We start from the raw sequence: 55,869 nt of genomic DNA, 5'->3' as shown, positions 1-55,869 counted from the left end.
GCCCCCGTTTGCGCGACAGGGCTTTGCCGGGCGATGAAAATCATGCCTAACTGCGTTCTTCAGAGATATCGGGAGGGGCGCCATGCGTATGCGGATGTCTGCGGCTCTGGCTGCGGCGGTTCTGGCTCTGGCGGGATGCGATAGCGGCGGTTCGGCGGTCGAGACGCGCGATCGCAGCGCCGCCGAGCCGGTCGGCTTGATCTCGGCGAGCGGGCCGGACGATGCGGCGGCCGCCGCGTCGCCGGACGCGGCCAAACCCGCCGTCACCGCCAACCGGCGCGAGACCGCCGACGCCAAGGTGCAGCGGCTGTATGAGCGAAACGGCGCCGACTTCGGCGCCCGCTCGGCCGACGACTACCTGCAGAAGGTGCGGAGCTTCACCGAGGCGACGCCGAAGGGAACCGAGACGGTGAAGCGCGCCAACGGCGACACCCTCTTCTATCAGGCCGCGACCAACACCTTCGCCGTGGTCGACCGCAACGGCGTGCCGCGCACCATGTTCAAGCCGGACGACGGCCCGGCCTACTGGGCGCAGCAGAAGGAGCGGGCGCCGACCTTCGGCCAGCGTCGTAACGCGACGCGATCGGCGGAATAGCGGCGGGGCGTCTTAGGCCGCCTCGAACGTCAGGGGCGCGCCCCAGAACTGGGCGACCAGGTCCGATTGCGGGCCAGGCGTTCCGGTGGTCAGGAAGTCGCGGCGGGCCGAGGAGCCCAACTCATATTCCGGATGGCGCCCGAAATAGCGCTCCAGCGAGTCGGCGACGGCGGCGGGCTGGCTGATGATCTGGACGCCGGGCGGCAGGGCCTGGGCGAACAGGTCGGCCACGATCTCATAGTGGGTGCAGCCCAGGACGGCCTTGTCCGGATGGCGGCCGATCCGGCGGCGCAAGGCGTCGACGTGGTCGTCGATGACCACCTTCAACTCCTCCGGCGGGGCGCCCAGTTCGATCAGTCCGGCCAGGCCGGGGCAGGCCTCGGTGAAGACCGCCAGGTCGTCGCGGCGCTTGTCGATCTCGATCTCATAGACGCGGCTCATGGCCGTGGCGGCGGTGCAGAAGACGCCGGTGACGTCGATGGCCTGCTTCTTCTCGCCTTCCAGCCGCCCGTTGCGTTCGGCCTCATAGGACCAGGGCAGGCCTGTGGCCGCCTCGATGGTGGGCACGATGATGCCCAGCACGTTGACCGGACGGCCCAGCTTTTCGCGCATCCCCGGAATCCAGGTCTGCTGCAGACGGCGCAGCGCAATGGCCGAGGCCGTGTTGCAGGCCAGCACGACGATCGAGGCGCCCGCCTCGAACAGGCGCTCGCATCCGGCGCGGGTCAGTTCGACGATGTCCTCGCCGCCGCGCCCGCCATAGGGGGCGTGCGCCTGATCGCCCAGATAGATGAAGTCCCGCGTCGGAAAGCGGGTCGTGAGTTCGCGGTGGACCGTCAGGCCCCCCACGCCGGAGTCGAAAACGCCTATCGCCATGCAGCGGCCTTTAGACCTGCGGGGTTTCGCCGTCCAATACTTAGGACTAAACCGGATTTATGGGACGCTCTCGGACCCTGCGCCGAAGGATGTCCAAAACAGCTATGGTTGGGAGACCTGGATGCACAGACGCCATCTTCTCATCGGAGGCGCGAGCCTCTTCGCCCTGTCGGGCTGCGCTTCGGCCGGGGCCGTGGAGAACGCGGTGAGCGGCGCCGTCGCCGCCCTGACGACCGCCGATGAGGCCCGGATCGCCCGCGCCGTCCTGCCGGCGACCGCGCCGCGCGCCGAACTGCTGCAGCCCTGGACCGGTCCGTATGAAGGCGTGCCGCCGTGGGACAAGGTGACGGCGCCCAAGATGCGCGAAGCCATCCTGGAAGGCATCGAACTGCAACGCGCCGACATCGCCGCCATCGCGAACAACGCCGAAGCCCCGACCTTCGCCAACACCATGGCGGCGATGGAGATGGCGGGCGAGCCGCTGGACCGCGCCATGAACGTGTTCAGCGTCATGACCTCGAACATCGGCGGCGAGCAGTGGGACGTGCTGGAAACCGAGCTGTCGCCGATCTTGTCGGCCGCCTCGGACGAGATCACCTTCAACGAGAAGCTGTTCGCCCGCATCAAGGCTGTGGCCGACGGCGCGGACGCCGCAGGCCTGAACGCCCAGCAGAAGCGTCTGGCCGAGCGCAGCCGCGACGCCTTCGTGCGCAACGGCGCCGCCCTGGACGCCGCGGGCAAGGCCGAGCTGGGCCGCATCAACACCGATCTGTCGAACGCCTTCACCAGCTTCGGCCAGAAGGTCGTGGCCGACGAGAACACCTGGACCGTCATCACTGATGAGGCCGGGCTGAAGGGCCTGCCGGACTCCAACAAGGCCGCCGCCGCCGCCGCGGCGCGTTCGCGCAACGTCCAGGGCTGGGCCATCGTCAACACCCGCTCCAGCGTCGATCCCTTCCTGACCTTCGCCGACGACCGCGCGCTGCGCCAGCAGGTCTGGACCAAGTTCGTCAAGCGTGGCGACAACGGCGACGCCAACGACACCAAGTCGACCATCGCCCGTATCGTCGCCCTGCGTCAGCAGCGCGCCAAGCTGCTGGGCTTCGGCAACCACGCCGAATGGCGGATGCAGGACACGATGGCCAAGACCCCGGCCGCGGCGATGGACCTGATGCAGCGCGTCTGGGCCCCGGCCAAGGCCCGCGTCGCCGAGGAAGTCGCCGACATGAAGGCGATCGCCGGTCACGACATCGAGCCGTGGGACTATCTCTACTACGCCGAGAAGGTGCGTAAGGCGAAGTACGACCTCGATCAGAACGAGCTGAAGCCCTACTTCGAACTGCACGCCGTGCGCGCGGCCTCCTTCTACATGGCCGAACGCCTGTACGGCTTCGTCTTCAAGCCGCTGGCCAAGGGGGCCGTCTCGACCTTCGAGCCGGACGTGACCACCTATGAGGTCACGGACAAGGCCACCGGCAAGCTGATCGGCCTGTTCTACGCCGACGACTTCGCCCGTCCGGGCAAGCGTTCGGGCGCCTGGATGACCACCTATCGGTCCTTCTCGCAGCTGACCGGCTCCAAGCCGATCCTGGCCTCGAACAACAACAACTTCGTCAAGGCGCCGGACGGTCAGCCCCTGCTGATCTCGCTGGACGACGCCGAGACCCTGTTCCACGAGTTCGGCCACGCCCTGCACTACTTCTCGTCGGTGGTGACCTATCCGTCGTTCGGCAACACGCCGCGCGACTTCGTGGAATATCCGTCGCAGGTGCATGAGCACTGGGTGCTGACCCGGCCCATCCTCGACGGCTACATGAAGCACGTGGAGACGGGCCAGCCGATGCCGCAGGCGCTGGTCGACAAGATCGAGGCCTCCTCGACCTTCAACCAGGGCTACGCCACCGTCAGCTACCTGTCCTCGGCCCTGGTCGACATGGATCTGCACACGCAGGCGACGCCGCCGACCGACATCGCCGCTTTCGAAAAGGCCTCGCTGGACCGTCTGGGCATGCCCAAGGAGATCGTGATGCGGCACCGCCTGCCGCAGTTCAATCACCTGTTCACCTCGGACGCCTATTCGGCCGGCTACTACTCCTACCTGTGGTCGGAAGTGATGGACGCCGACACCTGGGCCTACTTCGAGGAGTCCGGCGACGTCTTCAACCCGGAGATCGGCGGCCGCTTCAAGTCGATCATCCTGGCGCCGGGCAACACCACCGACCGCGGCGACGCCTATCGCCAGTTCCGCGGCCGCAACCCGGACGTGGCGGCCCTGCTGAAGGTGCGCGGCTTCCCGACTTCTTAAGAGTGGGCCTACCGCCCTTCGGGCTACTTGAGGCCGTTGGGCGCCTAGGGCCGCGTCGGGGCGAGAACGCGAAAGCCTTCTGACCGCGGCACAACCAAAATGAGAGGCCCGGTGGAGTGATCCGCCGGGCCTTTTCTTATGTTCGTTCATACGCCGTCATCCTCGGGCTTGACCCGAGGATCGGATTGTCGGCCTGCTCAACGATGACCCGTCGCGGGGCTCGGCGCTCGATCCTCGGGTCAAGCCCGAGGATGACGAAGAGGGGGCCTCGACGGCGCCCGCGTTCATGCTAAGCCTTGGCGGCGTCACGGGCCGCGTCGGGTCGAGACCCGTAAGGCGGCGCGAAGCAGCCAGGGTCGAGCCTTCTGACCGCGGCCCCGCCAAAGAAGGAGCGCCCATGAGCGTCGTCGCCTCCTACGTCTACAAGGACGGCAAGCGGGTGCGCGCGGCGCCGCTGACGGATCAGGGCCTGACCCTAGCCAAGGGCGAATACCTGTGGATCGGCCTGCATGAGCCGACGGACGAGGAGTTCGATGTCCTGGTCCGACGTTTTCACCTGCACCCCCTGGCGGTCGAGGACGCCCTGACGGCGCACCAGATCCCGAAGCTGGAAGTCTATGGCTCCGAGCTGTTCATCGTCGCCCGCACGGCCCAGGCCAAGGGCGACCGCATCCTGTACGGCGAGACGCACGTCTTCGTCGGACCCAACTACGTCATCACCATCCGCCACGGCTCGGCCCGCGCCCACACCCAGTTGCGCGCCCAGCTGGAGGCTTCGCCGCAACAGCTGAAACACGGGCCGGACTTCATCCTGCACGGGGTGCTGGACTTCATCGTCGACGGCTACATCCCCATCATCGACGCCATCGAGGACAAGGTTCTCGAGATGGAGCAGGTCGCGCTGGACAGCTTTCTGTCGCGCGCCGACATCACCCGCCTGTTCCAGCTGCGCCGCGAACTGGTGAAGTTCAGCCGGGTGCTGGGGCCGATGGAGGAGGTCAGCGTCAAGCTGCAGTCGCTGGACCTGCCCTGCATCGACCGCGAGGTGCGGCCCTATTTCCGCGACGTGGCCGACCATGTGCGGCGGGTGTCCAGCCGGGCGGCGGGCCTGCGCGACATCCTGGCCTCGGTGTTCGAGGTGTCCAACCTGCTGGAGCAGCAGCGGCAGGGCGTCATCACCCGCAAGCTGGCCGCCTGGGCCGCCATCCTGGCCACACCGACGGCGGTGGCGGGCATCTACGGTATGAATTTCGAGCACATGCCCGAGCTGCGCTGGACCTATGGCTATCCGGCGGTCCTAGGCCTGATCGTGGTGATCTGCATCGGCCTGTACGTGACCTTCAAGCGGACGCGGTGGCTGTGATCAGCCGCTGTTCCTGAGACCCGCCGCCACGCCGTTGATGGCCAGAAGGATGCCGTTGCGAACGCGCGGGTCGTCGTCGCCCGCCCGGCGGCGGCGGATCAGTTCGATCTGCACATGGTTCAGCGGCTCGACGTAAGGCATTCGCTGACGGATCAGCCGATCCAGCTCGGGCTGGCCGCCCAGCAGAGTCTGCTGTCCGGTAATCGACAGCACGGCCGTGACGGTGCGGTCCCATTCGGCGCGGATGGAAGCGTAGATGCGCTCGGCCAGCGCCGCGTCGGGGACCAGCCCGGCGTAGCGGCGGGCGATGGCCATGTCGGCCTTGGCCATCACCATCTCCATGTTCTGGACCACGGTGCGGAAGAAGGGCCAGGTCTCGGCCATGGCGCGCAGCTCGGCGGGGTCCTCGCCCTGCACCGCCGAGCCGAAGCCGAACCAGCCGGGCAGCATGACCCGCGACAGCGACCAGCTGAACACCCAGGGAATGGCGCGCAGGTCCTCGATGGCGGGCGAGGCGGTGCGGCTGGCCGGGCGCGAGCCGATCTTCAGATCGGCGATCTCGGCGATGGGGGTGGCGGCCCGGAAATAGTCGACGAAGCCGGGCGTCTCATAAACGAGCGCGCGATAGGCCTTCATCGAGGCGGCCGACAGACGCGCCGCCGTCTCGCCGTAGCGGGCGCTGTAGTCCGCGTCCGATTGCGGCCCCAGCGAGGCCAGCAGGGTTCCGCAGGTCAGGGCGTCGAGGTTGCGCTGCGCCACCTCCGGCTCGCCGTATTTGTTGGCGATGACCTCGCCCTGTTCAGTGACGCGGATGCGGCCCGCCACCGTCCCGGCGGGCTGGCCCAGCACGGCCGAGAAGCTTGATCCGCCGCCGCGCCCCACAGCGCCGCCCCGGCCGTGGAACAGCTGCAGCCGCATTCCGGCGGCGCGAGCGACGTCCAGCAGGCCGCGCGAGGCCTCGTGCAATTCCCAGCCCGAGGTCAGGTAGGAGCCGTCCTTGTTGCTGTCGGAATAGCCGATCATCACCTCCTGCACGCCGCGCGCCTCGGCCACGGCGCGGGCGGAGGGCTCGGCCAGGACGCGCTCCAGCGTGGCGCGGGCGGCGCGCAGGTCGTCGATGGTCTCGAACAGGGGGGCGGCCTGGATGGGGCAGGCGCCGGGGTCGGCCGGGTCGTAGAGGCCGACCTCCTTGAGCAGCAGATAGACCTCCAGCATGTCCGAGGCGGCGTCGGTCTTGGACACGATGTGGGTGCGGATCGCCTGCGGGCCGAACGTCGAAAGAGCCTCGGCGGCGGCCTGAAGGATAGCGCGCTCCTTCAGCGTCTCGGGGGCATAGTCCGCATACGGAGAGAAGAGGGGGCGCGGGCTGGTCAGCTCGCGCGCCAGCACGGTCATCCGCTCGGCCTCGTCCAGGCCGGCGTAGTCGGGGCAGACACCCGCCACTTTGAGCAGGTCGCTGACCACGCGCTCATGCACGTCGGCGTTCTGACGCAGGTCCAGCGTCGCCATGTGGAAGCCGAATACGTCCGCCGCCGTGATCAGCCGCGCCAGCCGATCGTCGGCGAAGACGGCGCCGTGGGTCCGCACCAGGCTGTCGTGCAGGGTGTTCAAATCGGCGCGGAAGGCGTCGGGACCATCATAGGGCGGGGCGTTGAAGCGGGCCGGACGCGGCGTCGGCTCTCCGGTCAGGCTCGGATAGGCGGCCGACAGGCGGGCGTAGACCTGGCTGAGCGCCCGGCGATAGGGCTCGTCCGCGCGCTGGATGGAGGCGTCGCCTGATCCTTGCGCCAATGCGGCCAGTTCGGGCGTGACGCGGGTCAGGTCGATGGACAGGCTGAGCTCGGCACCCAGGGCGTGAACCTCGTCCAGATAGAAGCTGAGCGCCGCGCGGGCCTGACTGCGGAAGGCGGCGCGCAGGGTGTCGGCGTCGACGTTCGGGTTGCCGTCGCGGTCGCCGCCGACCCAGGAGCCGATGCGCACGAAGGGCGTCAGGTCCGGCGCGTCCAGCAGCTTGCGCCACTCGGCCAGCTGGGCCGGGGCGACATGCAGGAAGATGCGCCGCAGCCAGTCGACCACGGTGTCGATTTCGTCCTGCACCACCAGGGCCGAGGCGCGGGTCAGCCGCGTGGTCCACAGGATGACGATCTGGCGGCGAAGCGCGTCCTTCAGGGTTATGGCGTTGCAGGCGGCGCCGTCGCGGTCGCAGCCATCCAGCAGTTCGCCGACCGCCGCGGTGCGGTCCAACACGCTCTTCCGTCGCACCTCGGACGGGTGAGCGGTCAGCACAGGCGAGATCAACGCCTGGGCCAGGAGGTCGCGCACGGCGCCCCTGTCGACGCCTGCCTCGGCCAGACGCTTGAGCACGCCCTCGGGGGTGTCGGCCCGTTCGCCCGCCTCGGCCTGAGCCTGGGCGCGGCGCTTGCCCGCCCGGTCCTCAGCTACATTGGCCAGCAGCGAAAAGGCGGCGAACCCATGCGTCAGGCCGATAGCCTGATCCAGTGACAGCTCGCCCAGCAGCCGCTCCAGTTTCGAAGCGCCGTCAGAAGCCGGGTCCCGGTGATAGGCGACCGACGCCTGGCGCACGGCCTCGATGCGGTCGTAGAGCGCCTGTCCCCCCTCGTCCCGGATCACCTCGCCCAGAAGGGCGCCCAGAAGCCGGACCTCTGCGCGGAGGCGATCATGGGGAAGTTCCGAAGTCTGGCTCATGGATTGTCTCTCAAGGGCGAGGCCGGAAGCGAAACCGTATCAGGGTGATCCCGGCGCGCTAGTCCATGAGGCAACGCGCAAACCCTTGAGGGGTCGCCTTTCGTCATGAGAACGGAGTCGACATCGCCTTGCTTTTCCGCCATAAGCCGCGACTTCCGGCGCAATTGAACCTGCGCCTCCACCGGGACGATCCCATTCTGGGTTGTGCTATCGCGCTTCGCGCTACTTGAGCACGCGCTCAAGCAGGCCGAAGGCCGGTAGCGCGCTTCAAGAGTGGATGAGCCCGGAGAGGGCCTCTGTCGACGTGATCGTTCGCAGAGGTCGCCCGCCTATGGGCGATGCTCACGGAGGCCAAGGCCCAGGCGCATGAAAGGGTTTGAATGTTCGAGGCTCTGAACGAGCGGCTGACAGGCGTCTTCGACCGGATCACCGGCCGCGGCGCCCTGTCCGAAAAGGATGTCGAGGAGGCCCTGCGCGAGGTCCGCGTCGCCCTGCTCGAGGCCGACGTCGCCCTGCCGGTGGTCAAGGACTTCATCGCCCGCGCCAAGACGGCCGCGACCGGCGAAGACGTCATCCGCGCGGTCAAGCCCGCCGATCAGGTCATCAAGATCGTCTATGACGGCCTGGTCGACATGCTGGGCGGCGAAGAGCCGGTTCCGCTGAACACCAATGCGACCCCGCCCGCCGTCGTGCTGATGGCCGGTCTGCAGGGCTCGGGCAAGACGACGACCTCGGCGAAGCTGGCCCTGCGTCTGTCGAAGTTCGACAAGAAGAAGGTCATGATGGCCTCGCTGGACACGCGTCGTCCGGCGGCCATGGAGCAGCTGGCCACGCTCGGCCAGCAGATCGAGGTCGCGACCCTGCCCATCGTGGCGGGCGAGAGCGCGGTCCAGATCACCCGCCGCGCGCTGCAGTCGGCCAAGCTGCAGGGCTTCGACGTCCTGATCCTGGACACCGCCGGCCGCATCACCCTGGACGAAGGGCTGATGAACGAGGTGGCCGAGGTCGCTGAGATCGCCAAGCCGGTCGAGACCCTGCTGGTCGCCGACAGCCTGACCGGTCAGGACGCGGTGCGCACCGCTAGCGCCTTCCACGAGCGCCTGCCGCTGACCGGCCTGGTGCTGACCCGCGCCGACGGCGACGGGCGCGGCGGCGCCATGCTGTCGATGCGCGCCGTCACCGGCCTGCCGATCAAATATCTGGGCGCGGGCGAAAAGGTCGATGCGCTGGACGTGTTCGACGCCCGCCGCGTGGCTGGCCGCATCCTGGGTCAGGGGGACATCGTCGCCCTGGTCGAGAAGGCCGCGGGCGAGCTGGACCAGGCCAAGGCCGAGAAGATGGCCCGCAAGCTGGCCAAGGGTCAGTTCGACCTGGACGACCTGGCTGGTCAACTGAACCAGATGAAGAAGATGGGCGGTCTTCAGGGCATCATGGGCCTGCTGCCCGGCGTGGCCAAGCTGAAGAACCAGATGGCCGAGAACAACGTCTCGGACAAGATGATCGACCGCCAGCTGGCCGTCATCAACTCCATGACCAAGGCCGAGCGCAAGAAGCCGGACCTGCTGAACGCCAGCCGCAAGAAGCGCGTGGCCAAGGGCGCCGGCGTCGAGGTTCAGGACATCAACCGCCTGCTGAAACAGCACCGCCAGATGGCCGACATGGTCAAGTCGCTGTCCAAGGGCGGCGGCAAGAACCTGCAGAAGATGGCCTCCATGATGGGCGGCCTGCCGGGCATGGGCGGCGGCGGTCCGGACATGAACCGTCTGAAGGCTCTGGGCGGCGGCAAGATGCCGGAACCCTCGGCCGATGAAATGAAAGCCATTCAGGACCGCTTGGCGGGTCTGGGCGGCGGACAACTTCCGGGGGGCCTTCCGGGTCTGCCGGGCTTCCCCAAAAAGAACTAACGCCTTTCTAGAAAGAGACTGAAAATGCTGAAGATTCGTCTGTCCCGCGGCGGCGCCAAGAAGCGCCCCTACTACCACATCGTCATCGCCGACTCGCACGCCCCGCGCGACGGCAAGTTCATCGAGCGCGTCGGCAGCTACAACCCGATGCTGCCCAAGGACAGCGCCACCCCGCGCATCGTCCTGAAGGCCGACCGCATCGCCGAGTGGCTCGCCAAGGGCGCACAGCCGACCGACCGCGTCGCCCGCTTCATCAGCCAGAGCCAGGACGAAGCGCTGGCCGGCAAGGTCCAGTGGGCCCAGGGCAACAACCCGAAGAAGGCCGAGCCGGGCAAGAAGGCCCAGGAACGCGCCGCCGAGCGCGCCCAGCGCGAAGCCGACCGCCTGGAAGCCGAAGCCGCCGCCAAGGCCGAGGCCGCTGAGGCCGCCGCCGCCGCCGCCGCCGCTCCGGCCGTGGAAGAAGCTCCGGCTGAAGAGGCTCCTGCCGCTGAAGCCGCCGCTGAGGCGACCGAAGAACAGGCCTAAGCCTTATCTCTTCATCCGGCTGCGGCCGGTTGAAACGGGAAAGCAGCGTCCTTCCGGGGCGCTGCTTTTCTGCTATCTGGACCCATCGCATCGGCAAACGGAGCCCGGCCATGAGCAGCGAAGACAGACTGATCCTGGTGGGCCAGATCGGCGGCGCCTTCGGCGTGAAGGGCGAGGTTCGCATCAGCGCCTATACCGCCGAGCCCATGGCCCTGGTCGGCTATTCGCCGCTGCTGGGCCCCGACGGAAAACCGGCGCTGACCCTGATCTCGGCGCGGCCGGACAAGGCGGGCGTGGTGGCGCGGGTCAAGGAAATCGCCACCAAGGAAGAGGCCGACGCCCGGCGCGGCCAGAAGCTGTTCGTCACGCGCGACGCCTTGCCGGAGCCGGAGGAGGACGAATTCTACCTGACCGACCTGGTCGGCCTGGAAGGGCGCGATCCGGCCGACGTGGTGCTGGGCAAGGTCAAGTCGGTCCAGAACTTCGGCGCCGACGACATGCTGGAGATCGCCCCGGCCGAGGGCGGCCCGACCTGGTACCTGCCCTTCACCCGCGAGGCGGCGCCGGAACTGCACATCAACGAAGGCTGGCTGCGCATCGTCCGCCCGACCGAAGTCAGCGACCGCGACGAAGACTGACGCACGGACATTCGCCGCATGGGCGGTTGCGGATCGTCTTACGGTTCCCGACATGGACAGGGTCACACCAGCCGGAGCGTTCCATGGCCGACCTGTCCGCCTTCCCCGTCACCCGTCAGTTTCCGCCGCAGCATCCGGACCGGCTGCAGCTCTATTCGCTGCCGACGCCCAACGGCGTGAAGGTCTCGATCCTGCTGGAGGAGCTGGGCCTGCCCTATGAGCCTCATCTGGTCGACATCAGCAAGGACGAGACCTGGACGCCGGAGTTCCTGTCGCTGAATCCCAACGGCAAGATCCCCGCCATCATCGATCCCGACGGCCCCGGCGGAAAGCCGCTGCCCCTGTTCGAATCCGGCGCCATCCTGGTCTATCTGGCCGAGAAGACGGGGCGCTTCCTGCCCGCCGATCCGGCGGCGCGCTATGAGACGCTGCAGTGGGTCTTCTTCCAGATGGCGGCCATCGGCCCGATGTTCGGCCAGCTCGGCTTCTTCCACCGGTTCGCGGGGCGCGAGTACGAGGACAAGCGGCCGCGCGATCGCTACGTCGCCGAGTCCAAGCGCTTGCTGGGCGTGCTGGAGGGAAGGCTCGAGGGTCGCGACTGGATCATGGGCGCCGACTACACCATCGCCGACATCGCCATCCTGGGCTGGGTGCGCAACCTGATCGGCTTCTATGAGGCGGGCGATCTGGTCGGCTTTTCCGACTTCCCGCGCGTCGGGGCCTGGCTGAAGCGGGGTCTGGCGCGTCCGGCGGTGCAGCGCGGGCTGGAGATCCCGGCGCGATCGTAAATGGAGACGGGGGCGCGACGCCGCGGCCCCGCGCCGACCTAGACTTCTTCGGTCGGGGCGTCGCCGACGTGTTTCTTGATCGACTCTATGGCTCGCTTGGCGCCCGACTTGTCGGAATAGCCCTCGGTCGAGAAAATGACCTCCGAGTTGTATTTGAACCGGACGCGGAACTCGCCGGCCTTGTCTTGGTAGACCTCGAACTTGTGCGCCATGATCGCCTCACTTCGCAGGCCCCAGTCGGCCCAAGGTCAAGCTGACATAGTCGCTTCGCTCGTCAATGCCCCGCCGAACACGGGTGCGTGAGGGGGAGCCGAGACGCCGGCTGGCCGTTCTCCCCTTATGCCGTCCAGCGTCATCCGCCGCTTCCGCTATGACGAGGCCGCCCGTCGATTGCGGCTGACCTTCGTCTCGGGCGCCGTCTACGACTACGACGACGTGCCGCCGGAGGTGGCCAAGGGTCTGGCGCAGGCGTCGTCCAAGGGGCGCTTCTTCGGGCTGCGCGTTCGCGACCGCTATCCCTGTCGCCGGGTGTTCAGCGCGCGCCAATCCAGCGACGCGCCGCCAGGGCGATGAAGCCGACCGCCAGGCCCCAGAAGGCCGAACCAACCCCGAACAGCGCCATGCCCGACGCCGTGGCGGCGAAGGTCAGCACGGCCGCCTCGCGATTCTTGACCTCGCTCATCATGGCGCCCAGCGACCCGGTCAGGGGCGCGATCAGGGCCAGTCCTGTGATGGCGGCAAGCGCGCCGGTCGGCATGGCGATGAACAGGCCCGCCAGCGGCGCCGCGAACAGGGCGACGACCAGATAGAACAGGCCGTAGATCACCCCCACGGTCCAGCGTCTGGCGGGGTCAGGGTGGGCGTCCGGCTCGGTGCAGATGGCGGCGGTGATGGCGGCCAGATTGACGCCGTGTGCGCCGAAAGGCGCCAGAAGCGTGCTGGTCAGCCCGCCCCAGAAGATCAGCTTTCCGGCGGGCGGGGCGTAGCCTGCAGCCCTCAGCACCACCAGACCGGGCAGGTTCTGCGAGGCCAGCGTCACCAGATACAGCGGCAGGGCCAGACTGACCGCTGCCTTCCAGTCGAAGGCGGGCCGAACCGGCGACAGGCTGCCGAACAGGCCGCTCCCCACCGGCAAGCCCAGCTGGCCCCGCCAGGCCAGGACCGCGAAGGCGACGACCAGAACGGCGGGCAGGGCCCAGGCGGGCGCCAGCCGACGCATGACCAGGAACACCAGCAACAGGCCGCCGGCCAGGGCCAGATCGCTCGGAAACACCAAGAACAGCTTGAGGCAGAAAGGCAGGAGCACGCCCGCCAGCATGGCCGAGGCGACGGTCGCGGGGATGCGCTCGGCCAGCCGACCCAGGGCCGGAATCAGCCCCGTCAGCGTCATCATCACGCCGGCCAGGACGAAGGCGCCGACGGCGGTGCTCCACCCCAGGCCGAGCGTCGAAGCCGCCAGCAGGGCGGCGCCGGGCGTCGACCAGGCCAGGATGACCGGCATCTTCAGCCGCCAGCTGAGCAAGGCGCCCGGCACGGCGATGCCCAGGCACAGCGCCGTGACCATGGAGACGATCTGTCCGGGCGAGGCGCCCATCGCCTGTCCGGCCTGCACCACCAGGGCGACCGTGCCGCCGAAACCGATGATCGTGGCCACGGCGGCGGCGGAGAAGCTGGCGGGGGGCGGCAGGCGCAAGGAACTCATGCGCCCAAGCTAGGCCGGGCGGCGCACCACCGGAAGAGGGGCAAAGAAAAGGGCCGTCGGTTCGCCGACGGCCCTCGACTATCGCTGAGGCGAGGCTGGCTCAGCCCTCCATGTCGTCCGGCAGGCCGACGGCGTGGAACCCGGCGTCGACGTGGACGACTTCGCCCGTGGTCGAGCGGCCCAGATCCGAGCACAGCCACAAGGCGGCGCCGGCGACGCCTTCCATCGAGGTCTCTTCCTTGATCAGCGAGAATTGCGCCGACTTGGAGTGCAGGCCGCGCCCGCCGGCGATGCCCGCCAGCGACAGGGTGCGCATGGCGCCCGCCGAGATGGCGTTGACGCGGATGCCCTTCGGACCGAGATCGCGCGCGATATAGCGGGTGGCGGCTTCCAGCGCGGCCTTGGCCACGCCCATGGTGTTGTAGTTGGGGATGACCCGTTCGGAGCCGAGGTAGGTCAGGGTGATCATCGAGCCGCCGTTGGGCATCAGCTTGGCCGAGCGCTTGGCCACGTCGACGAAGCTGAAGGCCGAGATGTTCATGGCCAGCAGGAAGCTGTCGCGGGTGGTGTTGTCGACGAAGGAGCCCTTCAGCTCGTCCTTGTTGGCGAAGGCCACCGAGTGGACGACGAAGTCGATCGTGCCGAACTCCTTCTCCAGCTCGGCGAAGGCGGCGTCCATCGAGGCGTCGTCGGTGACGTCGGCCTGGATCAGCAGCTTGGCGCCGACGCTTTCGGCCAGCGGGCGCACGCGGCGCTCAAGACCCTCGCCCAGATAGGTGAAGGCCAGCTCGGCGCCCTGCGCCGCCAGTTGCGAGGCGATGCCCCAGGCGATGGAGTTGGAGTTGGCCACCCCCATGATCAGGCCTTTCTTGCCCTTCATGAGTTCGCCGGTGGGCATGTCCCAGCCTTCGCTCGTCGCCATGGGTTCGTCTCCGTATCTAGAACTTGATCCGCCTTTTGGACGGGCGCGCGGCGGGTGACAAGTGAGTGCTGACGCTGGCGTTTATCCGCCGTCGGCCTAAGTTGACGTCATGAGCTTCGACGCCGACAGTTCGCACGCACAGCCGCAGGCTGGTCCCGTCTTCTTCGACCGCCGCGAACTGGACCAGATGCTGCGGGTTTATGGGCGGATGGTGGCGGCGGGCGAATGGCGCGATTACGCCATGGCCGGGGCCAGGGAGCACGCCGAGTTCGCCGTCTTCCGCCGCCACGGCGACGCGCCCGTCTATCGCATCGAGAAACGCCCCGCCCTCCGCCTGAAACAGGGCCAGTGGGCCGTAATCGGCGAGGGCGGCCATGTGCTGAAACGCGGCCGCGATCTGGCCCAGGTGCTGCGCGTGTTCGACAGCCGCAAGTTCACGGTGGTGGAGTAGGGCGGTCTCGCCCCTCGTCCTCGACCTCTCCTTGCCGTCAGCCTCAACCCCTCTCTCCGCCGTCATCCTCGGGCTTGACCCGAGGATCGGGTTGTATTCGCGCGAGGCATAGACGGTCGAGGACGCAGCGTGGCTCGATCCTCGGGTCAAGCCCGAAGATGACGGAGGCAATGGTGCCAATTCCAAAGAAAAAGGCCCCGACGTCGCCGTCGGAGCCTCATTCTTTCCTGGCCTATCGCCCTTCGGGCTGCTTGAGGCCGACGCTCAAGTCGGCTGTGACCGCGTCACAGCCATAGCGCACTCAAAAAGCCTCTATTCGCGGCTGCCGCCCATGAAGGCCAGCAGGAACTGGAACAGGTTGATGAAGTTGATGAACAGGCTCAGGGCGCCGAAGCCCGTGGCCACGCCCATGGCGTTCTTGTCGCCGCCCAGGGCGTAGTAGGTCATCTTCAGACGCTGGGTGTCATAGGCGATCAGGCCCGAGAAGATCAGCACGCCCAGACCCGAGATCACCAGGCCGAACATGCCCGACTTCACCAGGAAGGCGTTGACCAGCATGGCCAGGATCAGGCCGATCAGGGCCATGATCAGGAAGGTGCCCATGCCGCTGAGGTCCTTCTTGGTCGTGTAACCGACCAGGCTCAGACCCGCGAAGGCGGCGGCGGTGACGAAGAAGGTCGAGGCCAGCGAACCGCCCGTATAGCGCAGGAACAGCACGCCCAGACCCGCGCCGATCGTGGCGACCACGGCCCAGTAGAGCATGTTCACGCCCTTGGCCGTCGGGTTCTTCATGAAGAACATGGAGCCGAACAGCATGACCAGCGGCGAGAACTGGATGATCATGCCCAGCATGGTCAGGCCGATGCGGCCGTCCGGCATGCGGGCGAACAGCAGCTGCTGCACGGCGGGGACGTTGCCGGTGACGTAGGCCAGGACGCCGGCGACGACCAGACCGATCGCCAGCTTGTTGTAGACGCCCAGCATGAAGGCGCGCAGGCCGGCGTCGACGGACATGTCCGCCGACTGCGGAAGCGGGCGCGCATAGCCGTTGTTGAAATCGCTCATCGCGAAAGAAGTCTCCCATTCGGCCGGGATGGTCCCGACCTTTGGCTCAAATATCGGCACCCCGGGGCGTCCATGCAAGAAAAAGCGGGCTTCCAGCCGGCGGTTCCGCCCGCTACCAAGGGTCGCATGCTACGTCTGTTCACCGCCATCGCCATTCCCGAGGACGTCGCCGAGACCCTGGCGCGGCGGCAGTCCGGCCTGCCCGGCGCCCGCTGGCGGCCGCTGGACGCCCTGCACGTCACCCTGGCCTTCTATGGCGAGGCGTCCGAGCGCACGGCCGACGACCTGGCCTCCGAACTGACCCGCGCCGAGGGCGGGGGGCCCTTTGAGCTCACCCTGAGCGGCGTCGGCGCCTTCGGCGACGCCCATCGCAGCCACACCCTGTGGGCCGGGTTGGAGCGGTCCGAGCCGCTGAACGTCCTGGCCGGGCGTTGCCGGTCGGCCGGCGAGCGCGCGGGCGTGCCGCCGGAGAAGCGCGAATACCGGCCGCACGTCACCCTGGCCTATCTGAAGCCCCAAGCGAACCCCGACCGCATCGGCGCCTGGATCGCCGGGCACAATCTGCTGAAGTCGCCGCCGATCCGGGTGGATCGCTTCGGCCTCTACTCCAGCGTCCTGACCGGCGACGGCAGCGTCTACACCCTGGAGCGGGAGTATCTGTTGTGATCGAGCGTCCCACCTCGCCCCTCGGCCCCACGCTGGAAACCGAGCGTCTGTTCCTGCGCCCGCCGACGCTGGAGGACTTCCCGCGCTGGGCCGACTTCATGAGCGACCCTGAGACGACCCGCTTCATCGGCGGGGTGCAGTCCAGGCACGAGGTTTGGCGCGCCATCGCCTCGGTGGCGGGCATGTGGGCGCTGCAGGGCGAGGGCATGTTCTCGGTCATCGAGAAGGCGACCGGCCTGTGGATGGGCCGGATCGGGCCGCTGCACCCCTATGACTGGCCGGGCCGGGAAGTCGGCTGGAGCCTGCACCGCGACGCCACGGGCAAGGGCTATGCGCTCGAGGCGGCTGCGGCGACCATGGACTACGCCTTCGACGTGTTGGAGTGGCCCGACGTCATCCACTGCATCGACCCGGACAACCGCGCCTCGGAGAAGCTGGCCGAGCGGCTGGGCTCGACCAATCGCGGGCCGGGCGTGATCCCGCCGCCGTCTCACGAGCACAAGGTCAATCTGTGGGGCCAGACGCGCGAGCAGTGGCGGGCGAACCGGCAGCGCTTGCGGTAGGAACGCAACGGGAACATAAAGGCGCATGGCCGCCGCTGCGCTTCATCTCGAACTGATCTTCAGCCGCCCCGAAACCACCCTCTCGGTGACGCGAGGGGCCGCTCGGCTGCTGGTCGACATGGGCTATGCGCCCCTGCTGGAGGTCTGCCTGCCCAATGGGCGGCGCGCCGACGTCATGGCCCTTGGACCCAAGGGCGACATCGTCATCTGCGAGGTGAAGTCGGGCATCGACGACTATCGCGTCGACCGCAAATGGCAGGAGTACGGGCCGTTCTGCGACGCCTTCTACTTCGCCGTGGCCCCGGAGTTCCCAGAGGGCGTGCTGCCGGACGAGCCGGGCCTGATCGTGGCCGACGGCTTCGGCGGGGCGGTGCTGCGCGAGGCGCCGGCGACGCCCCTGGCCCCCGCGCGACGCAAGGCCCTGACGCTGGCTTTCGCCCGTCTGGGCGCGCTCAGGGCGATGCGCGAGTAACGCCCTCCCCTTGAGGGAAGGTGGGCGCCGGAGGCGCTCGGATGAGGGGTGTCGGCGCGGTGTCTGAAGTTCTAGCGATCGGGCGCTGCAACAGCCGCTTAAGCCGCTGCGCTCACACCCCTCATCCGTCAGGCTGCGCCTGCCACCTTCTCCCTCAAGGGGAGAAGGGCCTCCTTACCCGCCCACGGCGTGCAGCGCCGCGCCATGGTCGCGCAGCCAGCGGCGGTGCGGGCGATGATCCCCGATCAGTCGAGCCACGACGGCCCAATAGGCCGGGCTGTGGTCGGCGTGGACCAGGTGGGCGACCTCATGCGCGGCCAGGTAGTCGGCCACGGCGGGCGGGGCCATGATGACGCGCCACGAGTAGCGGATCGAGCGGTTGTGCGGGCTGCACGAACCCCAGCGCGAGCGGGTGTCGACGATGGACACCTTCACCGGTCCCTGACCCAGGCTCTTCAGGTGGACCTGCGTGCGTTCGGTCAGGAAGTCGCGCGCAGCCCGGCGGAACCAGTTCTCGATGCGGCGAGAGAAGGCCTCGCCATGGCCGCCGGAACGCAGCACAGGCCCCTCGTCCGTTTCGATCAGGCGCGCGGCGCCCGCGCCGCCGCTCGCCTCCAGCCGCACCGGACGGCCCAGCCAGGTGACGACGGCGCCGGGTTCAAACGCCAGGGTCTCTACCCGCGCGGCCAGGCGTTCGGCGATCCATCCGGCCTTGGTGCGGGCGAAGGCCACGACCTCGCCAAGGCGCCGCTCGCTGGGGGCCACGGCCACGGCCTCGCCGGCGCGGGCGTCGATGCGGATCGACAGCCGCCGCGCGCGCGGATTGACCGACAGCCTCAGGGCGCCGCCGCCCTCAAGCGGCAGACGCTGACCGTTCCGGTACGACACTGAGGGCTTCGTTCTGGGCGATGAAATCGCGCACGCGGGGATAGATCTCCTCGCGGAAACGGCGGCCGTTGAAGACGCCGTAGTGGCCGACCTTGGGCTGGACGTAGAGCAGGCGGCGCTCGTCAGGAATGTTGGGCGTCAGGCCGTGCGCGGCCTGGGTCTGGCCGACGCCGGAGATGTCGTCCATCTCGCCCTCGATGGTGGCCAGGCCGATGTCGGTGATCGCCGTCAGATCGACGGTCTGACCGCGATGCTGCAACAGGCCGCGGGGCAGCAGGTGCTGCTGGAAGACGATGTCGATGGTCTGGAGATAGAATTCTTCGGTCAGGTCCAGGACCGACAGATATTCGTCGTAGAACTGCTCGTGCTTCTCGACCCCGTCGCCGTCGCCCGCCACCAGATCCTCGAAATAGCGGCGATGGGCGTCGACGTGTTTGTCCTCGTTCATCGACATGAAGCTGTAGAGCTGGACGAAGCCCGGATAGACCCGCCGCCCCACGCCTGGATAGGGCAGGGGCACGGTGTGGATCATGTTCGACTTGAACCAGGTGAAGGGCTTTTCCTCGGCCAGCTGGTTCGTCACCGTCGGCGACAGGCGCGCGTCGATGGGCGAGCCCATGAAGGTCATGGAGGCGGGGCGGTTCGGGTCGTTCTCGGCGGCCATCACGGCGCAGGCCGCCAGCACCGGCGGCCCCGGCTGGCAGACGCCGACGACGTGGGCGCGCGGGCCGACGGCGGCCAGCATGTCGCGCACATGGTCGATGTAGTCGTTGAAGTCGAAACGGCCTTCCAGCATCGGCACCTGGCGGGCGTTGGCCCAGTCGGTGACATAGACGTCGTGGTCCTGAAGGAAGGTCTCGACCGTGCCGCGCAGCAGGGTGGCGTAGTGGCCCGACAGCGGAGCGACGATCACCACGGCGGGCGCGGCGGCGGGTCGGCCCGCGCGTTTCAGGTCGCCGATGTTGCGGGCGAACCGCACCAGGCGGCACCAGGGCGAGGACCACACCACCTGTTCGGTGGTGCGCACGGGCTTGCCGTCGATCTCGATCGTCTCAAGGCCCCAGTCGGGCTTGCCGTAGCGGCGCGTCAGGCTTTCGAACACCTCGGCGGCGGCATAGGCGGTGCGGCCGATCGCCGTGTCCGCCGCCGGATTGAGCGGAGAGGTCCAGAACTGCCGGGCCATCTGGGCCCCGATCCGGAACGGCGTCGCTGAATGGTAGGCGAGCTCGTGAAAAGCGTAGAGCATGAAACCCCGAGTGCGGCCCCCCGCCGATGCGGATCGCCGATCATACAGGATGATGCGCTGCAAAAAAGCCCGGCCGCGCCGCGTTCAGGCAAAGGTGATCAGCCCTTCTCCATCGCGTTTTCGATCAGGGTCACGGTGCGGCTGGGCCCCAGATCGTGGGCGACGGCGCTCCGGAATTTGCCGTCCGGCCCCATCAGATAGACGGTCAGGCCGTGGTTCATGGTGTAGCCCTCGCCCTCGCCGACCTTCTGATAGAAGGCGCGGTATTCCTTGGCGACCTGGGCCACCTGTTCCGGCGTGCCGGTCAGGCCGATGACGCCGTCGGGGAAGCCGTCCGACGACAGATAGTCCTTCAGCATCTGCGGGGTGTCGCGCTCAGGGTCGATGCTGATGAAGACGATCTGCAGGTCCTTGGCCTTGTCGCCCATCCGTTCCTGCACGGCGTTCAGCACGCCAAGCGTGGTCGGGCAGTAGTCGGGGCAATAGGTGAAGCCGAAGAAGACCAGGCTCCACTTGCCCTCCAGAATCTTCTCATCGACGACCTGGCCGTCCTGATTGGTCAGGGTGAAGGAGCCGCCGACCAGGGGCTGGCCCGTCGCTGAATCCGTCGTCTGGGCCGCCTGTTGCCGACCGCCGACGACCACCATGGTGATCAGGCCCAGCGCCAGGGCGATGACCGCGCAGGCGGCGGCGAACAGGATGACGGGACGGCGGGGCATGGCCTCTCCTTAGGCGAGAACAACGCGGATCATCGGGCGGGCGCGACACGGCATACCGTGCAGCCGCCCCTCGCGCGGTCTATAGAAGAGGGGTGAGCCCGACAGAAGCCCCCATACCGCCGCACGCCCCGCTGCACCTCCTGGCCCAGGCGGGCGGCGAACTGGCCGGTCTGCCCGAACTGCCCCGGCGCGGGCGCGGCCTGTCGCTGCGCACCCTGATCGTGCTGCGGTGGCTGGCGGTGATCGGCCAGACCTGCGCCATCCTGACCGCCTATTTCGCCCTGCATTTCCCCTTGCCGTTATGGGAGTGCCTGACGGTGATCGGCGCGGGCGTGGCGATGAACCTGGCCACGATGGCGCGGGCGCGGCGCATCGACGGCAGCCTGCCGGACGGGCCGAGAACCGCCGCCCAGCTGGGCTTCGACATCCTGCAGCTGGCGACGCTGCTGGCCCTGACCGGCGGTCTGGCCAACCCCTTCTGCCTGTTGTTGGTCGCGCCGGTGACGATCGCGGCGGCGGCCCTGCCTGCGCGGCAGGCGGTCATTCTGGGCGTCATGGCCCTGATCGCCGTGGGCTTCCTGTTCTCCTGGTCCCTGCCCCTGCCGTGGCGCCTGCATGAGCATCTGGAGCTGCCGGGCCTCTACCGTCTGGGGCTGGGCCTGGCGCTGGTGACCGGGGTGCTGTTCACCTCCGGCTATGCGTGGAAGGTGGCGGCCGACGCCGACAAGCTGGAGCTGGCCCTGGCCACCACGCAGGACGTGCTGCAGCGCGAACAGAGGCTGGCGGCCCTGGGCGGTCTGGCCGCCGCCGCCGCCCATGAACTGGGCACGCCCCTGGCCACCATACAGGTCGTCGCCAAGGAGATGCTGCGGGACGCCCCCGCCGACAGTCCCGCCGCCGAAGACGCCGGCCTGATCCTGCAGCAGGCCGAGCGCTGCCGCGCCATCCTGAAGCAGTTGTCGGCCCAGCCCCAGGAAGGCGACGCCCTGTTCGCCGACATCGATCTGAAGGCCCTGCTGGAAGAGGTGGCCCAGCCGCATCGGGGCTTTGATCTGGACTTCGACATCGCCGTGAAGGCGCCGCCCGGCCAGCCCGTGCCGCGCGTGCGCCGCCTGCCCGAGATCGTCCACGGCCTGTCCACCCTGGTCGAAAACGCCGCCGACTTCGCCACCGCGCGGGTGCAGCTGACCGCCGTGGTCGATGCGGGATGGATCGAGATCGACATCGTCGACGACGGCCCCGGCTTCGCCTCTGAGATCCTGCCGCGCCTGGGCGAGCCCTATGTGACCAGCCGTCCGCAGGCCAAGGCCCGCCGGGCCCTGGCGGCCCAGATCGCCTCGGCGTCCAGCCCGGCGCGCAGGGGACGACGCGCGCCGCCGCCTCCGGTCACCGCCCCCATCGCGCCCAGCCAGGGCGGCATGGGGCTGGGCTTCTTCATCGCCCGCACCCTGCTGGAACGGACCGGCGCCAAGGTTTCGGTCGGCGCGGGCGCGCCCGCCAAGGGCCAGCCCGGCGGCGCCCTCGTCTCCGTGCGCTGGGCGCGTCAGGCGCTGGAAGTCACCGCCTCGGCGATGGATGGCGGCGGAACCTGATGTCGCAGTTGCGAGCTTGGCCCTTGACCCTGCGTCGTTGACGCACGACCTGAAACCTCAGGAGAATTTCATGTCCGAACTCGAGACCCAGATCGCCGCCCTCAACGACAAGTCCCTGCTGCTGCTGGACGATGATCAGGCGCTGCGCACCCGGCTGGGCCGGGCGCTGGAATCGCGCGGGTTCGCCGTCTCTGTCGCCGGTTCGGTGGCCGAGGCCAGCGACGCCCTGCGCCAGTCGGTCCCCGCCTTCGCGGTCCTGGACATGCGGCTGGAGGACGGCAACGGCCTGAAGGTGGTCGAGATGATCCGCGAGCGGCGCGAGGACGCCCGCATCGTCATGCTGACCGGCTACGGCGCCATCGCCACGGCCGTGGCGGCGGTCAAGGCGGGCGCGGTCGACTATCTGCAGAAGCCCGCTGACGCCGACGACGTGGTCAAGGCTCTGCTGTCGACCGGCGAGGCGCCCGAGCCGCCAGAAAACCCGATGTCGGCCGACCGTGTGCGCTGGGAGCATATCCAGCGGGTCTATGAGCTGTGCGACCACAACGTGTCCGAGACGGCGCGCCGCCTGGGCATGCACCGGCGCACCCTGCAACGCATCCTGGCCAAGCGCGCGCCGCGATAGGCTGCTTTTTGCGCGCTATGCTCGCGACGCGGTCGCTCGCGGCTTGAGCGCCTTACTCTTCTCCTTCACCCCTCGTGGGACAAGGCGGCCCGCTCCGAGGGGAGAGGGGCGCCCAGTCGGTCAGAAGAACAGCGCGTCCGGGCGCCGTTCCTGCTGGGGCGCAGGGGGCGTCTGCGGCGGGGCGGGCCGGGCCGCCGGGGCCTGTTGCGGCTGGACCGGTTGCTGAGCCTGGCCGTCGATGATCACCGGCGGCGGAGCGTCGTAGGGCGTGGCCGCGGCGTAAGGGTCCTCGACCTGGCCCATCAGATCGCCGACCGGATCGGGCGGGATCCAGCCTTCGGGCAGGGGCGGACCGTTGGGAATGGCCTGGACCGCCAGCTTGGGCAGGGCGGCTTCCATAAAGCCGCGCCAGATGGCGGCGGGGGCCGCGCCGCCAGTGACCCGGGCCATCGGCTTGTTGTCGTCCTTGCCGACCCAGACGGCGGCGACGAAGCCGCCAGTGTAGCCGACGAACCAGGCGTCCTTGTAATCCGAGGTGGTGCCGGTCTTGCCGGCGATGTCGCGCCCGCCGATCGCCGCCGAGCGGCCGCTGCCCGAAGTGACGACGCCGCGCAGCATCTGGTTCATGTAATAGAGCGGCGGATTGTTGATGGCCTGGCCGCCTTCCGACGGGCCGTGGGTATAGATCACGCGGCCGGACGGCGTGCGGATCCGGCTGATGCCATAGGCGTCGACGCGGCGGCCGCCGTTGGCGAAGGCGTCATAGGCCTGAGCCATCTCCAGCGGGCTGACCTCGACGGCGCCGAGCGCCATGGACGGCTGCAGGCCGATCTCGCTGGAGATCCCGAGGCGACGGGCGGCCCGGGCCACGCTGTCGCGCCCGACCTGATCGGCGACATAGGCCGCGACCGTGTTGGTCGATTGGGCTACGGCCTGGGCCAGGGTCATCTGCCCCGAGAAATTGCCGGAATAGTTGCGCGGCGACCAGCCGCCGATGGTCACGGGCTGGTCCACCACCGGGGTCTGCGGCGTATAGCCCGCCTCGACGGCGGCCAGATAGACGAAGGGCTTCCAGGCCGAGCCCGCCTGACGCCGCGCATCCACCGCGCGGTTGAACTGGCTGTCGCCGTAGGAGGCGCCGCCGATCATGGCGCGCACCCGGCCGTCGCCGTCCAGCGCGACTAGGGCCGCCTGTTCGACGCCCTTGCCCTTGTCGCGGTCCAGGATGCGGCGCACGGCGCGCTCGGCGTCGGTTTGCAGCGTCAGGTCCAGCGTCGTCTCGACCACCATGTCCTCGGTCGGTTCGCCGACCAGGGTGCGGATCTGCTTGTCCAGCCAGTCGATGAAGTATTGGGCGTGCTGGCTGGCCAGGGTCTTGGACACCCGCACCGGCTCGGCCACGGCGGCCTCGCGCTGGGCCGGGGTGATGGCGCCGACCTCAACCATTTCGTTCAGCACGACGTTGGCGCGTGTCGCGGCGCGCTCGCTTTCGGAGACGGGGGAATAGCGCGAGGGCGCCTTCAGCAGGCCTGCCAGCAGGGCGGCCTCGCCGACCGTCAGCTTGTCGGCGCTCTTGTCGAAATAGCGCTGCGAGGCGGATTCGATGCCGTAGGCGCCCGCGCCGAAATAGACGCGGTTCAGATACAGGGCGAGGATTTCCTTCTTGGAGAACTTCATCTCCAGCCACACGGCCAGGATCAGCTCCTGCACCTTGCGCTTCATGTTCTGATCAGGCGTCAGGAACAGGTTCTTGGCCAGCTGCTGGGTGATGGTCGAGCCGCCCTGAACCACGCGCCCGGCCCTCAGGTTCGAGGCCATGGCCCGGCTCATGCCGATCGGATCGAAACCGGGGTGGTGATAGAAGCGGCGATCCTCGATCGCCACGAAGGCGGCGGGGACGTAGTCGGGCAGGGCGTCCAGATCGACCGGCGGCGCCATCTGGGTGCCGCGCACCGCGATCAGGGCGCCGGAGCGGTCCAGATAGGTGATCGAGGGCTGGCGATCGACTTCATACAGGCTGGAGGTGTCCGGCAGGTCGCGCGCAAAGACGGCCAGGAAGACCACGGCGAAGATCAGGCCCCAGACGGCCAGCACCGCGCCCCAGTAGAATAGGCGGCCGACGACGGTTCGGCGCGGGCGTGCTCCACCCTGCTCGTTGCGGTCGGGTCCGCGGTCGTTGCGCGCCATGAACATCCCTCTATGCCAGCGACGTGGACCCTAGCCGTTCCCGTCGCCGGCGAAAACGCCCCCGTTTTCGATCACGCCAGCGTGTGCGCCTATTTCGCCGAAAGAATGGCGCGGCGGGCCAGCCAGACGCCGTTCCCGCCGCCGTTCTCCACCGCCAGTCCGGCCCTGGTCAGCGCGGCGCGATACGCCTCAGGGGCCAGGCTGCCGTGATAGAGGGCTTCGCCGCGCCACTCGCCGATCGCCTCGCCGTGGGCGGGTCCGGCAGTGAACATCAGCCGGCCGCCGGGCGTGACACGGGCGGCCAGGGCGGGCAGAACCGCTGTTTGCGCTTCCGGAGTCAGGTGGAACAGGCTGTGCCAGGCCAGAACGCCGTGAAAAGCGTCGTCCGGCAAGGCGTCGCGCATGTCGCCGATACGCCAGTCGCCGCCAGGCAAGGTCTCGCGCGCATGGGCGATCAGGCCGGGCGAGGCGTCGAGGCCGACGACCTCGAACCCGCGCTCCAGCAGGGCGGCGCCCATGGGCCAGCCCGAGCCGCAGCCGACGTCCAGAACCCGGGCGCCGCGCGGCCAGCCCTGCGTGAAGCGGTCCAGCCAGGCGGCTTCGTTCCAGTCGCCTTCATCCCGGCGCAGCACGACGCCCCGGTCGCGAATCCAGTCGGCGGCCTTGTCCTGATAGAGGCCGACGATCCGATCCGCAGCCGGATGGCTCACTTGGCCAGGAAGGCGTCCAGCGCGCCATGGAAGGCGTCGGGCTGGTCGAACATGATGAAGTGGGCGCTGTCGTCGATGCGCTTCAGCCTGGCGCCGGGCAGGGTCGCGAACGACATCTGATAGATGGCGTCGGTGATCGCATCGGTCATGCGGGCGTCGTTGAACTTGACGTAGAGCACCTCGGTCGGGGCGGTGATCTTGGCCAATTCGGGTCGCAGGTCGGTGGTCACCAGTTCGCGGAAGGCGGCGGCCGAGACTTTCTGGTCGCTGGCCCGCATGTCTTTCAACGCCTCTTCGCGGCGGCTTTCGGTGTTGATCATGCCGTTGATGGAGGCTGTGGCCTGGGCGACGTAGGCCTCGCGCGGGCTGGTCGACTGGGCGATCCAGATCTGATCGGCGACGGGGGTCACGCTCTCGGCCGTCGCGCCGGGCGCGCCGAACATGGCGCCCATGAAGGGGATCATGTCCACGACCATCAGCCTGCCGACCAGATCGGGGTGACGCGCGGCCAGCATCATGCCCATGGTCCCGCCCATGGAATGGCCGACGACGGCGGGCTTGTTCAGATGCTGTTCGCGGATGTAGCGGGCGATGTCCTCGGCCACGGGGGCGCCGACCGGTTGGGGCGCGTCGCCCTGGGCGTTGGCTTGAGGCGCGGCGCCCGCGAAACCGGCGACGTGGATGCGGTGGACGCGATAGCGCCCGGCCAGGTGATCGACCGTCCCCTGCCAAACCGCGGGCGAGGACGACAGGCCGGGGATCAGGATCAGGTCGGGCGCGCCTTCCGGTCCGTCGACGCGGACGCTGAGGCGGTCGGAGGCGAAGGCGGCGTGCGCCGCGCCGTGGGCCGCGTGATTGACATGGCCGTCCTGAGCCACGGCGGGAGCGGCGGCCAGCAACAGGGCGGCGGCGCCGAAAAAGGCGGTGGAGGCGGTGCGGATCAAGGCGTCTCTCCCAAAGAGAATTTGAGGCAGATTAATTCATCGGCTGAGGAAGGGAATGGCCTTTGGACGGCTGACCGTCCCTGCTGCTACAAGGCGGCCATGACTGCAGACGCCGCGCCCGCACCCTCTACTGCTCCAGAAGCGAAAGCCCCGCCGACCGCTTTCGGCAAGGGCTTCATCACCGACGCCTGGTATCTCGTCGCCCTGGCGCGCGACGTGCCGGTGGCCAGCCTGAAGCGCTATGAGATTATGGGCGAGCCGGTGCTGATCGGCCGCACTCGCGCGGGGGAGGTCTATGGCATGCGCGACATCTGCCCCCACCGCGCGGCGCCGTTGTCGGCCGGGCGCCTGGTCGAGAAGCCGGGCGAGGGCGAGACGATCGAGTGCCCCTATCACGGCTGGCGCTTCCGTCCCGATGGGGTGTGCGCGGCCATTCCGTCGCTGGTCGAGGATCAGGCGTTCGAGGCGAACCGCATCAAGGTCCGCTCCTATCCGGTGCGCGAAAGTCAGGGCATGGTCTTCGTCTGGATGGCGGCCGACGCGCGCAACCCGTCCGAGCCGGATCAGGAACCGCCGCTGTTCCCCGGCGCCGTCGGCCAGCCGCGCCTGGTCGAGGCGATGGATTTCGACAGCCATATCGACCACGCTGTCGTCGGCCTGATGGACCCCGCCCACGGCCCCTATGTCCACCAGCAGTGGTGGTGGCGCTCGGAGCATTCCATGCACGAGAAGGCCAAAACCTTCGCCCCGGTCGACTTCGGCTGGGCCATGGTGCGCCATGCGCCGTCCTCGAACAGCCGCCTGTACAAGGTGCTGGGCGGGGCGCCCGCGACCGAGATCACCTTCCGCCTGCCGGGCTACCGCTGGGAGCATATCCAGGTCGGCGCCAAGCAGGTGCTGGCCCTGACCTGCCTGACGCCGGTGAGCGAGACCAAGACCCGCATCACCCAGATCTTCTGGTCCGACCACTGGGTGTTCGGCATCGCCAAGCCCTTCCTGCGCATGGGCGTCGTCGCCTTCCTCAAGCAGGACGGCGGCATGGTGAACCTGCAGAACGAGGGGCTGAAATACGACCCGGCCCTGATCTGGATCGACGACGCCGACAAACAGGCGAAATGGTATCAGCAGCTGAAGCGCGAATGGCTGAAGAGCCGCGCCGAGGGCCGCGCCTTCGTCAATCCGATCAAGGAGACGGTGCTGCGCTGGAAGAGCTGATGGCGGAACTCCGGCGGCTCAGCTCTGGCCGTTCCGTGCGGAACCGCGCAATCATGCCGTCATGAAGTCGGTCGCCCGCCTCTTTCGTCTGCATTTGGCCCTGTGGTTGGGCCTGGCGGTCATGGCGGCCGCGAGCGCCGTTTCGCCCGTAACCTGGGGCTGGCCGATGCGGCTGGCGGTCGCGTGGGACGCGGGCGTGGCGGCCTTTCTGCTGCTGACCTTCGTGCGGCTCAGCCGAACCCGATCGGTGGCGACCATCCGCGCGCGGGCGGCGGAAATGGACCAGGCGGGCAGGGCGGTTCTGCCGCTCAGCCTGTTGGCGGCGGGGGCCAGCGTCTTCGTCATCGTCTTGATGGCGGCCTCGGGGGGCAAGCCAACGGCGACGGCGGCGACGCTGACCGTGGCCACCATCGCCCTCAGCTGGCTGTTCGTGCAGACCATCTTCGCCCTGCATTACGCCCATGAATTCTATGCGCCGGCCGGGACCGGCCAGGGCGACCGCCAAGGGCTGATGTTCCCCGGCGAGGACGACGCCGACTATTGGGACTTCCTGCACTTCGCCCTGATCATCGGCGTGGCGAACCAGACCGCCGACGTGCAGATCTCCAGCCAGCGCCTGCGCCGCATCGCCACCGTCCACAGCATCCTGGCCTGGCTGTTCAACACGGTGATCCTGGCCCTGGCGGTCAATCTGGCGGTCAACCTGCTGTAGGCTTTCGGCGGGTTCGCCTTGACTTGGCCGCTATTGAGGTCCATCTGCGCTGCATCGCACAATGCGGTGACCGGCGCGTTCCAGCGCGTGTTTGGGCTTCCCTGACCGGAAGGCCTGTCTGTCGAGCGGCCGGATCATTCGATTTCATACGTCGTCCATACACGCGGGGCGGCGCCCGTTCCCCGCCCGATTTCGGGCAGGCGACGTGCGCCCTTTTGTGAAGGTCTGGTTCGTCCAGCCGCGCGCGCCGCCGTTCGTGAAAGACAGACGTGAGCGACACTCTTACTTTTGAATCCATGGGCCTGAACAAGGCTCTGCTGACCGCCCTGGCCGCAACCGGCTACGAGAAGCCGACGCCGATCCAGGCCAAGTCCATCCCCGACGTGATGAAGGGCAAGGACCTGCTGGGCATCGCCCAGACCGGCACCGGCAAGACGGCGGCCTTCGCCCTGCCGATCCTGCATCGCCTGGCCGAGAACCGCGTGGCGCCCAAGCCGCGCACCACGCGCTGCCTGGTCCTGAGCCCGACGCGCGAACTGGCGACCCAGATCGCCGACAGCTTCAAGCAATACGGCGCCCACCTGGGCTTCCGCGTGGCCGTCATCTTCGGCGGCGTGAAATACGGCCCGCAGGAACGCGCCCTGCAACAGGGGCTTGACGTGCTGGTCGCGGCGCCCGGCCGCCTGCTGGACCACCTGCAGCAGAAGACGCTGGACCTGTCGCAGACCGAGATCTTCGTCCTGGACGAGGCCGACCAGATGCTGGACCTGGGCTTCATCAAGCCGATCCGCCAGATCGTCAGCCGCATCCCGGCCAAGCGTCAGAACCTGTTCTTCTCGGCCACCATGCCGTCGGAGATCGGCAAGCTGGCGGGCGAGCTGCTGAAGGACCCGGTCAAGGTCCAGGTCACGCCGCAGGCCACCACGGTCGAGCGCATCCAGCAGTCGGTGATCTGGGTCGAACAGGGCAAGAAGCGCGCCCTGCTGACCGAGCTGTTCTCCGACCCCGCCTATACGCGCTGCCTGGTCTTCACCAAGACCAAGCACGGCGCCGACAAGGTCGCGGCCTATCTGGAGGCGGGCGGCGTCGAGGCCGGCGCCATCCACGGCAACAAGAGCCAGCCGCAACGCGAGCGCGCGCTTGAGGCCTTCAAGAACGGCAAGCTGCGCGTCCTGGTCGCCACCGACATCGCCGCGCGCGGCATCGACGTGGACAAGGTCACCCACGTGGTGAACTTCGAGCTGCCCTATGTGCCGGAAGCCTATGTCCACCGCATCGGCCGTACGGCCCGAGCGGGCAAGGACGGCACCGCCATCAGCTTCGTCGCCGGCGACGAGATGAAGCTGCTGAAGGACATCGAGAAGGTCACGCGCCAGAAGATCCCCGCGATCGACCGCCGCAACGACAAGGCGCTGGCCCAGCTGGACGCCTCCATCATGGCGGCGGGCGTGGCCAAGAAGGCGACCCTGCCTGAACGTGAAGGCCGCTCGGACGGCGAAGGTCGGGGCGGGCGTGGTCGCGGCGGCCGCAACCCGCACCGTGAAGGCGTCAAGCAGGAGGCCGGCGGTCAGCCGCACCGCCAGCGTCGCGGCCGCAACGGCGCGCCTGCGGTTGAGCGCGCGGCGCCGGTCTACGATCCGATGGCGGGCGATCGCGCCCGCTCGTCGGTGCGCGCAGCGCCGTCCGCCGAGCCCAAGCCGGTCGGCGAACTGCAGCGCCGCCCGCGTCGTCGTCGCCCGTCGAACGGGGGCAAGGGCCACGCCGCCCACGGCTGATACAGCAAAGCCCGCTCGCTCCCCGCGGAGCGGGCGGCGCGGGCCGCCGGCGACAGGGTCGGCGAGGCGCGGCGCGCCTCCACCGCCTTAAAGGTTGCAAACCCGCTCAAGCAGCAGGCGGCCGCGCCGCCTGCCTTAGCGGTCTATCAGTGCCTGAACACCCGCACGCCGGTGAAGGCCATGGCGATGTTGCGTTCGTCGGCGGCGGCGATGACTTCCTCGTCGCGGATCGAGCCGCCCGGCTGGATCACCGCCGTGGCCCCGGCGGCGACGGCTTCCAGCAGGCCGTCGGCGAAGGGGAAGAAGGCTTCGGACGCGCAGGCCGAGCCTTCAGCCAGCGAATGGGCCAGACCCTTGGCCTCGCCGGCTTCCTTGGCGCGGATGGCGGCGATGCGGGCGCTGTCGCGACGGTTCATCTGGCCCGCGCCGATGCCCGCCGTCTGGCCGTCCTTGGCGTAGACGATGGCGTTGGACTTGACGTGCTTGGCCACGGTGAAGGCGAACAGCATGTCCTGGATCTCGGCCGGCGTCGGCTGGCGGCGCGTGACGATCTTCAGGTCTTCCGGCTTGATCAGCGAGCGGTCGCGCGACTGCACCAGGAAGCCGCCGGCCACCGAGCGGAACACCTCGCCCGGGCCGTGCGGGTCAGGGAGACCATTCGTGATCAGCAGGCGCAGGTTCTTCTTGGCGGCGAAGACTTCCTTGGCCTCGTCGTCCGCGCCCGGCGCGATGACCACCTCGGTGAAGATGCCGGTGATGGCGCGGGCGTCCTCGCCCGTCAGCGGGCGGTTGACGGCGATGACGCCGCCGAAGGCCGACACGGCGTCGCATTCCAGCGCGCGGGCGTAGGCCTCCGACAGGGTGTGGCCGACGGCCACGCCGCAGGGGTTGGCGTGCTTGACGATGACGCAGGCCGGGGCCTCGAACTCGGCGACCAGCTCATAGGCGGCGTCGGCGTCGGCGATGTTGTTGTAGCCCAGCTCCTTGCCCTGGATCTGGGTGGCGTAGGCCACGCCAGGGCGCTTCTCGCCGGTGCGGTAGAAGGCGCCGGTCTGGTGCGGGTTTTCGCCATAGCGCAGCGTTTGCGCCAGCGAACCGGCGATCGCCTTGCGCGCCGGGGCGGCGTCTTCCAGCTGACCGGCGAACCACGACGACACGGCGGCGTCATAGGCGGCGGTGCGGGCGAAGGCGCGGGCGGCCAACTGCTTGCGCAGCGCCAGCGTGGTCGTTCCGTCGGCCTTCAGCGCCTCGACGATCAGGCCGATGCTCTCGGCGTCCACGGCGACGGCGACGTGGCCGTGGTTCTTGCTGCCCGAGCGGATCATGGCCGGGCCGCCGATGTCGATGTTCTCGATGGCCGCTTCAAAGCCGCCGCCGGATTCCAAGGTCTTCTCGAACGGATAGAGATCGATCCAGACGATGTCGATCGGGCCGATGCCGTGCTCGGTCATGGCGGCGGCGTGGGCCGGGGCGTTGCGCACGCCCAGCAGGCCGCCGTGCACGACCGGGTGCAGGGTCTTGACCCGGCCGTCCATCATCTCCGGGAAGCCGGTCAGGTCGGCCACATCCTTGACCGGCAGGCCGAAGCCCGCGATCGCCGCCTTGGTGCCGCCGGTCGAGACCAGCTCGACGCCCAGCCCCGCCAGGGTGCGCGCGGCGTCTTCCAGCCCCGCCTTGTCCGACAGGGAGATCAGGGCGCGGACGGGCTTGATCGCGTCCGGGGCGGGCGGAAAGTCGGGAGCGGCGGGCATGGGCGGCGTCCGTTTACGGCTGGGGCGGGGAGATGGCGGGCCTCTAGCACCAACGGGACACGGCGTCAGCCCTTACTCGGGATCGCCGCTCGCGCCGGCCGGGCTCAGCTTCCAGCGGACCTTGGTTTCGGCGTCGGTGCGGGCCGAGCCGCGCACGACGATCTGCAAGGAGCGGCGGGTCAGGCCTTCGTCGATGTGGACGGCGGGCTCGATGGCTACGTCGGGGCCGTCGCTGCGGAACCACCAGCCGCGTCCGGACGGGCCGCGCAGCAGGATGGAGCGGCGGTCGCGGGCCAGCGAGGCTTGGACCCCCGGCTCCAGCTGGAAGCGCAGGGCGTAGGGGGCGGCGATGGCCCGGGTCGCTTCGGGGCGGCCTTCGGGCGGGTGCAGCCGCTCCTCGGCGCGCAGTTCGTCCAGCCGCTGGTCGATGTAGAGGCGGCGCTGGTGCATCAGGCCGTACTGCGCCATCCAGCCGTCGTGCTCGACCTCCAGCCAGACCGCGCCGTCGCCTTCCTGATGCTGGCGCGTGACGTGCAGGGCGGGGCCGACGAGGCGCGGGCCCAGCAGCTCGCCCTTCCAGCCCGCCAGAGGCTCGGCCAGAGGCTGTTCGCCCAGCGTCAGGGTCGAGGCGCCCGGCGTCAGGCGCAGGGCCTGTCGGTCCAGGGCGCGCGGCGTCCATCCCGCCGAGGTGAATAGGCGGTCTCGGCCGCAGACGACCTCCAGGGCCGCGGGCTGGCCGCAGGCGGCGGCCGACCAGGCGTTGCGCGCCGGGGCCTCGACATCGACCACGACGGTCAGCAGAGGGCTGGAGACGCGCAGCAGGCCGCCGACCACGCCGCTGGGCGGGGCGGCGGGGGCGTCGTCATGCGCGCGGGCGGCGGCGATGCGCTCAGGCGTGGAGGGGCCGCCGCCCTGAAACACGGCCAGCTTCCGATCGGGCAGGGTCTGCAGGCGCAAGGCCATCGTCAGGCGCGAAATGGCCTCGGCCACCTGCTCGGGCGTGACTTCGGACAGCTGGGCCAGGGCGTCGTCCAGCGTCAGCAGGTCGAGCAGCAGCTCCAGCCCCCTTTCCGGCGCGCGCGAGGCGTGGGCGCCGTCGGGGGCGACCGTGGCGGTCAGGGCGGCGGGCAGACGTTTCAGGGCCTTGTTGCGGATGGCGGCGCCGGCCTTGCCGGTCAGGGCGCATCCCGCGACGGCGGCGGCGGTCAGACGCTCGGCCCGGCCCAGGATCCCGCCGGGCGGCCGCAGCAGCTGGCGCGCCTGATGGGCCAGGATGTCGGTCAGCTTCAGGCGCTCGACCTCGGTCGCTGCGCCCGCCAGCCGCCGTCCGGCGCAGGCCAGGTGATAGACGCGGCGGGCCAGAATGTCCGGATCCCAGGAAAAGGGCGACCAGCGGCTGAAGACCTCATGCCAGGCCAGGGTCAGGGCCAGGACTTCGCGCACGCCGCGATCGCCCTGTGCCATCATGGCGGGCAGCCAGTTGAAGCTGTGCAGCTCGACGGCGAAGGCGCGGCTGGGCGTGGGGCTGTTCCACAGCTCGGCCGGGGTTCCGGCGTCCAGGCTCAGGCCCGCCAGCGTCAGCTTGCCCGACAGCAGGGGACGTGGCGCCTCTTCGGGCAGGGGGCGGAAGTCGCGCGGGCTGACGGCGAAACCCTCGGCGGTCGGACCGCCCAGCGTCAGGCCGTAGCCGGGCAGGCCGTACAGTTCGATCCACGCCTGGCGCGCCACCAGCCCCTTGGCGACCGAGGCCCACAGGCGCGGGTCCGGTCGGGCGCCGGAGGCGGGGCGCACGGGGGTCCGCATCGGGGCGCCCTTCAGGCCGGGGATGTGCCCTTCGGCCAGGGGGACGTCGCTGTCGCGCGGGGCGAAGGGGCCGAGGGGGCTCACGCGGCGGGGGCCTTCAGGGCCTGGATGTTGGCGGCATAGGCGTCCGGCCCGCCCTTGAAGACGAAGGAGCCGGCGACCAGCGCATCGGCCCCGGCGGCGACGCAGGCCCCGGCGTTGGCGGCGACCACCCCGCCGTCCACTTGCAGGTGCGCCTTTGATCCGGCGCGGTCGAGGATGGCGCGGGCGCGCTCGATCTTCCGCAGCGAGGTCTCGATGAATTTCTGACCGCCGAAGCCTGGATTGACCGACATGATCAGCACCAGATCGACCAGTTCGACCGCCTCTTCCAGCACGCTCAATGGCGTGGCCGGATTGAAGACGAGGCCCGCCTTGGCGCCCAGTTGGCGGATGTGGCCGAGCGTGCGGTGGACGTGGGGGCCGCTTTCGGGATGGACGCTCATGATGTCGGCGCCCGCCGCGCGATAGGCCTCCAGCCAGTTGTCGACCGGGGCGACCATCAGGTGCACGTCGAACGGCAGGCTGGTGTGCGGGCGCAGGGCCTTCACCACGTCCGGGCCGATGGTCAGGTTGGGCACGAAATGGCCGTCCATGACATCGACGTGGATCCAGTCGGCGCCGGCCGCCTCAAGCGCCCGGATTTCCTCGCCCAGGCGAGAGAAGTCGCTGGCCAGGATGGAGGGGCAGATCAGCGGGGCGGTCGCGGCGGTCTGGGTCATGGCCCTGCGACTTACGTGGGTGTGAGGCGAGGGGCAAGCCGGGCTGCGGACGCAAGGTCGCGTGTTGCGCATGGATTTCGATCAGGCGGGGCTTTTGCGGGCGCTGGGCGGAAAGGTGATGCTGAAGCCTCCGCCGGGTCCTGGCGGAGGGGCGGGCGGTTGACCCTGGTTTGCGAACGGGTCAAGACGCCTGCGCCGTCCAGATGCCTGTCGTGGGGCGGCGTCTTTTTGGAAACCCTCAGATGAACCCCGAAGACCGAAGTCTGTCTTCAACTTCTTCGACGCTCTGAGGACGTTCGCTTCCGCGCGAGCGCCCTCGCGAAAGGAAGCAACCATGCTGAACGCCTATGACTGGCGGGCCGATCGGCTCGTGCGCCTCGATACGACCGTGGATCACGGCCCCGCCTGCTGGATCGATCTTGTCTCTCCGACCGCGCAGGAGGCGGCGGCTCTGGAGATCCTGACGGGCATCGACCTCCCCAGCCGTGACGAGATGGACGATGTCGAGCCGTCCGCCCGCCTCTACGCTGAAGACGGGGGCGTCTTCATGATCGCCGCCGTGGCGACGGATCTAGAGACCCACGATCCGATCAAGACGCCGGTGACCTTCATCCTGAAGGGCGGGCGGCTGGTGACGGTCAGCTACGGCCAGCCGCGCTCCTTCCAGACCTTCATCGCCCACGCCACCCACAAGCCCGGCGAGCGGCTGGCCAGCGGCGAGGCCGTGATGATGGGGCTGATCGAGGCGGTGATCGACCGCTACGCCGACGCCCTGGAAACCAAGGGGCTGGAGCTGGACGCCATCTCGCGGATGATCTTTCGCAAGCGCGACCCCAAGGCGATGGAGAGCCACAACCTTCAGGCCGTGATCCGCGACATCGGCCGGGCGGGCGACTTCCTGGGCCTGATCCGCGAGAGCCTGTCCAGCCTGCAGCGCCTGCTGGCCTATCATGCAGCCGTGTCGGGCGCGCGGGCCGGGAGCAAGGCCGATCGCGAGGGGCGCCAGACCGTGCGTCTGCTGCAGCGGGACGCGGCGGCGTTGAGCGAGCTCAGCGTCTCCATGTCCTCCAAGGTGACCTTCCTGATGGACGCCACCCTGGGCCTGATCAATCTGGAGCAGAACCAGATCATCAAGATCTTCTCGGTCGCGGCCGTGGCCCTGCTGCCGCCGACGCTGATCGCGTCGATCTACGGCATGAACTTCGACGTCATGCCGGAACTGCACTGGCGGTACGGCTATCCGGCGGCGGTGGGGGCGATGATCCTGTCGGCGGCTCTGCCCTATTTCGTCTTCCGCAAGAAACGCTGGCTCTAACCGTCCTGAGACGGGCCGCAGACCGCGCGGAAACCGGCGGCGGCGAAGCGCACCATGTAGTCGCAGGCGCTGTCCAGATCGCCTGACCGGCACAGGCCGCCGGACAGGCGATCCAGCCGTCCCGTCTCGCCCAGCGTCAGGGTCAGGGCGCCCGACAGGTTGTGCCAGGCCCAATAGAGCTGCTCGTCCCGCGCCTCCGGCATGATGCGTTTGACCAGTTCAAGCAGGCGTCGGATGGCCGGGTCGAAATAACGGGCCATGGTCTCGCCGCCGAAGGCAGGCTGGGCGTTCGTCTGGGCCACCAGGGCGGCGTAGTGCTTCCATCCCGGCCCGCCCTTCAGCGACCACTGGAAAGGCGGGCGCAGGAAGGCTTCGAGCAGGCCTTCCAGCGTCATGGCCGGGCCCGTCGCCTCGGCGTAGCGATCCATGGCGGCGACGCGCTCGCTGTTCCACACCTCGGCGCGGCGGTTGAAGACGGAGTCGAACAGCTCCTTCTTGGCCCCGAAATAATAGTGGACCAGGGCCGTATCCACGCCCGCCTCGCGCGCCACCTCGCGGATGGTGACGCCATAGAAGCCGTGCTTGGAAAACAGGTCCTCGGCCGCGTTCATGATGGCGTCGCGGGTCTCTCCAACGGCGGACGCCTTGGATTTCTTGGGCCGACCGCGCCGCGCCGGGGCGGCGGGCGAGGGGGGAATCTGGGGCGGCGGCAGGTCGCTCTTCGTCATGGTCGGAAGCTAGTCGCGCTTTGGGGGTTAGTGCAACGGCGCCACAGGGAGGGCCTTTCCGTGACGCAAATCAGGCTTGGCCGTTTGACAGTCGGCCGAAACCCGGTCACCTATGCTGAAAATCATTGAACGCTGAATAAAAGCGTCGATCGGGCCGGAAACATGATTGGGATTGAAATGAACAGACTCGTGAAAACCGCCCTTCTGGCGGGCGCCGCCTTCGGCGTGATGGCTTCGGCCGCGCAGGCGCAACAGGCTCCGGCCATGGAGGCGCAGGCCTCGACTGTCGACGACATCATCGTCAGCGCGCGCCGCCGTGACGAAGCGCTGAAGGACGTGCCGGTGTCGGTGTCGGCCATGAGCGCCGAGCGCCTGGAGCAGACCGGCGCTTCGGACATCACCGCCCTGCAGCAGCAGACGCCCAACGCGACCGTTCAGGTGGCGCGCGGGTCCAACTCGACCCTGATTTCCTTCATTCGCGGCATCGGCCAGCAAGACCCGCTGTGGGGCTTCGAGCCCGGCGTGGGCCTGTATGTCGACGACGTCTATGTGGCGCGCCCGCAAGGCGCCGTGCTGGACATTTTCGATATCGAGCGCATCGAGGTCCTGCGCGGGCCGCAGGGGTCGCTGTACGGCCGCAACACGGTCGGCGGCGCCATCAAATACGTCACGTCGCGTCTGGACCCTGACGCGCCGGAGCTGACGCTGCGCGGCGCTTACGGCAGCTACAACCAGATCGATCTGCTGGCCCAGGGCTCGATGCCGGTGACCGACAAGCTGCGCATCGGCGGCGCCGTCGCCAGCTACAACCGCGACGGCTACGGCGAGAACCTGAACACGGGCGCCGAGCACTACGACAAGGATGTCCTGGCCGGCCGCGTCAGCGTCGAGTTCCAGCCCACCGACAACACCTTCTTCCGCCTGGCCTATGATCGCGTCGAGGACCGCTCGAACCCGCGTCACGGCCACCGCGAGAAGGCCGGGGTCGGCCCCGGCGCCGGCGTTCCGGGCAGCGTCTATGACACCTACGCTGGCCTGGGCGACCGCAACAAGGTCACCACTGAAGGCGTCTCGCTGACGGCTCAGGTCGACCTCAACGACGTGTGGACGGTCAAGTCGATCACCGCCTATCGCTCGGGCGACACCGACACCCTGATCGACTTCGACAACACGCCGGCGCCGACGCTGGACGTGCCGGCCATCTACGGCGACCACCAGTTCACCCAGGAATTCCAGGCGCTGTTCAGCACCGACCGCATCCAGGGCGTGGCGGGGATCTTCTACCTGGACGGCACCGCCTCGGGCGCCTTCGATACCATCGCCCAGAACTTCGGCATCGTCATCGGCACGGCCGGCTACGTGAAGACGACCAGCATCGCGCTGTTCACCGACATCAACCTGGACCTGACCGATCGTCTGCACCTGGGCCTGGGCGCACGCTATACGGTCGACGACAAGACCGGCCACGTGTTCCGCGCCAACTATCTGGGCGCGACCCGCAGCCCGCTGCTGGGCGGCGCGGCGCGCGCCCCGATCCTGCTGCGCACCGACTACACGCGCTCGAACAGCTTCGATCAGTTCACGCCCAAGGCCTCGCTGTCCTACGACTTCTCGGACCGCATCACCGGCTACGCCTCCTATTCCAAGGGCTATAAGTCGGGCGGCTTCGATATGCGCGGCGACGCCATCCTGACGCCGAACACGGTCAACGGCTACCAGCCGGAAACGGTCGACTCGTATGAAATCGGCCTGAAGGGTTCGGCCTTCGACCGTCGCCTGAGCTTCGCCTCGGCCGTCTTCTACAACGAGTACCAGGACCAGCAGGTCACCACCCAGGTTCCGGCCGTGGGCGGCATCGCCAGCTTCGTCGACAACGTCGGTTCGTCCAAGTTCTACGGGGTTGAAGTCGAAGGCTCTCTGATCCTGACCGACAGCCTGACGGCCAACTTCGCCGTCGGCTACCTGGACTCCAAGTTCGAGCAGTTCCTGCGCTACAACCTGACCACCCAGAAGTACGAGGATATCTCCGACCTGGTCGTGCTGCAGAATGCGCCCAAGTGGACCGGCTACTTCGGCCTGACGTGGCTCGGCGAAGTGGCCGGCGGCTCGCTGGCGGTGACGCCCTCGGTCAGCTACCGCGATGACTACAGCCAGTTCGAGTTCCCCAACCCGGTGCTGGACCAGGACGCCTTCGCCCTGGTGGACCTGTCGGTCGTGTGGACGGACCCCAGCAACAAGTGGACCGTCGGCCTGCACGGCAAGAACCTGACCGATGAGGAATACCGCGTCGGCGCCTACAACTTCGCGGGCGCGGCCTACAACGACTCCCTGATCGGCTACTACGGCCCGCCGCGCACCGTCACGGCGTCGCTGCAGTACAAGTTCTGATCGGGTTTTTTCTCCTGAACGCCTGATCATCTGATCACGGGCGGCGGTTCGCTGGAGCCGCCGCCCTTCTTTTTTCCATGGCGCGGGGCGGCCAGGCCGTTACCGTCGCGGGACAGCAAACCAGTCGGGGAACGTCCATGAGTGAGATCGGAGCGGCCAAGGCCGAAGCAGCGGCGGTCGACGCCCGCGCCGCTTCGCCGGGCTATCGCTACTATGTGTTGGGGATCCTGATCCTCATCTATATGCTGAACTTCCTGGACCGGCAGATCATCGGCATCCTGGCCGCGCCGCTGAAGGCGGAGTTCAACCTCAGCGACACTCAGTTCGGCCTGCTGGGCGGCCTGGCTTTCGCCCTGCTGTATTCGACCCTGGCGATCCCCATCGCCTGGCTGGCGGACCGCTTCAGCCGGGTGTGGATCATGACCGGCGCCCTGACCATCTGGTCCGGCTTCACCGCCCTGTGCGGCGTGGCGGGCGGCTTCGGCTCTCTGTTCCTGTGCCGGATGGGCGTGGGCATCGGCGAGGCGGGCGGGGTGGCTCCGGCCTATTCCCTGATTTCGGACTATTTTCCCAAATCGCAGCGGGCGCGGGCCTTGGCGGCCTACGCTTTCGGCATTCCGCTGGGCATGGCGGCGGGCACGCTCGTGGGCGGCCTGCTGGCGGCCACCTACGGCTGGCGCACCGCCTTCATCGTCGTCGGGATTCTGGGCGTGCTGGTGGCCCCGGTGCTGCGGCTGACGGTCAAGGATCCCAAGCGCGGCGGCCTGGACGTGGAGCCCTCTGCGCCGACTGCAGCGCCCGTCGAGGCGCCCAAGGCGCCGCCCTTCATGCAGGTGGTGCGCACCCTGGCGCCCAAGCCCAGCTTCTGGCTGCTGTCGTTCGGCGCGGCGGCCTCGTCGGTGTGCGGCTACGGCGTCGCCGCCTGGCTGCCCAGCTTCTTCATGCGCAGCTTCGGTCTGAGCCTGTCGCAGACCGCCTGGTATTACTCGGCCATCGTCCTGGTCGGCGGGGTGGCGGGCATCTGGCTGGGCGGGTCGATGGCGGATCGCCTGGGCAAGAAGTCCAAGTCGGCCTATCCGCTGACGCCGGCGATCGCCTTCCTGATCTCGGTGCCCTGTTTCATCCTGGCGATGAACTCAGGCGCGGTGGTCGGCGCCGTCATGCCGGGCTCGGACCCCAACGGCTTCGCCTCCCTGGCTCTGGCCTTCGCGATCTTCCTGATCCCCACGGGGCTGAACCTGGTGTGGCTGGGGCCGATCACGGCGGCGGTGCAGCATCTGGGCGGGCCGTCGATGCGGACCACGGCCTCGGCCCTGTTCCTGCTGATCAACAACCTGCTGGGGATCGCCGTCGGCATCTATTATTTCGGCTGGATGAGCGACCTGCTGCGTCCGACCTTCGGGGAGGAGAGCCTGCGCTGGGCCATCTATACCGGCATGGGCTTCTACCTGCTGTCCTCGGCCCTGTTCATCTGCGCCTCGCGGACGCTGAAGAACGACTGGGTCGACTGACCGCCTGAAAAACAGTCTGGGCGGGGGCGGCGCGGGGCCGCCGCCCGGCATTAGAAAATCCTTGTGAGGCCATAAACAGACAGGCGGTTGCGCTGGCGAAGGCGCGACGCCTATAAGCGCGGCCAAAGTTTCCACAAACCTCCCTCAGAACGGCGCGGGTCCAACATGAACATTCACGAGTATCAGGCCAAGCAGGTCCTCAAGGGCTACGGCGCCCCGGTTGCGGACGGCGTCGCCATCACCTCGGCCGACCAGGCCGAAGCCGCCGCCAAGCAACTGCCTGGCCCGCTTTATGTCGTGAAGTCGCAGATCCACGCCGGCGGCCGCGGCAAGGGCAAGTTCAAGGAACTGGGCGCCGACGCCAAGGGCGGCGTGCGTCTGGCCTTCTCGATCGAGGAAGCCGTCGCCCACGCCAAGGAAATGCTGGGCAACACCCTGGTGACCGCCCAGACGGGCGAGGCCGGCAAGCAGGTCAACCGCCTGTACATCGAAGACGGCGCCGACATCGCCCGTGAGCTGTACTGCTCGCTGCTGGTCGACCGCTCGGTCGGTCAAACCGCCTTCGTCGTCTCGACCGAAGGCGGCATGGACATCGAGGAAGTGGCCCACGCCACGCCCGAGAAGATCCACACCATCGCCATCAACCCGGAAGCCGGCGTGACCGCCGAGAACATCGCCGCCATCAACGCCGCGCTGGAGCTGACGGGCGACGCCGCCGAAGACGGCAAGTCGCTGTTCCCGATCCTGTACAAGGCCTTCGTCGAGAAGGACATGGACATGCTCGAGATCAACCCGCTGATCGTCATGGAGAACGGGCGCCTGCGCGTTCTGGACGCCAAGGTCTCGTTCGACGGCAACGCCCTGTACCGCCACGAAGACATCCGCGCCCTGCGCGATGAGACCGAGGAAGACGCCAAGGAGATCGAGGCCTCCAAGTGGGACCTCGCCTATGTGGCTCTGGACGGCAACATCGGCTGCATGGTCAACGGCGCCGGTCTGGCCATGGCGACGATGGACATCATCAAGCTGTACGGCAAGGAACCCGCCAACTTCTGCGACGTCGGCGGCGGCGCCTCGAAGGAGAAGGTCGCAGCGGCCTTCAAGATCATCACCGCCGACCCCAAGGTCGAAGGCATCCTGGTCAACATCTTCGGCGGCATCATGAAGTGCGACGTCATCGCTGAAGGCGTCGTCGCCGCGGTGAAGGAAGTGGGCCTGAAGGTGCCGCTGGTCGTGCGTCTGGAAGGCACGAACGTCGAGCTGGGTAAGAAGATCCTGAACGAGTCGGGTCTGGCCATCACGGCCGCCGATGACCTGGACGACGCCGCCCAGAAGATCGTCGCGGCGATCGCCTAAGGCTCGGCCTTAACGACGACCGCCTCGCAGACACACAGATTTCAGAGCACAGACACATGTCCATCCTCGTTAACAAGAACACCAAGATCCTGGTCCAGGGCCTGACCGGCAAGACCGGCAGCTTCCACACCGAACAGGCCCTGGCCTACTACGGCACGCAAATGGTCGGCGGCATCCATCCGGCCAAGGGCGGCCAGACCTGGACCGGTTCGCACGGCGAAAGCCTGCCGATCTTCGCTTCGGTCGCCGAAGGCAAGGAGCGCACCGGCGCCGACGCCTCGGTGATCTACGTCCCGCCGGCAGGCGCGGCCGACGCCATTATCGAAGCCATCGAGGCCGAGATCCCCTTCATCACCTGCATCACCGAGGGCATCCCGGTGCAGGACATGGTTCGCGTCAAGGCCCGCCTGGACCGCTCCAACTCGCGCCTGCTGGGCCCGAACTGCCCCGGCGTCCTGACCCCGGAAGAGTGCAAGATCGGCATCATGCCGGGCTCGATCTTCAAGAAGGGCAACGTCGGCATCGTCTCGCGCTCGGGCACGCTGACCTATGAAGCCGTGTTCCAGACCACCAACGAAGGCCTGGGCCAGACCACGGCCGTCGGCATCGGCGGCGACCCGGTCAAGGGCACCGAGTTCATCGACGTGCTGGAAATGTTCCTGGCTGACGACGCCACCGAGTCCATCATCATGATCGGCGAAATCGGCGGCGCGGCCGAAGAAGACGCCGCCCAGTTCCTGATCGACGAAGCCAAGAAGGGCCGCAAGAAGCCGATGGCCGGCTTCATCGCGGGCCGCACGGCGCCCAAGGGCCGCACCATGGGCCACGCCGGCGCTGTCGTCTCGGGCGGCAAGGGCGATGCGGAATCCAAGATCGCCGCGATGGAGGCTGCGGGCATCCGCGTCTCGCCGTCGCCCGCGCGTCTGGGCACGACCTTGGTTGAAGTGCTGAAGGGTTAAACCCTTCAGCAGCGCCTCCTTGGAGGCGCGACGCTAACGCTCGCGACGCGGTCGCTCGTTGCTTGAGCGCCGGATTCACTCAAGGTGGGTTTGGCGCTAAGCGGGGCGGATTGGACGAAAGTCTAGTCGATCCGCGTTTCGGGGACGTTTTTCGCGCCGTGTGACCTTTTGTAACGCCTCCGGAATCGTCCGGAGGCGTTTTTTCTTGCGGAATCGACCAAATTCCACCCGCTCCGCCTCCCTTCGGTCATGACCAGTAAGGAAACAGGGCCTATATGAACGGCGCTGCTCTCCGCGCGGCTGTGCGCGGGCGGTTGTAAAGGGACGATTGAAAGAAAAATGGCGGACGATGCGGGTCGGCTGAACCAGGTCTTTGCCGAGACCTCCTTCCTCTATGGCGCGAACGCGGCCTTCATTGAGGACCTGCACGAAAAATGGGCCTCGGACCCCGGCTCGGTATCGGGGGAATGGCGCGCCTTCTTCGATCAGTTGAAGGACAACGCCGACCTGGTGAAGCAGTCGGCCGCCGCCGGCTCCTGGGGCCGTTCGGGCGCGACCGAGCCGACCGAAGAGACCGCCGTGTTCGATGGTCGCTGGCCCGCCCCCAAGGCCGATCCCAAGGCCGCCGGCAAGCCCGGCGCGCGCCCGGCTCCGGCTGCAGCCGGCGCCGGTGTTTCGGCCGCCGATGTGCGCGCGGCCGCCCACGACTCCATCCGCGCCCTGATGCTGATCCGCTCTTATCGCGTGAACGGCCACCTGCAGGCGAACCTGGACCCGCTGGGCATTGAGCCGCCGGTTCAGAACCCGGAGCTGACGCCTGAATTCTATGGCTTCACCGAAGCCGACATGGACCGTCCGATCTATCTCGACGGCGTGCTGGGTCTGGAGACCGGCTCGCTGCGCCAGGTGATCGAGCTGCTGCGCCGCACCTACTGCGGCAATATCGGCGTGCAGTTCATGCACATCGCCGAACCGGAAGAAAAAGCCTGGCTGCAACAGCGCATCGAGGGCCCGGACAAATACGCCCAGAACGCCTTCACCAAGGAAGGCAAGCTGGCCATCTTCAAGAAGCTGGTCGAGGCCGAGGGCTTCGAACGCTTCCTGCACAAACGCTTCCCCGGCACCAAGCGCTTCGGTCTGGACGGCGGCGAAGCCATGGTCCCGGCGCTGGAGCAGGTGATCAAGCGCGGCGGCGCCCTGGGCGTCGACGAGATCGTGCTCGGCATGGCGCACCGCGGCCGCCTGAACGTTCTGGCCGCGGTCATGGGCAAGCCCTACAAGGCCATCTTCCACGAGTTCCAGGGCGGTTCTTCCGTCCCCTCGGACATCGAAGGCTCGGGCGACGTCAAATACCACATGGGCGCCTCGTCGGACCGTGAGTTCGACGGCCACAGCGTCCACCTGTCGCTGACCGCCAACCCCTCGCACCTCGAGATCGTCAACCCGGTCGTCCTGGGCAAGTCGCGCGCCAAGCAGGCGTTCGACATTCGCGAGGCCGAGGTCAACCTGGGCAAGCCGGACGCCGAATGGGTGCTGGACCGCTCCAAGGTCGCGCCTCTGCTGATCCACGGCGACGCCGCCTTCGCCGGCCAGGGCGTGGTCGCTGAATGCTTCGCCCTGATGGGGCTGAAGGGCTACCGCACCGGCGGCACCCTGCACTTCGTCATCAACAACCAGATCGGCTTTACGACGGCGCCGCGCAACTCGCGCTCTTCGCCCTATCCGTCGGATGTGGCCCTGATGGTTCAGGCGCCGATCTTCCACGTCAACGGCGACGACCCCGAAGCGGTCGTCTTCGCCGCCAAGGTGGCCACCGAATACCGCCAGAAGTTCCACAAGGACGTGGTGGTGGACATGTTCTGCTACCGCCGCTTCGGCCACAACGAAGGCGACGACCCGACCTTCACCCAGCCGCTGATGTACGCCAAGATCAAGAACCAGCCCTCGACGCTGGAGATCTACGCCAAGCGCCTGATCGCCGAGGGCGTCATCACCCAGGCCGAGGTCGACGCCGAGATCGCCCGCTTCGAAGCCTTCCTCGACGCCGAGTTCGACGCCGGCAAGACCTTCGAGGCCAAGAAGGCCGACTGGCTGGACGGCGAGTGGAAGGGCCTGGGCGTCGACGCCGGCGACGACCAGCAGCAACGCGGCAAGACCGCGGTCGCGGCGGACAAGCTGCGCGACTACGGCCACCGCCTGACCACCATTCCGAACAGCGTCGACGTGCACAAGACGCTGAAGCGCGTCATCGAGACCCGTCGCGAGACGGTGTCGGCCGGCGAGAACATCGACTGGGCCACGGCCGAGAGCCTGGCCTTCGCCAGCCTGCTGGACGAGGGCTACAACATCCGCCTGTCGGGCCAGGACTCGGTGCGCGGCACCTTCTCGCAGCGCCACTCGGGCATCACCGACCAGACGACCGAGCAGCGCTACTTCCCGCTGAACAACCTGCGCGAGGGCCAGGCCCATTTCGAGGTCATCGACTCGGCCCTGTCGGAAGAAGCGGTGCTGGGCTTCGAGTACGGCTATTCGCTGGCCGACCCGAACACCCTGACCATGTGGGAAGGCCAGTTCGGCGACTTCGTGAACGGCGCCCAGGTGGTGATCGACCAGTTCATCTCCTCGGGCGAGCGCAAGTGGCTGCGCATGAGCGGCCTGGTGATGCTTCTGCCGCACGGCTATGAGGGCCAGGGCCCCGAGCACTCCTCGGCGCGTCTTGAGCGCTTCCTGCAGCAGTGCGCCGAGAACAACATGCAGGTCGCCAATTGCACGACGCCGGCCAACTACTTCCACATCCTGCGTCGCCAGCTGCACCGCTCGTTCCGCAAGCCGCTGATCCTGATGACGCCCAAGTCGCTGCTGCGTCACAAGAAGGCCGTCTCGACCCTGGCCGACATGGCCGAGGGTTCGTCCTTCCACCGCGTGCTGCGCGACGACGCCCAGCTGCGTCCGGACGTGGCGGGCGTGACGCTGAAGGCCGACAAGGACATCCGCAAGGTCATCGTCTGCTCGGGCAAGGTCTATTACGACCTGCTGGACGCGCGCGAGAAGGCCGGTCGCGACGACATCTACATCCTGCGTCTGGAACAGTTCTATCCGTGGCCGATCAAGTCGATCTCGGCGGAACTGGCGCGCTTTCCCAACGCCGACCTCGTCTGGTGCCAGGAAGAGCCGAAGAACATGGGCGGCTGGACCTTCGTCGATCCTTGGCTCGAGCTGACGCTTGAGAAGCTGGACGTGAAGGCCAAGCGCGCGCGCTACGTCGGTCGTCCGGCCTCGGCCTCGACCGCTGCGGGCCTGATGAGCCGACACCTGAAGGAACTCGAGACCTTCCTCGCCGAGGCCATGGCCTGACCGCCGCGCCTGACCTAAGAAACACGTTAAGTTCAGACACGAAAAGACACTGAAGATGGCCGATATCCTCACCCCCGCCCTCGGTGAATCCGTCGCCGAAGCCTCCATCGCCAAGTGGACCAAGAAGGTCGGCGACGCCGTCAAGAAGGACGAGGTCCTGGTCGAGCTGGAAACCGACAAGGTCTCGCTGGAAGTCGTCGCCCCCGCCGACGGCGTGCTGTCGGCGATCAACGCTGATGAAGGCGACACCGTCGTCCCCGGCACGGTGCTCGGCGCTGTGACCGAAGGCGGCGCAGCCGCCGCTTCGGCTCCGGCTGCTGCTGCGGCGCCCGCCGCCGCTCCGGCTGCTTCGGGCGGCGCTGGCGTCGACATCGCCGTGCCGACGATGGGCGAAAGCGTCGCCGAAGGCTCGATCGGAACCTGGCTGAAGAAGTCGGGCGACACCGTCGCCAAGGACGAACTGCTGGTCGAGATTGAGACCGATAAGGTGGCCGTGGAAGTCTCGGCCCCGGCCGCCGGCGTCTTGACCATCACCGCCGCCGACGGCGCCACCGTGACCCCGGGTCAGGTGATCGGTTCGGTCGCCGCCTCTGGCGCTGCTGCTGCGGCCGCTCCGGCTGCGGCCGCCGCCCCGGCCAACACGGGTTCGGCCCAGGTCCAAGGCCAGGACAAGGCCTCGGCGCACCTGTCGCCCGCCGTCCAGCGCGTGGTTTCCGAGAACAACCTGAACCCGGCCTCGCTGTCGGCCTCGGGTCCGAAGGGCAACATCACCAAGGCCGACGCTATCGCCGCCATCGGCGCCGCCGCCCCGGCTGCGCCCAAGGCTGCTGCGGCTCCGGCCGCTCCGCGCGCCGACCAGCCGCGCGAAGAGCGGGTGAAGATGACGCGCCTGCGTCAGACCATCGCCCGTCGCCTGAAGGAATCCCAGAACACGGCCGCCCAGCTGACCACCTTCAACGAGGTGGACATGACCAACGTCATGGCCCTGCGCGCCCAATACAAGGAAGTGTTCGAGAAGCGCCACGGCGTGAAGCTGGGCTTCATGTCCTTCTTCACCAAGGCGGTGGTGCAAGCCCTGCACGAAATCCCGGCCGTCAACGCCGAGATCGACGGCGCGGACATCATCTACAAGAACCACTACGACATCGGCATCGCCGTCGGCACCGACAAGGGCCTGGTGGTTCCGGTCCTGCGCGACGCCGACGTCCTGTCGCTGGCCGGCATCGAGAAGGGCATCGCCGCCCTGGGCAAGGCCGCCCGTGACGGCGCCCTGACCATGGATCAGATGCAAGGCGGCACCTTCACCATCACCAACGGCGGCACCTATGGCTCGCTGATGTCGACGCCGATCTTGAACACGCCGCAGTCGGGCATCCTGGGCATGCACAACATCGTGCAGCGTCCGATGGCCATCAACGGCGAGGTTAAGATCCGTCCGATGATGTACCTGGCCCTCAGCTACGATCACCGCATCGTCGACGGCAAGGAAGCCGTGACCTTCCTGGTCCGCATCAAGGAACTGCTGGAAGACCCGGCGCGCGCCCTGCTGGACCTGTAAGGTCGGCGCGACGCGAACGAGTGACGACGGCGGGATCTTCGGGTCCCGCCGTTTTCATTTGCGGGCGGCGCCGGCGTGCTAGGCTGACGCCATGAGCCTGGTCGAGATCGCCCGCTTTCAAGATGTTTACGAGGCCGATCTGGCGGCGGCCTTCCTGTCGGCGCACGACATCGAGGTGTCCGTGACCGAGCGGTTCCAGACCACGGTCGACCCGTTGATGCAGCGCGCGCTGGGCATCCGCCTGATGGGGCGGGCGGATCAGGCCGATCAGGCGCGCGACCTGCTGAAACGCGCGCGGGCCGGAGAGTTCGCCACGGAGGAGGGCGATGACCTGAACGCGCCCGAAGCGACCGTCCGTGCGGCGTCGCGCGGCTTGGCCCTGTTGGCGTTCGCGTCGGGCGCAGGCTTTGTCGGCACAAGCCTGCCGCGCCGGTTCAGCGCCTTTCAGTGGACTGGGCTGGCGATCCTGGCGGCGGCAGCGCTGCTGAGCCTGGCCCTGTGGGTGGTCGCAACCCTGAACGCCTAGAGGCCGACGTCCCAGACGCCCGCGTCGCGCATCCGGCATTCGCGGGCCTCGGCGGCGCGGCCGCCCATGTCATGGGCCATGCCGCGAATGGCGTCGGACACCGTGGTCTTGTGACGGCCCGGCACGACGGCGTGGATGAAGGCGCAGCCGGCCAGACGCAGCAGCTTGAAGCCGAAGCGCGACGAGGCGGCCATATGCTCGAAATAGGTCTCGTTGACCTCACGCGGGTGATCGCGGAACAGACGATTGAAAGCGTTCGACATGCAGCCAGCCTAGCGTGTTCGCGCCGGTCCCTCTACCCGGCCGCCGCATTCTGGCCTAAACCCGCGCAAGGAATAGAGGGCGCTTCGTCACGCCGCTTCAACCCCGCGTGAGGCGGGCGCGGACGAATCTTCCTTTTCAGGCTCAAGAGGACGACACATGGCCGACGGCACCACCCCTTCCGCCCAGAAATCTTCGGGCCAGACGTTCCGCTGGGATGATCCCTTCGATCTGACGGGGCGTCTGACCGACGAAGAGCGGATGGTCCAGGACGCCGCCCGGTCCTATGCGCGCGAGGCCCTGCTGCCGCGCGTGGTCGCCGCCTTCCGCGATGAGGTCTTCGACCGCGCCATTATGACCGAGATGGGCGAGATGGGCTTCCTGGGCGCCATGCTGCCCGAGCAATACGGCGGTTCCGAAGCGTCGCACGTCGCCTATGGCCTGATCGCGCGCGAGGTCGAGGCGATCGACAGCGGCTACCGTTCGGCCATGAGCGTGCAGTCGTCGCTGGCCATGTATCCGATCTACGCCTTCGGCTCGGACGAGCAGAAGGCCAAGTTCCTGCCCAAGATGGCGGCGGGGGAGTTGGTCGGCTGCTTCGGCCTGACCGAGGCCGACGGCGGGTCCGACCCGGCCTCGATGAAGACCACGGCGGTCGCGGTCGACGGCGGCTATCGCCTGAACGGCGGCAAATACTGGATCACCAACAGCCCGATCAGCGACCTGGCCATCGTCTGGGCCAAGCTAGACGGGACCATCAGGGGCTTCATCGTCGAGCGCGACTTCGACGGCTTCACCACGGGCAAGATCGGCGACAAGCTGTCCTTGCGCGCCTCGATCACCGGCGACATCGGCCTGAACGACGTCTTCGTGCCGGAAGCCAACATCCTGCCGGGCGTACAGGGTCTGCGCGGGCCGTTCTCCTGCCTGAACAAGGCGCGTTTCGGCATCGCCTGGGGCGCGATGGGCGCCGCCGAGTTCTGCTTCCACGCCAGCCGCGACTATGTCGCCGAGCGCACCCTGTTCGGCCGCCCGCTGTCGGCGCGCCAACTGGTGCAGAAGAAGCTGGCCGACATGCAGACCGAGATCTTCCTCGGCTTCGAGGGCGCCTATGCGCTCGGCCGCCTGCTGGACACGGGCGCCTGGGTTCCCGAGGCCATCAGCCTGATGAAGCGCAACAACTGCGGCAAGGCCCTGGCCGTCGCCCGCGAGGCCCGCGACATGCACGGCGGGGCCGGGATCACCGGCGAGCTGCACGTCATGCGCCACGCCATGAACCTGGAGACGGTCAACACCTATGAAGGGGCGCACGACGTCCACGCCCTCATCCTGGGCCGCGCTATCACCGGCGAAGCCGCCTTCTGATCCAAGCGTTGCAGAAAACGCGCGGCCGGCCGATCTTTTGCCGTCGTCGCGCGTTTGTCTCGCCTGCGGGGCGGCGGTCCTCGGCAGTCTGTCGGTCCAAGGCGGTCGGCGCGTGAAGGAAATCGGAATGACCAAACACAGCCTGCTGGCCGGCGCCGCCCTGGCGATCTTCGGTATGGCCCAGGCGGCGCCCATGACGGCCGCCGGCGCGGCGGTGCAGTCGCCGGTCGCCGCCATGCCCTATGACGCCCGGCGCGGCGTCTTCACCTTCGCCGCAGGGCTGGAGGAAAGCCTGCCCGCCGTGGTGCAGGTGACGACCCTGGGCCAGTCGCGCGGTCCCAGTTCGGCGCGCAACCCCAAGCCCTCCCAGGGCGGATCGGGCGTCATCATCGACGCGCGCGAAGGCATCATCGTCACCAACCACCACGTCATCGAGAATGGCCAGAAATTCACGGTCGACCTGATCGACGGGCGCTTGTTCGACGCCACCCTGATCGGCGCCGACAAGGCCACCGACATCGCCGTGCTGAAGATCGACGCCCCGGGCCTGTCGCAGGTGACGACGGTGGACTCCGACACCCTGCGCAGCGGCGACTTGGCGTTCGCCGTCGGCTATCCGCTGGGGTTGGACCAGACCCTGACGATGGGCGTCATCTCGGGTCTGAACCGCTCGGGCATGGGCGACGCCATCGAAGACTATATCCAGACCGATGCGGCGGTGAACTCGGGCAATTCGGGCGGCCCGCTGCTGGACAGCCGGGGACGGCTGATCGGCATCAACACCGCCATCCTGTCGGGCGGCTTCGGCAGCGGCAACGACGGCATCGCCTTCGCCGTGCCGACGCGCATCATGATGTTCGTGGTCGACCAGCTGCGCGCCTCGGGCGAGGTCAAGCGCGGCCGCGTCGGTCTGGGCCTGGGCTCGTTGACGGCCGAGCGCGCGCGCGAGATCGGGCTCAACATCGTGCGCGGCGCCGTGGTCTATGATGTCGAGCCGGGCTCCTCGGGCGAGCAGGCGGGGCTGAAGCCGGGGGACGTGCTCACCCGCATCCAGGGCCGCCCCGTGGCCAACGCCGGGTCGGTTCAGGCCACGGTCGGCATCGCTCAGGCCGGCACTCAGATGCCCGTCGTCTATCTGCGCGACGGCCGCGAGGCCTCAACCCAGCTGACGGTCGAGCCGTCTGATCCAGCCGCTGTGCGTTTGGGGGCGCAGGCCGCCATCGCCCGCGGCCTGACCCTGCGCAATCCCACGTCAGGCCGGGGGGCCCAGATCGCCGTGGTCGAGGCGGGGTCGTCCGCCGCGGCGGCGGGGTTCCAGGCCGGCGATGTGGTGGTCCAGGCGAACGGCGTCGAGATCGCCGACATGAAGGATTTGGCCCAGCGCCTTCAGGCCGCAGGCGAGGCGGTCGTGCCGATCATCGTCCTGCGCGAAAACGAACGCGTCGAGATCGACCTTCCGGCCTGATCGGCGCCGTTAGAAGCTCTACGGCGTCGCCCGCGTGACCCTCGCGCGGGCGAAGTCTTGTGCGCTGAGGGAAGCAGACAGCAAAACGCCCGCGCTGCCGGGAGGGGGAGGGGAGGCAGGCGCGGGCGTCGCTTGGAGGAAGCATCGACCCGCCGAGGCCCTTTACGCGGAAAAATCCGGGGGGCTGGGGGGGCTGTTCAGGATCCGGGACTTCTCCAGGCTCCGACGGGCCGATGCTGCTTTTGTGAGCGCCCTTCCGGGCGGACGAAGGACCGAATGGGGGCGTTTTCGTGTCGCTTCAGATTTTTCCGATCGGTGAAAATCAGACCTTGGACAGGATCAGCGAGGCGTTGGTCCCCCCGAAGCCGAAGCTGTTGGACATGACGTGCTTCAGCTCGCCGTCGTGGCGCTGGCGCAGGATCGGCATGCCCTCGAACTCAGGGTCCAGGGTTTCGATGTGGGCGCTCTCGGCCGCAAAGCCGTGCTTCATCATCAGCAGGCAGTAGATGGCCTCCTGCGCGCCCGCTGCGCCCAGGGAGTGGCCCGTCAGCGACTTGGTCGAGGAAATCATCGGCAGGTCGTCGCCGAAGACGTTGCGCACCGCGCCCATCTCCTTGCTGTCGCCGACCGGCGTGGATGTGCCGTGCGGGTTCAGATAGTCGATCTTCGGATTGCCGGCCATTTCCAGCGCGATCTTCATGCAGCGCTCGGCGCCTTCGCCCGAGGGGGCCACCATGTCGTAGCCGTCCGAGTTGGCGCCGTAGCCGGTGACTTCGGCGTAGATGGTCGCGCCGCGCGCCACGGCGCGTTCGTATTCTTCCAGCACGACGATGCCGGCGCCGCCGGCGATGACGAAGCCGTCGCGGGTCGTGTCATAGGCGCGGCTGGCCTTGTCCGGGGTGTCGTTGAAGTTGGAGGACATGGCGCCCATGGCGTCGAACATGTTCGACATCGACCAGTCGATATCCTCGCAGCCGCCGGCGAAGACCACGTCCTGCTTGCCCCAGGCGATCTGCTCGGCGGCCGCGCCGATGCAGTGGGCGCTGGTCGCGCAGGCCGAGCTGATCGAATAGTTGATGCCCTTCAGCTCGAACCAGGTGGCCAGCACGGCCGAGGGGCCGGACGCCATCGCCTTGGGCACGGCGAACGGGCCGACGCGCTTGGGCGAGCCCTTTTCGACGGTCGTCTGGGCCGCCTGCAGGATGACCTGGGTCGAGGGGCCGCCCTCGCCGACGATCAGGCCGATGCGCTCGTCCTTGATCTCGTCGGCGCTCAGGCCGCTGTCCTTCAGGGCTTCTTCAAAGGCGATGTGCGCCCAGGCCGTCCCGTTGGCCAGGAAACGGGCGGCGCGGCGGTCGACCAGCGGCGCCCAGTCCTCAGCCGTATGACCCAGGGCGGGCGGCGCCCAGACCTGGGAGCGGAAGCCGTATTTGGCGTGGTCGGCGGCGTGCTGGACGCCCGACTTGGCGTTGCGCAGCGAGGCCGCGACCTCGTCTTGGCCGGTGCCGATGGAGGAGACGATGCCCAGTCCGGTGACGACGACACGCCGCATGGTGTTTCCAATCCTACAAAGTCTGCGGACGCCGCGTGGGCCGCGGCTGTCCATCAAGTGGGGTCAGGCGGCGCTCGGTTCCACCGAAGCCGCGCCGCCGAACAGGCCGACGCGCATATCGGCGCAAGTATAGATGACCTCGCCGTCCGCTTCGAGCACGCCGTCGGCGATGCCCATGACCAGCTTACGGTTGATGACGCGCTTCAGGTGGACCTTATAGACCACCTTCTTGATGTCGGGGGTCACCTGACCGGTGAACTTCACCTCGCCGACGCCCAGCGCCCGACCCTTGCCGGGGCCGCCGATCCAGCCCAGGTAGAAGCCGACCAGCTGCCACATGGCGTCCAGGCCCAGGCAGCCCGGCATGACCGGATCGCCGATGAAGTGGCACTGGAAGAACCAGAGGTCCGGGTTGATGTCGAGTTCGGCCTCGACATAGCCCTTGCCGTAGTCGCCGCCGTCGGCGGTGATGGTCTTGATGCGGTCGAACATCAGCATCGGCGGCGCCGGCAGCTGGGCGTTGCCCGGACCGAACAGTTCGCCCCGGCCCGAGGCCAGCAGGCCTTCGTGATCGAACGACGACGGATATTGCGACGACTGGCTCAAGATTGATCAGCTCCGAAAGGTGTTGCTGGCGGGTTACACGACCCGAAGGCCGCGCTCAACCGTGCCGTCGATATGGGGATCAGGAGGCGCGGCCGGTTCCGGCGGGGCGGGCGGCGTTGCACAGGGCGCGTTCCTGGGCGCCGAAGACGGCTCTTTGCTGCACCCACCCGCGCAGCTTGCGCGCCCGCACGCGGCACCAGCCGTCCTCGCACTCGTCCAGCGACACCAGGGCGTGCGGCGACAGCAGGGCGCGGACCGAGGCGGTTTCCGACCGGCTAGATCGGATGGGCACAGGCTCGTCCGAGCGGTTGAACACGCTCCGGCGGCCCGAGGCGACGGTGCGGTGGATCCAGGCCACGGAGCCGTCGGGATCGCAGATCTTTCGCCACTCGCGCGTCTCGGCGATCACCTGCACCGGCAGGCCGGCGGCGCGGTATTCCCACAGAATGCGGTAATCCAGGCCCGGTCCCTGACGCGCCCGCACCTGCGAGGATTTCAGCGTCACCCAGCGCGGCACCTCCAGCCCGGTCGGGGTGGGGCGGCCGTCCGGCATGGTGGCGCCCGCCGACAGCAGAACGCCGGTCGTCAGGACAGCGGCGAGGGCCGCGACGCGAGGCGCCCTTTTGTTCCTGACCGCAGCTTTGCTAGACACCGAATATCGACCCGTTCCGAACGGGCGCCGCCCGTGGAAAACCCAGGTCCCCTATGTCCGCTCGCAAGCTTAAGGTCGTATTAACCAGACGCCTGCCGGACGCCGTTGAGACGCGGATGCGCGAACTTTTCGACGCCGAGCTGAACCTGACCGACCGGCCGATGTCGCGCGACGAACTGGCCGCCGCCCTGCAGCGGGCCGAGGTGCTGGCGCCGACCATCACCGACCAGCTGGACGCCGAACTGATCGCAGGCGCGGGCGAGCAGCTGAAGATGATCGCCAACTTCGGCGCGGGCGTGGACCATATCGACATCGACGCCGCCGTCGGGCGCGGGATCATCGTCACTAACACGCCCGGCGTCCTGACCGAGGACACGGCCGATCTGGGCATGAGTCTGATCCTGGCGGTGAGCCGCCGCATCGTCGAGGGCGCCGCCGTCGTCGAGGCCGGGCGCTTCGAGGGCTGGAGCCCGACCTGGATGTGCGGCCGCAAACTGTGGGGCAAGCGTCTGGGCATCGTCGGCATGGGCCGCATCGGTCAGGCCCTGGCCCGCCGGGCCAAGGCCTTCGGCATGCAGGTCCACTATCACAACCGCAAACCCGTCCCCGACATGATCGCCGAAGAGCTGGGCGCCACCTGGTGGGACGATCTGGACCAGATGCTGGCGCGGATGGACGTCATCTCGCTGAACTGCCCGGCGACGAAGGAGACGCATCACCTGCTGTCGGCCGAGCGCCTGGCCCGGCTTCAGCCGCACGCCATCGTGGTCAACACCGCGCGCGGCGAACTGATCGACGAGGCGGCCCTGGTCCAGGCGCTGGACCGCCGCGCCCTGTTCGGCGTCGGTCTGGACGTGTTCGAGCAGGAGCCGAAGGTCCACCCCGGGCTGATCGGCCGTCCGAACGTGGTGCTGCTGCCTCACCTGGGCTCGGCCACCATCGAGGCGCGCCAGGACATGGGCGACCGCGTCATCGCCAACATCATGACCTATCAGAACGGCCACCGCCCGCCGGATCGGGTCATTCCGGCGATGCTCTAGAGCGAAATCGGTTGAGTTGGACGCAGGTCCAACTCAACTCAGATATTCGCTCAGGACCAGTGTTTAGGCGTGACCTGACCCGCACACCGGGCAGGCGGGGTCGGCGGCGATCTTCGCCACCCGGCTGGTTCCGGCCAGCCCGTCATAGAGCATCAGGCGGCCGGTCAGCGGTTCGCCCGCCCCGGTGATCAGCTTGATCGCCTCCAGCGCCGCCATCGCCCCGATGACGCCCGCCAGGGCGCCGACCACGCCGACGCGGGCGCAGGTCTCCGCGTCGGGCGGAACCTCGGACACCAGGCACTGATAGCAGGGACGTCCCTCGAACACCGACACCTGCCCCGACCAGCGGCCCAGGGCGCCCGACACCAGCGGCTTGCCCGCGGCCACGCAGGCGGCGTTGACGGCCAGACGCGTCTCGAAATCGTCGGTCCCGTCCAGCGCCAGGTCGAAGTCCTGCATCAGGACCGCCGCGCTGTCGGGCGTGACGCGCTGATTGAAGGTCCGGACCGTGACGTGCGGGTTCAGGGCGTTGAGGCGTTCGGCGCCCGCCTCGACCTTGGCGCGGTCGGGGTCGTCGGCAGTGAAGGCGATCTGGCGCTGCAGGTTCGACAGGGCCACCGTATCGTCGTCGATCAGGCCCAGGGTTCCCACGCCGGCGGCGGCCAGATAGAGGGCGGCCGGGTTGCCCACCCCGCCCATGCCGACGATCAGCACGCGGGCGCGCTTCAGCGCCTGCTGGCCGGGGCCGCCGATCTCGGACAGCA

General features: G+C 68.3%; 49 protein-coding genes (1 of these 49 running past the window's edge). 28 read left to right on the top strand and 21 right to left on the bottom strand.

Features of this window, described 5'->3' with window-relative positions:
* Positions 1-82 precede the first annotated feature (82 nt).
* On the top strand, positions 83-595 hold the full coding sequence (locus tag ACLBV5_RS08010; protein ID WP_278070066.1) for an S-type pyocin family protein: 513 nt from the start codon (positions 83-85) through the stop codon (positions 593-595).
* Positions 596-607: 12 nt separating this feature from the next.
* On the opposite strand, the gene ACLBV5_RS08005 is transcribed toward ACLBV5_RS08010, so the two are convergent.
* Positions 608-1,471, bottom strand: a complete 864-nt coding sequence (locus ACLBV5_RS08005) for a glutamate racemase (RefSeq protein WP_025976343.1) — start codon at positions 1,469-1,471, stop codon at positions 608-610.
* A 121-nt stretch (positions 1,472-1,592) separates the two neighbouring features.
* Here ACLBV5_RS08005 and ACLBV5_RS08000 point away from each other — a divergent pair, with 121 nt between their 5' ends.
* Both ACLBV5_RS08000 and ACLBV5_RS07995 read left to right on the top strand, forming a co-directional pair.
* On the top strand, positions 1,593-3,776 hold the full coding sequence (locus ACLBV5_RS08000; RefSeq protein ID WP_447605343.1) for a M3 family metallopeptidase: 2,184 nt from the start codon (positions 1,593-1,595) through the stop codon (positions 3,774-3,776).
* Between the two features lie 397 nt (positions 3,777-4,173).
* Entirely contained in the window at positions 4,174-5,139 is a 966-nt protein-coding gene (locus ACLBV5_RS07995; RefSeq protein WP_447605342.1) for a magnesium and cobalt transport protein CorA, read from the top strand.
* Here ACLBV5_RS07995 and ppc read toward each other — a convergent pair whose 3' ends face one another.
* Positions 5,140-7,845, bottom strand: coding sequence for a phosphoenolpyruvate carboxylase (ppc, locus tag ACLBV5_RS07990; protein WP_447605341.1), 2,706 nt, complete (start codon positions 7,843-7,845; stop codon positions 5,140-5,142).
* 380 nt (positions 7,846-8,225) lie between these two features.
* On the opposite strand from ppc, the gene ffh reads away from it, so the two are divergent.
* From ffh to ACLBV5_RS07970, 4 genes are all read left to right on the top strand, one after another.
* Positions 8,226-9,749 (top strand): signal recognition particle protein, encoded by a 1,524-nt coding sequence (ffh, locus tag ACLBV5_RS07985; RefSeq protein ID WP_447605340.1) that lies wholly within the window; start codon positions 8,226-8,228, stop codon positions 9,747-9,749.
* Between the two features lie 24 nt (positions 9,750-9,773).
* The gene (gene rpsP / locus ACLBV5_RS07980; RefSeq protein WP_447605339.1) at positions 9,774-10,274 is read left to right on the top strand and encodes a 30S ribosomal protein S16; all 501 of its coding nucleotides are present in this window, start codon (positions 9,774-9,776) and stop codon (positions 10,272-10,274) included.
* 110 nt (positions 10,275-10,384) lie between these two features.
* Positions 10,385-10,912: a ribosome maturation factor RimM gene (rimM, locus tag ACLBV5_RS07975; protein WP_447605338.1), complete on the top strand. Its 528-nt coding sequence runs from the start codon at positions 10,385-10,387 to the stop codon at positions 10,910-10,912.
* Positions 10,913-10,995: 83 nt separating this feature from the next.
* Positions 10,996-11,700, top strand: a complete 705-nt coding sequence (locus ACLBV5_RS07970) for a glutathione S-transferase N-terminal domain-containing protein (RefSeq protein ID WP_447605337.1) — start codon at positions 10,996-10,998, stop codon at positions 11,698-11,700.
* 38 nt (positions 11,701-11,738) lie between these two features.
* Here ACLBV5_RS07970 and ACLBV5_RS07965 read toward each other — a convergent pair whose 3' ends face one another.
* Entirely contained in the window at positions 11,739-11,912 is a 174-nt protein-coding gene (locus ACLBV5_RS07965) for a YegP family protein (RefSeq protein WP_082891494.1), read from the bottom strand.
* Positions 11,913-12,039: 127 nt separating this feature from the next.
* Here ACLBV5_RS07965 and ACLBV5_RS07960 point away from each other — a divergent pair, with 127 nt between their 5' ends.
* A complete protein-coding gene (locus ACLBV5_RS07960; protein ID WP_134581884.1) occupies positions 12,040-12,273 on the top strand; it encodes a KTSC domain-containing protein in 234 nt (77 codons plus the stop codon).
* On the opposite strand, the gene ACLBV5_RS07955 is transcribed toward ACLBV5_RS07960, so the two are convergent.
* Both ACLBV5_RS07955 and ACLBV5_RS07950 read right to left on the bottom strand, forming a co-directional pair.
* Positions 12,233-13,402: a benzoate/H(+) symporter BenE family transporter gene (locus ACLBV5_RS07955; protein ID WP_447605336.1), complete on the bottom strand. Its 1,170-nt coding sequence runs from the start codon at positions 13,400-13,402 to the stop codon at positions 12,233-12,235. The genes ACLBV5_RS07960 and ACLBV5_RS07955 overlap by 41 nt on opposite strands.
* Positions 13,403-13,502: 100 nt before the next feature.
* Entirely contained in the window at positions 13,503-14,300 is a 798-nt protein-coding gene (locus ACLBV5_RS07950; protein WP_167309551.1) for an enoyl-ACP reductase FabI, read from the bottom strand.
* A gap of 133 nt (positions 14,301-14,433) precedes the next feature.
* Here ACLBV5_RS07950 and ACLBV5_RS07945 point away from each other — a divergent pair, with 133 nt between their 5' ends.
* Complete coding sequence (locus tag ACLBV5_RS07945) at positions 14,434-14,775, top strand: DUF2794 domain-containing protein (RefSeq protein WP_025976332.1); 342 nt, start codon at positions 14,434-14,436, stop codon at positions 14,773-14,775.
* A 312-nt stretch (positions 14,776-15,087) separates the two neighbouring features.
* Here the strand turns inward: ACLBV5_RS07945 and ACLBV5_RS07940 are convergent, their stop codons facing one another.
* Positions 15,088-15,840: a Bax inhibitor-1/YccA family protein gene (locus ACLBV5_RS07940; protein WP_025976331.1), complete on the bottom strand. Its 753-nt coding sequence runs from the start codon at positions 15,838-15,840 to the stop codon at positions 15,088-15,090.
* A 126-nt stretch (positions 15,841-15,966) separates the two neighbouring features.
* Here ACLBV5_RS07940 and thpR point away from each other — a divergent pair, with 126 nt between their 5' ends.
* From thpR to mmcB, 3 genes are read left to right on the top strand one after another with little or no spacing between them, the layout of a single operon-like run.
* Positions 15,967-16,506, top strand: a complete 540-nt coding sequence (gene thpR, locus ACLBV5_RS07935; RefSeq protein ID WP_134581882.1) for an RNA 2',3'-cyclic phosphodiesterase — start codon at positions 15,967-15,969, stop codon at positions 16,504-16,506.
* Positions 16,503-17,069, top strand: coding sequence for a GNAT family N-acetyltransferase (locus ACLBV5_RS07930; RefSeq protein WP_447605335.1), 567 nt, complete (start codon positions 16,503-16,505; stop codon positions 17,067-17,069). Before thpR ends, ACLBV5_RS07930 begins: the two co-directional genes overlap by 4 nt.
* Before the next feature lie 25 nt (positions 17,070-17,094).
* Positions 17,095-17,541 (top strand): DNA repair putative endonuclease MmcB, encoded by a 447-nt coding sequence (gene mmcB, locus ACLBV5_RS07925; protein WP_278070055.1) that lies wholly within the window; start codon positions 17,095-17,097, stop codon positions 17,539-17,541.
* Positions 17,542-17,715: 174 nt separating this feature from the next.
* Here the strand turns inward: mmcB and ACLBV5_RS07920 are convergent, their stop codons facing one another.
* The 3 genes from ACLBV5_RS07920 to ACLBV5_RS07910 all read right to left on the bottom strand — a co-directional run bounded on the left by ACLBV5_RS07920 (position 17,716) and on the right by ACLBV5_RS07910 (position 20,394).
* Positions 17,716-18,429, bottom strand: a complete 714-nt coding sequence (locus ACLBV5_RS07920; RefSeq protein ID WP_447605334.1) for a M48 family metallopeptidase — start codon at positions 18,427-18,429, stop codon at positions 17,716-17,718.
* Positions 18,395-19,675: a polyhydroxyalkanoate depolymerase gene (locus tag ACLBV5_RS07915; RefSeq protein WP_447605333.1), complete on the bottom strand. Its 1,281-nt coding sequence runs from the start codon at positions 19,673-19,675 to the stop codon at positions 18,395-18,397. The genes ACLBV5_RS07920 and ACLBV5_RS07915 overlap by 35 nt, the downstream gene beginning before the upstream one ends.
* 98 nt (positions 19,676-19,773) lie before the next feature.
* The gene (locus ACLBV5_RS07910; protein ID WP_447605332.1) at positions 19,774-20,394 is read right to left on the bottom strand and encodes an SCO family protein; all 621 of its coding nucleotides are present in this window, start codon (positions 20,392-20,394) and stop codon (positions 19,774-19,776) included.
* Between the two features lie 92 nt (positions 20,395-20,486).
* On the opposite strand from ACLBV5_RS07910, the gene ACLBV5_RS07905 reads away from it, so the two are divergent.
* Positions 20,487-21,986, top strand: coding sequence for an ActS/PrrB/RegB family redox-sensitive histidine kinase (locus ACLBV5_RS07905; RefSeq protein WP_447605331.1), 1,500 nt, complete (start codon positions 20,487-20,489; stop codon positions 21,984-21,986).
* A 70-nt stretch (positions 21,987-22,056) separates the two neighbouring features.
* On the top strand, positions 22,057-22,611 hold the full coding sequence (locus tag ACLBV5_RS07900; protein ID WP_134581876.1) for an ActR/PrrA/RegA family redox response regulator transcription factor: 555 nt from the start codon (positions 22,057-22,059) through the stop codon (positions 22,609-22,611).
* A 120-nt stretch (positions 22,612-22,731) separates the two neighbouring features.
* Here ACLBV5_RS07900 and ACLBV5_RS07895 read toward each other — a convergent pair whose 3' ends face one another.
* The 3 genes from ACLBV5_RS07895 to ACLBV5_RS07885 all read right to left on the bottom strand — a co-directional run bounded on the left by ACLBV5_RS07895 (position 22,732) and on the right by ACLBV5_RS07885 (position 26,452).
* A complete protein-coding gene (locus ACLBV5_RS07895; protein ID WP_447605330.1) occupies positions 22,732-24,804 on the bottom strand; it encodes a transglycosylase domain-containing protein in 2,073 nt (690 codons plus the stop codon).
* Positions 24,805-24,887: 83 nt separating this feature from the next.
* Positions 24,888-25,508, bottom strand: coding sequence for a class I SAM-dependent methyltransferase (locus tag ACLBV5_RS07890; RefSeq protein ID WP_447605329.1), 621 nt, complete (start codon positions 25,506-25,508; stop codon positions 24,888-24,890).
* Complete coding sequence (locus ACLBV5_RS07885; protein WP_447605328.1) at positions 25,505-26,452, bottom strand: alpha/beta fold hydrolase; 948 nt, start codon at positions 26,450-26,452, stop codon at positions 25,505-25,507. The genes ACLBV5_RS07890 and ACLBV5_RS07885 overlap by 4 nt, the downstream gene beginning before the upstream one ends.
* Positions 26,453-26,551: 99 nt before the next feature.
* On the opposite strand from ACLBV5_RS07885, the gene ACLBV5_RS07880 reads away from it, so the two are divergent.
* The 3 genes from ACLBV5_RS07880 (at position 26,552) to ACLBV5_RS07870 (ending at position 30,154) form a co-directional block, all read left to right on the top strand.
* Entirely contained in the window at positions 26,552-27,667 is a 1,116-nt protein-coding gene (locus tag ACLBV5_RS07880) for an aromatic ring-hydroxylating dioxygenase subunit alpha (RefSeq protein WP_312447618.1), read from the top strand.
* 61 nt (positions 27,668-27,728) lie between these two features.
* Positions 27,729-28,379, top strand: coding sequence for a DUF1345 domain-containing protein (locus ACLBV5_RS07875; protein WP_134581871.1), 651 nt, complete (start codon positions 27,729-27,731; stop codon positions 28,377-28,379).
* Between the two features lie 296 nt (positions 28,380-28,675).
* On the top strand, positions 28,676-30,154 hold the full coding sequence (locus tag ACLBV5_RS07870) for a DEAD/DEAH box helicase (protein WP_253121018.1): 1,479 nt from the start codon (positions 28,676-28,678) through the stop codon (positions 30,152-30,154).
* A gap of 146 nt (positions 30,155-30,300) precedes the next feature.
* Here the strand turns inward: ACLBV5_RS07870 and purH are convergent, their stop codons facing one another.
* The 3 genes from purH to rpe form a co-directional block, all read right to left on the bottom strand.
* Positions 30,301-31,905, bottom strand: a complete 1,605-nt coding sequence (gene purH / locus ACLBV5_RS07865; RefSeq protein WP_447605327.1) for a bifunctional phosphoribosylaminoimidazolecarboxamide formyltransferase/IMP cyclohydrolase — start codon at positions 31,903-31,905, stop codon at positions 30,301-30,303.
* A gap of 72 nt (positions 31,906-31,977) precedes the next feature.
* Positions 31,978-33,792 (bottom strand): heparinase II/III family protein, encoded by a 1,815-nt coding sequence (locus tag ACLBV5_RS07860; RefSeq protein ID WP_447605326.1) that lies wholly within the window; start codon positions 33,790-33,792, stop codon positions 31,978-31,980.
* Positions 33,789-34,469, bottom strand: a complete 681-nt coding sequence (rpe, locus tag ACLBV5_RS07855) for a ribulose-phosphate 3-epimerase (RefSeq protein WP_447605325.1) — start codon at positions 34,467-34,469, stop codon at positions 33,789-33,791. The genes ACLBV5_RS07860 and rpe overlap by 4 nt, the downstream gene beginning before the upstream one ends.
* A gap of 334 nt (positions 34,470-34,803) precedes the next feature.
* Between rpe and ACLBV5_RS07850 the strand changes: the two genes are divergently transcribed.
* Positions 34,804-35,784: a magnesium transporter CorA family protein gene (locus ACLBV5_RS07850; protein ID WP_025976313.1), complete on the top strand. Its 981-nt coding sequence runs from the start codon at positions 34,804-34,806 to the stop codon at positions 35,782-35,784.
* Here the strand turns inward: ACLBV5_RS07850 and ACLBV5_RS07845 are convergent.
* Positions 35,781-36,512 (bottom strand): TetR/AcrR family transcriptional regulator, encoded by a 732-nt coding sequence (locus tag ACLBV5_RS07845; protein ID WP_025976312.1) that lies wholly within the window; start codon positions 36,510-36,512, stop codon positions 35,781-35,783. The two genes, ACLBV5_RS07850 and ACLBV5_RS07845, sit on opposite strands and share 4 nt — an antisense overlap.
* Before the next feature lie 177 nt (positions 36,513-36,689).
* On the opposite strand from ACLBV5_RS07845, the gene ACLBV5_RS07840 reads away from it, so the two are divergent.
* The 7 genes from ACLBV5_RS07840 (at position 36,690) to ACLBV5_RS07810 (ending at position 48,164) form a co-directional block, all read left to right on the top strand.
* The gene (locus tag ACLBV5_RS07840) at positions 36,690-38,900 is read left to right on the top strand and encodes a TonB-dependent receptor (RefSeq protein ID WP_447605324.1); all 2,211 of its coding nucleotides are present in this window, start codon (positions 36,690-36,692) and stop codon (positions 38,898-38,900) included.
* Positions 38,901-39,037: 137 nt separating this feature from the next.
* Complete coding sequence (locus ACLBV5_RS07835) at positions 39,038-40,411, top strand: spinster family MFS transporter (protein WP_278070041.1); 1,374 nt, start codon at positions 39,038-39,040, stop codon at positions 40,409-40,411.
* A 165-nt stretch (positions 40,412-40,576) separates the two neighbouring features.
* Positions 40,577-41,767 carry an ADP-forming succinate--CoA ligase subunit beta gene (sucC, locus tag ACLBV5_RS07830; RefSeq protein WP_134581866.1) on the top strand — a complete coding sequence of 397 codons (1,191 nt, stop codon included), beginning with the start codon at positions 40,577-40,579 and terminating at the stop codon, positions 41,765-41,767.
* Positions 41,768-41,823: 56 nt separating this feature from the next.
* Positions 41,824-42,726: a succinate--CoA ligase subunit alpha gene (gene sucD / locus ACLBV5_RS07825; protein ID WP_024354482.1), complete on the top strand. Its 903-nt coding sequence runs from the start codon at positions 41,824-41,826 to the stop codon at positions 42,724-42,726.
* A gap of 339 nt (positions 42,727-43,065) precedes the next feature.
* Positions 43,066-46,080, top strand: coding sequence for a 2-oxoglutarate dehydrogenase E1 component (locus tag ACLBV5_RS07820; protein WP_392354591.1), 3,015 nt, complete (start codon positions 43,066-43,068; stop codon positions 46,078-46,080).
* Between the two features lie 55 nt (positions 46,081-46,135).
* Positions 46,136-47,638 (top strand): 2-oxoglutarate dehydrogenase complex dihydrolipoyllysine-residue succinyltransferase, encoded by a 1,503-nt coding sequence (gene odhB, locus ACLBV5_RS07815; RefSeq protein ID WP_447605323.1) that lies wholly within the window; start codon positions 46,136-46,138, stop codon positions 47,636-47,638.
* 91 nt (positions 47,639-47,729) lie between these two features.
* On the top strand, positions 47,730-48,164 hold the full coding sequence (locus tag ACLBV5_RS07810) for a hypothetical protein (RefSeq protein WP_025976305.1): 435 nt from the start codon (positions 47,730-47,732) through the stop codon (positions 48,162-48,164).
* Here the strand turns inward: ACLBV5_RS07810 and ACLBV5_RS07805 are convergent.
* Positions 48,161-48,427, bottom strand: coding sequence for a DUF6356 family protein (locus ACLBV5_RS07805; protein ID WP_025976304.1), 267 nt, complete (start codon positions 48,425-48,427; stop codon positions 48,161-48,163). The genes ACLBV5_RS07810 and ACLBV5_RS07805 overlap by 4 nt on opposite strands.
* A 157-nt stretch (positions 48,428-48,584) precedes the next feature.
* Here ACLBV5_RS07805 and ACLBV5_RS07800 point away from each other — a divergent pair, with 157 nt between their 5' ends.
* Positions 48,585-49,790 (top strand): acyl-CoA dehydrogenase, encoded by a 1,206-nt coding sequence (locus tag ACLBV5_RS07800; protein ID WP_447605322.1) that lies wholly within the window; start codon positions 48,585-48,587, stop codon positions 49,788-49,790.
* 127 nt (positions 49,791-49,917) lie between these two features.
* The gene (locus tag ACLBV5_RS07795; RefSeq protein WP_447605321.1) at positions 49,918-51,255 is read left to right on the top strand and encodes a trypsin-like peptidase domain-containing protein; all 1,338 of its coding nucleotides are present in this window, start codon (positions 49,918-49,920) and stop codon (positions 51,253-51,255) included.
* A gap of 322 nt (positions 51,256-51,577) precedes the next feature.
* Here ACLBV5_RS07795 and fabB read toward each other — a convergent pair whose 3' ends face one another.
* The 3 genes from fabB to ACLBV5_RS07780 all read right to left on the bottom strand — a co-directional run bounded on the left by fabB (position 51,578) and on the right by ACLBV5_RS07780 (position 54,065).
* Complete coding sequence (gene fabB / locus ACLBV5_RS07790) at positions 51,578-52,807, bottom strand: beta-ketoacyl-ACP synthase I (protein ID WP_134581860.1); 1,230 nt, start codon at positions 52,805-52,807, stop codon at positions 51,578-51,580.
* Positions 52,808-52,870: 63 nt separating this feature from the next.
* Positions 52,871-53,413 carry a 3-hydroxyacyl-[acyl-carrier-protein] dehydratase FabA gene (fabA, locus tag ACLBV5_RS07785; protein ID WP_447605320.1) on the bottom strand — a complete coding sequence of 181 codons (543 nt, stop codon included), beginning with the start codon at positions 53,411-53,413 and terminating at the stop codon, positions 52,871-52,873.
* A 79-nt stretch (positions 53,414-53,492) separates the two neighbouring features.
* Positions 53,493-54,065: an SH3 domain-containing protein gene (locus tag ACLBV5_RS07780; protein ID WP_447605319.1), complete on the bottom strand. Its 573-nt coding sequence runs from the start codon at positions 54,063-54,065 to the stop codon at positions 53,493-53,495.
* Positions 54,066-54,118: 53 nt separating this feature from the next.
* Between ACLBV5_RS07780 and ACLBV5_RS07775 the strand changes: the two genes are divergently transcribed.
* Positions 54,119-55,105, top strand: a complete 987-nt coding sequence (locus ACLBV5_RS07775) for a D-glycerate dehydrogenase (protein ID WP_313633976.1) — start codon at positions 54,119-54,121, stop codon at positions 55,103-55,105.
* A gap of 63 nt (positions 55,106-55,168) precedes the next feature.
* On the opposite strand, the gene ACLBV5_RS07770 is transcribed toward ACLBV5_RS07775, so the two are convergent.
* Positions 55,169-55,869: the 3' portion of a HesA/MoeB/ThiF family protein gene (locus ACLBV5_RS07770; RefSeq protein WP_025976297.1), read on the bottom strand. The gene runs 76 nt beyond the window's last position; 701 of the gene's 777 nt are visible here — the last part of the coding sequence; its start codon lies beyond the right edge, outside the window — the gene reads right to left on this strand; it ends in the stop codon at positions 55,169-55,171.

The organism is Brevundimonas sp. M1A4_2e, from assembly GCF_053345555.1.
The sequence above is the reverse complement of the archived record's forward strand: the minus strand, read 5'-3'. Positions and strand labels throughout refer to the sequence as shown.

Bases quoted from the DNA above. Each gene is read 5' to 3' on its own strand.
- rimM (WP_447605338.1), top strand. From the start codon at position 10,385: ATGAGCAGCGAAGACAGACTGATCCTGGTGGGCCAGATCGGCGGCGCC.
- sucD (WP_024354482.1), top strand. From the start codon at position 41,824: ATGTCCATCCTCGTTAACAAGAACACCAAGATCCTGGTCCAGGGCCTG.
- ACLBV5_RS07950 (WP_167309551.1), bottom strand. From the start codon at position 14,300: ATGCCCACCGGCGAACTCATGAAGGGCAAGAAAGGCCTGATCATGGGG.
- ACLBV5_RS07875 (WP_134581871.1), top strand. From the start codon at position 27,729: ATGAAGTCGGTCGCCCGCCTCTTTCGTCTGCATTTGGCCCTGTGGTTG.
- ppc (WP_447605341.1), bottom strand. From the start codon at position 7,845: ATGAGCCAGACTTCGGAACTTCCCCATGATCGCCTCCGCGCAGAGGTC.
- rpe (WP_447605325.1), bottom strand. From the start codon at position 34,469: ATGACCCAGACCGCCGCGACCGCCCCGCTGATCTGCCCCTCCATCCTG.
- ACLBV5_RS07915 (WP_447605333.1), bottom strand. From the start codon at position 19,675: ATGCTCTACGCTTTTCACGAGCTCGCCTACCATTCAGCGACGCCGTTC.
- ACLBV5_RS07895 (WP_447605330.1), bottom strand. From the start codon at position 24,804: ATGTTCATGGCGCGCAACGACCGCGGACCCGACCGCAACGAGCAGGGT.
- ACLBV5_RS07970 (WP_447605337.1), top strand. From the start codon at position 10,996: ATGGCCGACCTGTCCGCCTTCCCCGTCACCCGTCAGTTTCCGCCGCAG.
- ACLBV5_RS07910 (WP_447605332.1), bottom strand. From the start codon at position 20,394: ATGCCCCGCCGTCCCGTCATCCTGTTCGCCGCCGCCTGCGCGGTCATC.
- thpR (WP_134581882.1), top strand. From the start codon at position 15,967: ATGCTACGTCTGTTCACCGCCATCGCCATTCCCGAGGACGTCGCCGAG.
- ACLBV5_RS07810 (WP_025976305.1), top strand. From the start codon at position 47,730: ATGAGCCTGGTCGAGATCGCCCGCTTTCAAGATGTTTACGAGGCCGAT.
- ACLBV5_RS07850 (WP_025976313.1), top strand. From the start codon at position 34,804: ATGCTGAACGCCTATGACTGGCGGGCCGATCGGCTCGTGCGCCTCGAT.
- ACLBV5_RS07995 (WP_447605342.1), top strand. From the start codon at position 4,174: ATGAGCGTCGTCGCCTCCTACGTCTACAAGGACGGCAAGCGGGTGCGC.
- ACLBV5_RS07845 (WP_025976312.1), bottom strand. From the start codon at position 36,512: ATGACGAAGAGCGACCTGCCGCCGCCCCAGATTCCCCCCTCGCCCGCC.
- ACLBV5_RS08010 (WP_278070066.1), top strand. From the start codon at position 83: ATGCGTATGCGGATGTCTGCGGCTCTGGCTGCGGCGGTTCTGGCTCTG.
- ACLBV5_RS07870 (WP_253121018.1), top strand. From the start codon at position 28,676: ATGGGCCTGAACAAGGCTCTGCTGACCGCCCTGGCCGCAACCGGCTAC.
- sucC (WP_134581866.1), top strand. From the start codon at position 40,577: ATGAACATTCACGAGTATCAGGCCAAGCAGGTCCTCAAGGGCTACGGC.
- purH (WP_447605327.1), bottom strand. From the start codon at position 31,905: ATGCCCGCCGCTCCCGACTTTCCGCCCGCCCCGGACGCGATCAAGCCC.
- ACLBV5_RS08000 (WP_447605343.1), top strand. From the start codon at position 1,593: ATGCACAGACGCCATCTTCTCATCGGAGGCGCGAGCCTCTTCGCCCTG.
- ACLBV5_RS07820 (WP_392354591.1), top strand. From the start codon at position 43,066: ATGGCGGACGATGCGGGTCGGCTGAACCAGGTCTTTGCCGAGACCTCC.
- ACLBV5_RS07800 (WP_447605322.1), top strand. From the start codon at position 48,585: ATGGCCGACGGCACCACCCCTTCCGCCCAGAAATCTTCGGGCCAGACG.
- ACLBV5_RS07945 (WP_025976332.1), top strand. From the start codon at position 14,434: ATGAGCTTCGACGCCGACAGTTCGCACGCACAGCCGCAGGCTGGTCCC.
- ACLBV5_RS08005 (WP_025976343.1), bottom strand. From the start codon at position 1,471: ATGGCGATAGGCGTTTTCGACTCCGGCGTGGGGGGCCTGACGGTCCAC.
- ffh (WP_447605340.1), top strand. From the start codon at position 8,226: ATGTTCGAGGCTCTGAACGAGCGGCTGACAGGCGTCTTCGACCGGATC.
- ACLBV5_RS07955 (WP_447605336.1), bottom strand. From the start codon at position 13,402: ATGAGTTCCTTGCGCCTGCCGCCCCCCGCCAGCTTCTCCGCCGCCGCC.
- ACLBV5_RS07965 (WP_082891494.1), bottom strand. From the start codon at position 11,912: ATGGCGCACAAGTTCGAGGTCTACCAAGACAAGGCCGGCGAGTTCCGC.
- mmcB (WP_278070055.1), top strand. From the start codon at position 17,095: ATGGCCGCCGCTGCGCTTCATCTCGAACTGATCTTCAGCCGCCCCGAA.
- odhB (WP_447605323.1), top strand. From the start codon at position 46,136: ATGGCCGATATCCTCACCCCCGCCCTCGGTGAATCCGTCGCCGAAGCC.
- ACLBV5_RS07835 (WP_278070041.1), top strand. From the start codon at position 39,038: ATGAGTGAGATCGGAGCGGCCAAGGCCGAAGCAGCGGCGGTCGACGCC.
- fabB (WP_134581860.1), bottom strand. From the start codon at position 52,807: ATGCGGCGTGTCGTCGTCACCGGACTGGGCATCGTCTCCTCCATCGGC.
- ACLBV5_RS07880 (WP_312447618.1), top strand. From the start codon at position 26,552: ATGACTGCAGACGCCGCGCCCGCACCCTCTACTGCTCCAGAAGCGAAA.
- ACLBV5_RS07940 (WP_025976331.1), bottom strand. From the start codon at position 15,840: ATGAGCGATTTCAACAACGGCTATGCGCGCCCGCTTCCGCAGTCGGCG.
- ACLBV5_RS07900 (WP_134581876.1), top strand. From the start codon at position 22,057: ATGTCCGAACTCGAGACCCAGATCGCCGCCCTCAACGACAAGTCCCTG.
- ACLBV5_RS07840 (WP_447605324.1), top strand. From the start codon at position 36,690: ATGAACAGACTCGTGAAAACCGCCCTTCTGGCGGGCGCCGCCTTCGGC.
- ACLBV5_RS07960 (WP_134581884.1), top strand. From the start codon at position 12,040: ATGCCGTCCAGCGTCATCCGCCGCTTCCGCTATGACGAGGCCGCCCGT.
- ACLBV5_RS07795 (WP_447605321.1), top strand. From the start codon at position 49,918: ATGACCAAACACAGCCTGCTGGCCGGCGCCGCCCTGGCGATCTTCGGT.
- rpsP (WP_447605339.1), top strand. From the start codon at position 9,774: ATGCTGAAGATTCGTCTGTCCCGCGGCGGCGCCAAGAAGCGCCCCTAC.
- ACLBV5_RS07805 (WP_025976304.1), bottom strand. From the start codon at position 48,427: ATGTCGAACGCTTTCAATCGTCTGTTCCGCGATCACCCGCGTGAGGTC.
- ACLBV5_RS07775 (WP_313633976.1), top strand. From the start codon at position 54,119: ATGTCCGCTCGCAAGCTTAAGGTCGTATTAACCAGACGCCTGCCGGAC.